This window comes from Alteromonas sp. McT4-15 (genome assembly GCF_020515205.1).
Classification (GTDB): domain Bacteria; phylum Pseudomonadota; class Gammaproteobacteria; order Enterobacterales; family Alteromonadaceae; genus Alteromonas.
In genome coordinates this window covers 230,687-288,357 of the sequence record NZ_JAJALG010000001.1, presented here as the reverse complement: position 1 = coordinate 288,357, position 57,671 = coordinate 230,687, and the positions used below count along the sequence as shown (strand labels likewise).

Here is a 57,671-nt window from a genome sequence, read left to right as displayed (position 1 = left end):
CGAAACCGTCTACACCGTAAGCTACCCATATACCGCCAACAACAAACAGTACAACACCAACCAAACTTAGCACCACCGATACGGCGCGAGCGCGAACCTCAATAAAGCCATCAGTTTTCATTTGCAGCCAGGTCGCACCATGGTTAAGCAAAATAGCAACTGACAGTAACCCGGTTAACAGCGCAAAGGGCGTAAGTAGGCCAAAGAACGAGCCCGTGTAGGTTGATTTAAGTGTAGTGTCTAACTCAAAAGGCACACCAAGTAGCAGATTTCCAAACGCAACACCAAAGATGAGCGACGGGATAATGCCACCCGCAAACAGCGCCCAGTCCCAAGCTTTACGCCACTGAGGGTTAGGTAATTTGCTGCGATAGTCAAAACCAATTGGGCGCATCCAAAGTGCAATTAACGTCAGTGCCAATGCCAAGTAAAAGCCCGAGAATGCTGTGGCGTAAATCATCGGCCATGCAGCAAAAATAGCTCCACCTGCGGTAATGAACCATACTTGATTTCCATCCCAGTGGGGCCCCACTGTATTAATCATCACACGGCGTTCTTTGTCGTTTTTGCCAATTAATGTCAGTAAAGCACCAACGCCCAGATCAAAGCCATCTGTAACAGCAAAACCGATAAGTAGCACACCTACCAAACACCACCAAATTACGCGTAGCAGTTCATAATCAATCATGCGTTTGCTCCTTGTCCGTCTTTACCAAGATAATTGTCATCAATCAGGTCAAGTTCGCTTTCAGTAGGGTTAACTGAGGGAGGAACCGGACCTTTTTTGGCAAACTTTTTCATCAGATAGAAGCCAATAATGAACATCACGGTGTAGAACGCTGAATAGGCTACTAGAGTAATCACGACGTCACTTACGGCTAAGTTAGAAACAGAAGCGTGCACTGGCAGTACCTCTGCAATAGACCAAGGCTGACGGCCATATTCTGCGACAAACCAACCAGCCTCACTGGCCACCCAAGGCAAGGGTAAGCTAAATAGTGATGCTTTTAGCAACCAACGTGGTTTGGTTATTCTGTGCTTAGTGCTGTAGTAGAACGCACATAAGAATAACGCTAGCATGATGAAACCTGATGCCACCATAAGACGGAAGCTCCAAAACAGTGGCGCTACCGGCGGAATGCTGTAATCCACAGCTTGTTTAAGTGCCGCATCAGTGGGATTTGCCACATCTGTGGTGAAAGGTTCAAGCAGCATGGCGTAGCCCAAGCTGTCTTTATGGGCTTCAAATGTGGCTCGCTCAGCTGCAGTGGCAGTGCCGTTGCGCACATCATCAAGTACTTCATACGCTTTAATGCCTTCAAGTATGCGCGCTTTGTTTTCTTCTTTGAGCGCCTTAATACCCTTTACTTCTTCTGTTAATGAGCGGGTTGCAATGATCCCCATTGCCCATGGAATTTGAAGCGCATAATCGGTTTTTTCTTCTTCGTCATTGGGAATACCAAAAACAGTAAACGGTGCGGGCGCTGGATGCGTATCGTATTCAGCCTCAACCGCTGCCAGTTTTACTTTTTGAACGTCACCCAATTCGTAACCGCTCTCATCACCCAACACAATAACGGATAAAGTTGCCGCTAAACCAAAGCTTGCTGCAATAGCGAACGAACGACGGGCAAAGGCGATATGTTTATGATTTAAGAGATAGTAACTTGAAATCGCCAACACAAAGATAGCGCCAGTGACATACCCTGCCGATACCGTATGTACAAATTTGACTTGGGCAACTGGGTTAAAAATGACCTCAGCAAAGCTTGTCATTTCCATACGCATGGCTTCAAAGTTAAACTCAGCGCCTACTGGGTATTGCATCCACCCGTTTGCAATTAAAATCCATAACGCAGAAAAGTTTGAACCAATAGCCACAAGCCAAGTGGTAGCTAAGTGTTTTTCCTTCGACATTTTGTCCCAGCCGAAGAAAAACAGACCAACAAACGTAGATTCTAGGAAGAATGCCATAAGACCTTCTATGGCAAGCGGTGCACCAAAAATATCGCCAACATAGTGAGAATAATATGACCAGTTCATACCAAACTGGAATTCCATGGTTAAGCCCGTAGCAACACCAATGGCAAAGTTAATACCAAACAGTTTTCCCCAAAATTGGGTCATCTGCTTGTAGACTTCCTTACCGGTCATTACATAAACCGATTCCATAATGGCCAGCAGGAAACTTAACCCCAACGTGAGGGGGACAAATATAAAGTGGAACATTGCGGTTAACGCAAATTGCCACCGCGATAGTTCTATTAACGTATCGCTCATGGGCGCTCTCCCTTGTATCTTAAAGGCGGCGTAAACGCCTGACAGTAAACAATAATATTCAAACCAACGGGAAACCTTGGCTAATACCAAACGCTTTATGCCAAGCGCATTGGGTTTGTAGAAAACACAAGGAATACCGGCAAACAGCAGAGATTTCTTACTGTGCGAGCAGAATTATTTCATGGCGAAAAGTTGTTCACTTTGATCCAACGCAAGAGAATGGCCCAATAGCTTTGCCATTTTTGACACCGCAACGACAAAAATGGCAAAAAAACAGGGAGCGTAAAATGATTACTGAGGGGAATAGGCAAGCGTAAATGCACCTCGTAACTCACCTAGAGTAAAACCCGTCGCTTGGTCATGGGGGTAGTGTTTATCTATGCGAGCTTTAACCGATGGCGCAACAATTTCACCGTGACAGGCCATACAAACTTGCTGTGTTGGTATAGCCCTCATGTAGCGAAATTCGCCCGTAATTTCATTGTATTGTGTCGCTTCCAGTGGCGCCGTAGCGGGTGCCTTCTCGTGCTGTTGCAACTGTTCGTTAAGTACTTGGGCAAATACTTTAAGCTGCTCACGCTCCCAGTCGTCGGGTGTGTTATTGGGGTTTCGGACTTTCAAGGCAGTGCGTCCAACTGTCCAACCGTTGTTACTCAAATCAAGTGCTATAGGCTCTGCCGCTAGGTGGCATTCATCAACCCCCGCTTCCAAACCACCACTTTTAATTGCCTGCTGCAAGCGATGTTTAAGTGCGCCTTCTAACGATGTGGTATTCGCTCTCGCTTCTTCTATTAGCGCCTTTTTTATTAACGCACTATCACTAGCTTTATCTATAATTTGCTGGGCGTGCAAATGTGTACCTAACAAACATAATGGCAGGGTCAGTGAAGCGAAAAGCATAAAACTATTAAAGTGTTTTCGATTTACTTTGTGTGTAAAAGCCATATTGGTTCCTTTCTCATTTAAATGCGCAACACTATTTTCTGAATACTTTTCTGCATGCGCTCTTAAGTTGCTATTTTCATTATTCTTTCTACTTTCTTAAACACGGTGTAACACTTTCTATGCCACTGTGATAATTTAATAAAGATTTTCTTATATACAGGAAAGCAGGATGAATATTTCCATCGTGCAAGCCATGATTGACGCAATCGATAAACCCGCCATTTTTATCAATCAGAGCTATATTATTGAAGCTGTTAATAAACCCTATCGCGACACTTACCCAGTGGATATAAAGCTTGGCTATAGCACTTGCTTCAGCGTTTCCCATCGCAACACAAAGCCTTGTGATCAATGCGGCGAGCAATGCCCCATAAAGGTCTGCCAAGATACTAAACGCCCCGCTAGCGTGGTACATGTTCACGCCACAAACGAGGGGCAAAGCTATTGCGACATTCTCATGCGCCCCATCTATGACAGCACGGGAAGCTTGCTGGGCTATCTCGAAGTATTAGACAAGCTATCATTTGCATCAAATCGTCCAGCACCAGGGAAGATGGTCGGCGAATCAAACGCATTTAAAATTATGCTTAACAAAATAAACCGTGCAGCCAGTGCAGCCAGTGCAGATATTGCCGTGTTGCTTCACGGTGAGACGGGGACGGGAAAAGAGCTCGTATCCCGGGCACTTCACGATACAAGCGCTCGGGCTGAAAAACCCTTTGTGGTTATTGAGTGCACAGGTTTAACAGACAGCCTGTTTGAGAGCGAATTATTCGGCTATGAAAAAGGCGCATTTACTGGCGCAACAACCAACAAAAAGGGGTTAGTAGATGCAGCAGAAGGCGGCACCTTGTTTTTTGACGAGATAGGTGATGTACCGCTAAGTATGCAAGTAAAGCTATTGCGTTTATTCGAGACCCAGACCTATCGTCCAGTCGGTAGCGTTAACGTAAAACAAGCTAACTTTCGTTTGGTATGCGCCACCCACAAAAACCTTAAGGAGATGGTGCAACAAGGTACGTTTAGACAAGACCTTTACTACCGCATCGCCGGCTTTCCCATTACGCTACCGGCATTACGTGAACGACAAGACGATATTGAACTACTTGCCAATCATATTCTAGCGGCGCTACCACAAACGCATCGGCCTCACACTAATCGCTTTCCTACTAAGCGATTCGACAAGGCAGCACTCGCAAAACTAAAATCGTACTCGTTCCCAGGAAATATTAGAGAGCTGAAAAACATCATAGAACAAGCGAGTTTACTGGCAGACGACAGTGTTATTTACGAAAAAGATTTGCCAGAACAACTTTTTGAAACACAACGCGCGTCAGATAGCGACGTAAGCCAACAAATACCAGATCGTTCACTACTGCTGACCCTTGAAGAACTAGAGTCACAGTATATCAGCGATGCCTATTACCAATACCAAGGCGATGTTGCGGGGCTTGCTAGCGCACTGGATGTAAGTGCTCGCACGCTCTATCGGAAATTGCAAAAGGCTGGTGTTAAGGTTAAAGCCCCATCTTTGAAGGGGCCTTTGTAAATGGCTTCGCAACACCTAATTTTTTAGCTGGTAATTTACTTTATGCTGACGCTATTATGAAAAAGCGCTAACTTTTTTGCGGGTATCAATGCTGACTCGATATACCATCACCACCGTACTTTGCCTTACTCTGCTTATGCAAAATGCATTGGCATTGGGCCTTGCCGCGTTTTCTATGCAGCAAGCGCAGGCTTTTACCGGTGACGATATCGAGCTGATATGTACTGGCAAAACCATGCGCTACATTTCGATAAGCGCCACAGAGCTTGAGGGTGAGTTTGTTTTTATCAGCCCGGAGCTACTCAAAGCCCCAGCACAAAGCGTAGATTGTACCAACGGTACCTTAGCCGACCTACCTCAATCAGACGACATCGACACGTCAGACTTGGCAAACATCGAAAGCATTCGCTATCAAGCGCTGGTTGCGCGTATTGCTCAGCAACCATACACTGCTTTTGCTTATGCTGCACCGCTTAGCCGTGCACCACCACGCTCATAACTTACCTCCAATACACATAAATACCTATCAACACTAATTGGATTTGTTATGAAAAAAACAGTTGTCGCGCTGGCGCTTGCTAGTGCACTTTCTTCGCCTGTGGGGGTCGCACAAACCCTACAACACGACAATAAAAACAGCACAGAAGTTATTACCGTTATTGGTTCACCTATTACCTTGAGTACTAGCGAGACTATTGCCTCGTTAACCAACAACCAGGCCGATTTTGGCGATCAGCTTGTTACACTTCCAGGGTTGAGTATTGCCCGCAATGGCCCGGTAACGGCGTTAATTCAATACCGTGGCATGTTTGGCCCCCGCGTGGGCGTGACTATAGACGGCGTAAATATCAACGGCGCAGGGCCCAATGCGATGGACTCGCCGCTGTCCCATGTATTGCCGGAGCCTGGCATGACAGCCACGTTATATCGCGGCATTACCCCGGTAAGCGCAGGTATAGAAACCATCGGAGGTCAGCTTCATATCCAGTCTGACGCACATAACCTGTTTAATTATGCCAATGTACCCAATGGCAATGAATTTCAAGGTAGTGTCAGCGCAAGCGTAGTGTCGCCGGGGAGTGGGCAGCAATATCAAGGCAGTGGATTATTTAATGCTGACAATGCATTTGTAAGCGCTGCATTTATCCATCAGCAGCGCGATGAGCGAGAGCCCGGAGATGGTATGTTGATACCCAATGCTCACTACCAACGCAACGGGGTAAAGCTGCGCGCAGGTTACGAGTGGGGTAAACACCAAGTTGATATTAGCTATCAGAACCTCAACACCAATGAAAGCGGTACTCCAGCGCTGGCAATGGATATCGCCTTTATTGACGCTGCGTGGTATCGGTTTGGCTATCGCTACAACCAGTCAGATGCGTCTTATTTGACGTTAAGTGTATTCGGTAATGACAATCAGCACACTATGGATAACTTTTCACAACGACCGCTGATGATGCCAGCGATGGCGCGCCAAAACGATACAGATTCGGTGGCCCAAGGTATAGATGTCACGTATGTGATGCCGTGGCAAGATGGCGAATTAACCCTTGGCACAAACCTTCTGCACAATAGAAATAACTCCATCATTACCAACCCTAATAATGCCGCGTTCTTTGTAAACAATTTCATCAATACCGAGCGTGATATCGCAAGTATTTTTGCTCAATGGAATAGAGATACAGAGCGTTACCTTACCACCCTTGGTACACGATTCACGCGGATAGACATGGACGCTGACCCTGTCAATTCAAACATGGTGATGATGAACAGTGCTATCGCTACATTGGTAGACAATTTTAACCAGTCATCACAAGATGAAACGTACAATATGCTGGATATCGCGGCGACGTTTCAATACCGCGTGAGTCGCAATACGCATATAGTGATCGGTGCGTCTCAGAAAAATCGCGCACCAACCTATTTTGAGCGTTATACCTGGCTACCATTGGGCATTACTGGCGGTATGGCAGACGGTTTCAATTACATTGGCAATCTTGATTTGGACAATGAAACCGCGCGCCAAATTGAATTGGGCATTGATGTACACACGGATAAATGGACATTCTCACCGCGTTTTTTCTATCAAGATGTTGAAAACTATATTACTGGTATGCCAAGTACGAATATGGCGGCCAATATGGTGTCGACCATGATGACAGGCATGGCACCTTTTCAGTGGACTAACACGGATGCCGTTATTAAAGGGATAGATGTTGAACTGCACGGTCAGCTTACCGAAAGCGTGAACGTTAATGCCGTTGCAAGCGTTCAGCACGGTAACCGAGATGATATTGACGACGCGCTATTTCGCATTGCACCTGAACAACTCATTACCACGGTGTCTTGGCAAACGTCGCTTGGCAACGCGCCGTTAACTATGCAGCTAATATCAGAGCTCTCAGGTCGCCAAAGCCATGTATCTGCGCTTCAAAACGAACAAATTACGGCGGGTTTTGGTCTTATTCACATTAATGCGTCATGGCAAATTCTGCCAGAGCTCGTTGTAACCACACGACTCAACAACGCCTTCGATAAATACTATGCACCGCATACCGCAGGCATAAATCGAATTATGGGAAGCGAACTCCCTCAGGGCGAGAGAGTGCCCGGCGCAGGTCGAGAATGGCAGCTTTCGATGCGTTATCAATTTTAACCGTCTTTGTGGCCTGTCTGTTACAGCAAGCTCGTTATCGCTTGAAAAATAAGACGGCAGGCCAGTAACGTCACCACAACTTTAAACGCCAACATAAATTTGTCAGCGGGCACGCGCTTGAGTACTTTAAGCCCAATAAATGTACCCATCGCGCCGCTGGCAATCATGGCGATAATAATGCCGCCCCACTGCACAAACGAAAAACCCACAAACGTGAACACAAAGGCCTTTAATCCGTGTTGAAATGTCATGCAGCTGGCGAAAGTGCCCGTGATCTGCATTTTGCTATAGTTATTTCTATGCACAAATGCCGCCACAAGAGGGCCTGTCGCGCCCACAAACATCGATACAAGTGTTGTAATAAGGCCAGCTAACGCTCTGCCTGCAGCAGACATTTCTTGCGCCTTAGGCTTGCTACCCCACACCAAAAACAAAATAAAGCCGGCAACCGCAAACTGAATAAACACCAAAGGCAATTGCACAACAATAAATGACGCCATCACAGCACCTATCAATGCGCCAATAGAGAAAAACTTCAGCATTTGCCAGTCAATAAACTTTAAAGTCATTAACGCTCTGTTTCCGTTCGAACCAAGCTGTACTAGTCCGTGCACCGGAATAAGTGCGCTGACAGGCATGGTCCCGGCCATAACGGCAAGTAACAAAACGCCGCCACCAATACCTAGTGTCGCGGTCATCAGCGATGTAAAAAAAGAAGTGAGAATAAGCAAGCAACTTGAAAAAGGTGTTAGTGCCCCTTCGGCGGTTATTAACGCAATCAGATATTCCATTTAACACCCTCTCAACAATTGTTACAGGCAAATGCGATTTGCATTATAAAAACTAATGCAAAATTACAATTTAACTCAATTGTGCAATCCTAATTTATGATTAAAATGCGCACAACTTTTGATTATTATTTGTTTAACACTACTTGTTTTAGGAATTGTCATGCTTAAATTTGTTGCGCCGTTACTTACTCTTGCTTTTGTCGCTTCTACTGCTAACGCTCTAGAGTTCGAACTAAGCGATAACTCTCAATTTACAAAGGCTTGCGTAGCTGCTGTAGAATCTAACAGCTCTCTAGAAGACGTACTTCGCGACAACAACATCCGCGCGCTAAGCAAAGACGAAGTACTTTGTAACGACACGCCCATTGCAGAGTTCGCTCGCACGTACAAAAAGCAAGAATCTAGCAATACAAATATTAATGCAATTTTCGAAAATACAAATGCATCTAGCGAAAGCAAACTATGCATTGCGGCAGCAACATCAAATACTGCATTTAATCAAACTAAGCGTCGTTTCCTTACTAAAGTAAACCCAAAGCAGGTTGTTTGTAACGGTATGGCATTGGCAAAGTTTGCTAAGCAATACAATAAGTCATTCAACGGCTAATAGTGTTTTAGCAAAAAAATACCTAAGGGCGCCACCAGGCGTCCTTTTTTTTGACCTTTTTCTGATCATTTCTTCCAGCCGTACCGTTTAAATAACGTTCGCACTACGCGGTGAAATATCATGCTCTCACCTTCAAAACCTTCGCACCATCTCAATAACGCGTTTAATGCACTTCTTGATAAGCAAAGTACCAAAGCTGCCAAACGGATTGCACGACAAGTACTCTTCAACAATGGTTTTACTGACAGCGATATTACTCAATGTTTAAAGCAGCGAACGCTGCAAGCAATGTTTATCTTCGAAGCCTAAAGGCAGTGACACTGCCGCCGTCATCTAATTACATTGCATGCAACATTAACGCGCTAAAAAGTTGACTTTGCTTACCCGTCGTTGAATACTCGAACTATCAAAACACAGGTAAATATAGTTATGCGCGATAGCGCCGTAAGTTCACTAGCAACACTTAACATTATTATTCTCGCTATTATTCCAAAATGGCGGGTCAGCTAGTGCGTAATTAAGAATTCCACGAAACCCGCCGCCAAGGCGGGTTTTTTTATGGCTCGAATTGGCGGAAAACAAAGAGACGACAGCCATGAACACTTCAATAACTCAGGTTTTGCATACCCTTCACCACGCAGTTAACAATGGTGACTACGATACACTGTCTAGTTGCTACGGTAGCCGTGCAAAAGTTGTTGCTACCCCATTAAGCCAGTTATCTGCTGACAATACTGAACACCATGATTGTGTAAGTGCTTTGCAGCAATTTCAGCAGAAGTTTATGCCAGAACACCTGGTTACCACGGGTGATGAAATAGTGATAGAGGCCGGCGATGTTGCCCTAGTCATCGCCAAATTGTATTTGGTGCCAAAATCTACACCTAACGCTCTACCTTGTGAGGGGAAAAAAGCACTGTATGTTATGCAAAAACAATTAACAGGTGAATGGCGCTGCGTTATCGACAACTTCTTCGGAACAGACTTAGTAGACTTTGCGTAAACCAATAATCTAATTTTTAGAACGATTGATGTATTTTTTGAACATTTTAAACACAACAAATAGAACCTAATATTTATCTCGAGGTTAACGAAGTACTTCAACACTTTTTACCAAGAGGAAAATACAATGTTCAATTTTAAGAAATCTGTAGCGGCACTTGTAACTGGCTTAACCCTTCTAGCACCTTCAGTACACGCGGGGGAGCCAGCCAAGAGCTTACTCACACCTGACAACCACACTGTTATTTTGATTGATCATCAGCCACAAATGGCTTTTGCAACTCGCTCTCATTCAATTGAAGACGTACGTAATAATGTGACTGGTCTGGCAAAATCAGCAAAGGCATTCAACGTGCCAACGATTTTAACGACTGTAGCTGAAAAGTCATTTAGCGGCCCATTGTTTCCAGAGTTAAAAGCTGTATTCCCAGAGCAACGTCCTATTGACCGTACCACGATGAATACATGGGAAGACAAACGTGTTACAGACAAAGTAAAACAATTTAAGAAAAATAAAATTGTTATTGCAGCACTTTGGACCGAAGTATGTGGCGTAGGCCCAGTATTATCGGCAATTGAAGAAGGTTACGAAGTGTACTTTGTTACAGATGCATCAGGTGGTGTATCGAAAGAAACTCATGACATGGCAGTTCAGCGCATGATTCAAGCAGGCGCACAACCTATCACATGGTTGCAGTATCTACTTGAACTACAACGTGACTGGGCTCGCACTGATACCTACGTTGACGTAACAAACATTGCTAAAGAGCATGCTGGCGGATACGGCTTAGGTCTTATCTACGCAACAGAAATGTTCAACGCGAAAGAAGGTCAGTAGGCCTTGTCAAACAGGTGAGCGGCTTTCGCTCACCTGATACGTACATCTAACTCATCCGAGGGGCTCGCCATGAAAACCTTATCGACTTTATCTTTAGCCACGCTGTTTGTACTTTCACCACTGTCATTTTCAAACGCTTACGCCAACTCAAATTCTACTGCGTACGACAAAGGCTACGCGCTTGCTCAATACTGTATGGGCTGTCACGGTGAAACGGGTATTTCACCAATAGAAAGCAATCCGAATTTAGCGGGTCAAAATAAAAAATATTTAGTTTATGCCTTAAAGGCATACAGAGATGGCACGCGTAAAGGTGGAATGGCCAGCATTATGCGCCCAAATGCATCGGGGTTAAGTGATGACGACATCGACGCCTTGGCCACCTATTTTTCATCCCAAAGTGGCAAAACTGCTACGCCCTAGTAACAGCCCGATACTTAAGGAACCTTTAATATGAATACTTTTACTAAGCGCTTTGCTGGTATAGCAAGTATCGCCAGCGTTGCCTTGGCATTGATAAGTCCAGGCATAATGGCTGCGCCAGAACTTGTCGTAGTTAACGCCAATATTACTGCAGCAGACACAAAACAATACCGTGCACTTAGTGTTGAGAATGGCGTATTTAGCGAATTCTCAAACCGTTCAGACTTACTATTATCGCAGGCAGATAACAACACCACTGTTATTGATGCCAAAGGAAAGCGCCTTATAGCAGGAATAAACGACTCTCACCTTCACGTGACGCGAGGTGGGCGCTTTTACAATCTAGAAACCCGCTGGGAAGGCATCACATCACTCAAGGCAGGGCTAGCTATGCTAAAAGCGCAGGCTGAACGCACGCCTAAAGGCCAGTGGGTTCGCGTAGTCGGCGGCTTCAGCCCGTACCAATTTGAAGAAAAACGTTTGCCAACACCACAGGAGCTAACAGCGATTGCGCCAGATACGCCTGTATTCGTTCTACACCTCTATTCCGGTGGTGTACTCAATCAAAAGGCACTAGAAGTACTTAACATTAACAAAGATACCAAAGCGCCTGAAGGCAGTGTGATAGAACGTGATGCAGCAGGTAACCCTACCGGTGTTTTACTTGCTCAGCCCAACCCGATGATTCTTTACAAGACTATTGCCGCACTACCTCAAATGACAACTGACCAGCAGCTTAATTCAAGCCGCCAGTTTTATCGTAAGCTGTTAAGCCTTGGCGTAACCAGCGTGATTGATGCGGGAGGCGGTGGCCACAACTTTCCCGATGATTACATTGCCAGCGAGACATTGGCGAAACAAGGTGAATTACCTATTCGAGTATCTAACTATCTGTTTCCGCAGGTTCCTGCTAAAGAAATGCTTAACTTTATGCAGTGGATGCATGCGTTTGAAGCTGATGAAAACCACCATTCACACCTTGAAAATGGCTATGTGATAGAGGGTGGTGGGGAACTTTTGACTTATAGAGCATCAGATTATGAAAACTTTCGCGCGCCAAGACCCGAACTTCCTGATGATGCGGAACATGCCCTTGAAGAAGTTATTCGTCTGCACCTGCTAGAGGGCTGGCCATTTCGCTTGCACGCGACTTATGATGAGTCGATTACTCGTATTTTGAATGTACTTGAGCATATTCATAACACGCAGCGCGTTGATAGCGTGCGCTGGATTATTGATCATGCCGAAACCGTGTCTGATACGAACCTAGCGCGAATTAAAAAACTGGGAGGCGCTATAGCAGTGCAAGGTCGCATGGCCTTTGCGGGTGAGGATTTTGTTTCGCGCTATGGCAAAGCCCAAGCCGCTCGTACGCCTCCCATTCAAGCGATGATAGACGCCGGAATTACCGTAGGGCTTGGCACTGACGGTACAAGGGTATCTAGTTTTAACCCTTGGGCGACCTACTATTGGGCGGTTACTGGAAAAACCGTAGGGGGTTTTGCATTAGGCAGTACACCTTTAGAAAGGCAAACCGCGCTTCAACTTTTTACATCGGGTAGTGCCGCACTTTCCCGCTGGTTCTGGCATCAACGTTAGGCCTCACCCACACATTGGACTTGCTACCATTAGTTATCTGATGGAAGGCAGTATGCTGCACCGTGACAGCTTGGGTACTATTCAAGAAATTCAGCCGGGCGATGTAAACTGGATGACCGCGGGCAAAGGAATTGTGCACTCTGAACATGAAACCATTGAGACCCGTGGTAGCGACCACGTATTAAACGGGCTTCAGTGTTGGATAGCACTACCTGAAGAAAAGGCGGATATGGAGCCCAGCTTTATTCACATTAATAAAGCGTAGCTGCCCTATATTCACAGAGAAAAGGTGCTTATGCGCTTGATAGCGGGTGAGGCTTACGGCTACACCTCACCAGTGAAAACCTATTCATCTATGTTCTATTTGGACGTTATCACCGAGGCAGGCGCGGCTATTGAGCGCCCTTGTGGCGACTCACAAACAGCCTGTTATGTCATTTCGGGGCGCGTCAAAATAGGCGAAAGCACATTTGAAGCGGGTTCATTTGTATTGCTTGATGATGAAAGTGAGATTGTAACGATAGAGAATAGTCGCTACTTTTTGTTAGGCGGCCAAAAGCTGGCAAAACAACCTATTTTAAAATGGAATTTCTTGGCCTATTCAAAAGAAAAGATTGCAGAGGCTGAGCAGCACTGGGCAAATGGACAGTTTCCAACAATACCGGGGGACGACCGCGAGTTTATACCTTTGCCATAACCCTCTCCAAAATTGCGTTAAGAGCTAAGAAAGAGCAGATATTCCCTGCTCTGTTTTGTGCTCATTTGGCTATTGTGCCATGTGCCATGTGACAAACACCTCCTTTATTATGTTATATTATAACGATACATAAATTAGGGAGATTACCTTGTCTAATTACACTTCTTCTGTCTTGCCCGATATCACACACGAGTCTTCTTCTTTTTCCAGCTCTCGGATTGACGCGGTTGGTATGCAAGGTATTGCACTTCCATTGACCATTCTCGATAGCAAAGGCACCGTTATTGCCAGTACAGCGAAGGCAAATGTAACGGTAAGTCTTGACGACCCTCATGCTAAGGGTATTCATATGTCGCGATTGTACAATTTACTGCAAGAACACCTTAGTAATAAGGTACTTGGCAACATACAACTGAGTGAGTTAATGGATGCGTTGGTATCGTCTCAGGCAGGGCTGAGTACATCTGCAACACTCTCTATGCAATTTACACTTACCGTATCAAGACCAGCTCTTATCAGTAAAACTGCGGGCTATCAGCATTATGATGCAGCACTTACATTAAAGAACGACGGGGGAAAAATTCGAACACAGCTATGTATCAGTATTCCCTATTCAAGTACTTGTCCTTGCTCGGCATCGCTATCGAGGCAAGCGCTGGCAGAAGCATTCCAGGCGCAGTTTGAAAATAAACCGCTTGATACAAATGTGGTAAGCGAATGGCTTGCGTCTAAACAGGCGAGCATTGCCACAGCGCATGCGCAGCGCTCTTTTGCACATATTACGCTAAACTTGATGGAGAGCACGATACCAGACTTTGTTGACATTATTGACCTAGCTGAAAATACGCTAGCGACACCGTTACAAACAGCGGTAAAACGGGAAGATGAGCAAGAATTCGCTAGACGAAATGCGCAAAACTTAATGTTTGTAGAAGATGCGGTAAGACGACTACATGATGCGCTGTCTACGTATTCTCACGCCACCTATTTTCATGTCAAAGTAGAACATCAAGAAAGTCTACATGCGCATGATGCTGTTGCAGAGATAAGCGGTGCGATTAATTCACACTAGTGCGCCCAATACAGCATTGATACAGCAGTCATACAACAGTGACAACTCATCAATTCAGTTAAGGAAACTACGTTGACGTTAACATCTTCACATTCAAATTTAGTACGCGCTGTGGTGGCAGCTGGCGTTGCAGCGACAATGACAGCATGTACAAGCACAACTTCGACTTCACTGCAGGGCCCTAAAGAAAGCCCTTCTCTTTCCACCGCTGTGGTTTATCAAACAGAAAGTAAAGAGTACCCATTGTTAAGTCAATTTGTATACGCACAAGCTATTGACGCGCTCCCAGCTCAATTTAATGCCACAGACGTAGTGGTAATGGATGTGGACGAAACGGTACTCGACAACAGTCAGTATCAGCGTGAACGAGAGTCACAAGGTTTGGGTTATTCGCCGTCAAGTTGGGAAGCGTGGGTAAAGCGCAAAGAAGCCTCGCTTGTGCCTGGTGTGGCTGAGTTTTTAAAAGAAGTCATCGCACGAGATGGTAAAGTCGCACTTATCACTAATAGAGACAAACGCCTAGACAGCTACACATGGGAAAACCTATTGGCGCAGTCGCTACCGTTAACGCCTCAAAACACCTGTGTGATGGGAAGAGTTCAGCGAGATAAGGACGTTGTTGGGCAAACAGGTATTGTGAACGACAAAGACTTACGTAGACAGCAGCTTACCAATGGCGAGGCAGTTTGCAGTATCGACGATGCTAACCGTGGGTGGCAGAAACCACATGCGATCATCATGCAAATAGGTGACAACATTGAAGACTTTGCCGGTGTTACCCAAGAGTCTGCGGACGTTAATGCACTTTCACCTCAAACGGGAACGTCACTGTTTATCTTACCCAATCCTATGTATGGTTCTTGGTAGCAATAACCGCATCGAAGGGCACTTCAAACGAAAGCGCCCTTCGAAAAACAATAGAATCTAATAAGGTAAGAAGTTAAATGCGTATTCTAATTTGGTTTGTTTAACATTTGCCGCGCCAAAATTAATCATGCCAATACGCGCCAACAATTTCTTTTCAAGCGCATCGTTGTTGAGTTCACTGCTAATAAGCGTGACATCCGACAAGCTACCATCTGGCTCTATAGTAAGGCTCACTGTTACCTTACCTTCAAGCGCAGGATCTTGACGCAGTGCACGACGATACAATGAATACACGGCACCTTTGTTGGCATCTAGTGTCTTGCGGATGAGCTCTATATCACGGTCGCCCACTATTAGGCTTTCTTGCACTATACGCTTGCTCGCAAGCGACGCGGCGCCCTCTTCAGGTGCAGAAAATTCGGTGGTTTTCCTGCCCGCTAATTCACCACGAGCTCCAATATTTTGACTGATTTCTGCGTTTTTCAGCCCACCACTCGTGGTGGTTGCGACCTCTTGACCAATCCGTTTGCGCGAGGATTGTTCTTGCTTACCCGCCCCTTCAATGGTTTGAGTATTGGCCATATTATTGACATTCATGTCGTTGCGCATGCTGGCAATGTCATCCGCAAAGGCAAGCAAACCGGTCTTTTTAGCATTTTCACGAGCTTGGGCGACCTTTTCTTCTTGGGTCACTTTTGGCACTGGTGGCGCGGGTTCTGGCTTAACCTTTTTGGGTTCAGGTTTAGGTTCTGGTTTGGGCTCTGGCGGCGTTTCAACGACTGGTGGTTTCTCTTTTACTATCGGTTCAGGCTCTACCACCGGTGGAGGGGGTGGTGTAACAGGCTTTAAAATTCTGGCCAACTGCGGGGGAATTGATTCTTTTTCTTCACGCGTTTGCTCTGGCAATTGTACCCACTGCACAACAAGCGCAAACATCAGGGTTAAACCTAAGCAAGTATAGGTAATCCGTGAAAACGTTTTGTTGTCATTGTCACTTGATGCCCAAGGTAATTGGGTTTGATAGTAGCTACTGCTCATACCTCACCCTCGCTACTAAGTAGTTGCTCAACAGCTAATGACACATCGGTATAACCTGCCTCGGCACAGGTGTACATCACCTTTTTAAGCACTGCATAAGGCACAGATCTGTCACCCATAATGGTAATCGCTTGGCCTGCGGCATCGCTTTGCTTCGCTGTTACTGCCTGTTGCATCACCGCACTTTTTTGACGTTTTTGGTTGTGATACTCAAGTTCTTTTGCCAGTGCTGAAATTGTATCTTGGTTATCTTGAAGTGCGCTGTCTACATCGGTCACTTTCTTCCCTTGCAACACAATAGCGTCGTTATTCACAAGTATTAACAAGGTTTCTTTCGCGGGCGTGTCGGATGTTGACTCTGGTAAGGTGACCGATTTATGGTTATCCAGCACCTGCACATCTGATGCATTTAGCATTAAAAAGAACACCAAAATTGTGAAGATATCCATTAGTGACACTAAGCTAAGCTTTGTTTGTTTTGAGTTGCGCTTATGATTGCGCGCCATACGTTTAGCTCGTACTGACTGCTTCATGGCGTCTCCCCTTGTGTCGCACTGTATTCAGGCTTTTTAGCCTGCGACCAGTCAATTTGTGCCATGTGCTCAGGTACTTCTGCAAATGACACCTCGGGAAAGAGCGCAGCATCAACCACAGAAGCGGCTACTACGTCTTTGTAAGAGCGTGTGCGCGATAACAGCGTGATCAAGGTTTGATAGTCAACGTTATCTGACACCATCAATGCAATGTCATCTTTTTGCGTATTCTTGGCCAGTAAGGTTTGCTTCAATTGCTTAAGAACTTGTTGTAACCCATCCCAGTCTTGCACTATCTCACCGGTATTTGCATCTTCCAATACCGGTAACTGCGACACTAGATATCCTGACGGAAAGTACACCGCACTACCTTGTGGAGTTACCACCACCTCAATGTGTTGTTGCTCAATGCTTTCCCCCTCACCAAGGGCACTCAGGCCCGGTAGTTTTAGCTCAACTACCGTAATTCGCGAGAAAACCATCATCATTAAGAGCACGGGAACCAGAACAATCATTAAGTTTAAGAATGACGTGATATCCAGTTCAGCATCCGCTTTTTCGAGGCGTTTACGTCTGCCTAACATAATCGATTACTCGTCAGATTGGCGGCTTCGTGGCGCTACCGAGCTTTTCGCCATTAGGGCATTCAGACACTTCACCCCAGCCATTTCCATGCTATCTACAATTTCTGTCGTTTTGGTTTGCAATACCGAATGAAAACCCAGTAAAGGAATTGCGGCAATAAGGCCAAATGCAGTGGTGTTCATCGCAACCGAGATACTTTGTGAAAGTAGGCTCGCCTTTTCGGAAGGGTCTGCGTTGGCAACCGCTGAGAACGCAGCAATAAGACCGATAATAGTACCTAGCAAGCCCAGCAATGTTGAGATATTCGCCAGCGTACCTAAATACGGTGTACGTTTTTCCAAGCGAGGAATCGTTTCCATCAGCCCTTCTTCCATCGCATATTCAATATCTTCACGACGTGGACTAACTTGAAGTCGCGCAATACCAGCGCCAATCACGCGGCTAATAGGCGCACTGTCTTGTTCGCCCATTCGGCGAATTTGATCGTATTTTTGTTGATGTAATAAAGGTTCTAACTCAGCAAAGGCGCGCTTATTGGTCCGTTTCGCTGATGATAAGAAGAAATACCGCTCTATTGCGATGGCTACGCCCATGGCAAGAACTACCGCAATGGGGAACATAAATGAACCGCCTTCTTGAAAGAAACGCACAATAACATCGAAGACCTGCATGATTTTTCCTCTTTAACAATTAACAGCGAAAATAGTGTTCGCTACATAGTGTTAGTTGTATCGCATTCTTGCGGTCTATAGGTTATCTGGGTCACCACATCGTTGGCAGAATTAATACCTAATGCGTTCTTACGGCGCTCTATTTTTGATTAGTAAGCGCTTGCTTACTAAATTGCTGAGAGAGCGCCATTTTGCGTAAAAACTGCGTTCTTTCAAGGGGTGTGGGAGTAGCTTGTTGTGGCTTCCAAGACAATGTGCCTTCTATATTGCGATGAGCGGGTAACTGCCAAGGTACAATACTTAATACCCTAGGCTGCTCTTTGTCACCGCGTATTGTTGCCTCAAGCCGCAAAGGCGCATCATCATTTTGCACTTCTTGTGCTTTCATTGGGGGAACATGACCAACGGTGGCAAGCACCATCATCAAAGCAACCAACTTTTGATATTTATTCATCGCTGCTTCCTCTCGCCGTGGCTGGAATTTGACGGTTAACATCCGCTATCCAGCGCTCGACTTGCTTAACCAAACGCATGTCCACCTGCTGGTCGGCTTGGGTGTCAGGGTAGCGTAACAATGCGTAGTAATTACCGTAATATTCAAGGGCAGACACCTTATCCCCCACATACAGATCAAGCAAGATACCTAGGTTATAATGTGCATTTTGATAGCCTGGCCAGGCCTTAATCGCATTCAAGTAGTACTGCTGTGCCTGCTGAAATTCGCCATTTTCTCGCGCTAATGTCCCAAGACGGTTTAGTGCATAATAGTTGTATTGGTTACGGTCAACAGCTTGGGTATAGTGTGCTATCGCCAAGTTGTTGTCGTCCAATGCGCGTGCGATATCACCAAGTAATACCCACACAGCAGATGGTGAAGATGAAGGCTGAGGTGAAGGCGTCGCGGTAGGATTAGCCTCAATAAGTCCTTCGGCAACCTGTGTAGCTTTGTCAAACTCTCCATCGCCAAAGTGGACAAGAGCAAGGTTGAAACGCGCCGCTTCTTCTTCAGAAAATACACGCTTGGTCGCGGTATAGTAGTTTTCAGAGCTACGTAACTGCTGTGCTAAATGTGCATCTTGCGATACCGCACTGGCGGTATTGTCGGTGGTGTTGACCACATCTTGGTTTACACCACTCGTTTCACCTAGTGATTGATGTTCATTCACCTGAATTTCAGAAGGTGTGCTTGTACAGCCACTCAAACTTAAGCCAATCACCACCGCTACAAGGCAACAAAAGGGGTTAATATGCTTCAACACTGAGTGCCTCCACTTTTTCTGTCTTGCGATAACGGTTTGGCATTAACGCTGAGAGCTCAGCAAAACTGGCCTTAACCCATTCATCATAAACCCCGTCCCAACTGCGTTTAGCGTTGACTTCATATACCTGCATAGCCTGTTCCTCGAAAGGGTAAGCTTGCTCTTCCAGTAGCAACTCATATTGTTCTAGTTCTAGCGCGTTTAAGTTGCTCGGGCGTTGTGAGGCCATTAAGTCGTTGGCAAGCTGACGGTATAACGCACCTAACTGATGATTTGCCACTGTTGCGTATTCTCTTACCTTGTATGACAGCACTTTATTGTGTGCTTCTACGGCTTGCGTTAACGCTTTTCGTTTTTTCGTCAAACTGGCTTTAAGCGGCTGGGTTAACTTTATGCGGTTAAACACGTATTTCGCATCTTCGGCAAACACCATGGCAGACATAGCGGCCAATGTTTGAGAACGCGGTGTTGCGTTGTCACCAGCACCATCATGTCCTTTAATTAGCTTATCAAGCCAAAAACGGCGCTTGGCATCCTCTCCACTTTGTTTATAGAACTCACTCATAATAAACCTCACCTCCATCACCGTATCAAAAGGTGCTGGGTAAGCATGCGCGTAGGTTCTATAAGCGGGTAGCGATGCCGCGCGATTACCCGCCAACTCAAAATACTCTGCCGCCTGCAATAGGGCTTCTCGTCCTGCATCGGTACTTTTGTTGCGCTCATATTGGTTATAAAGCACGTTGGCAGCGGCTTGCCATTGCTCGGTATTCTCGTACACGAACAACCGCTTCCCTTCAATTGTCGGTGTAAGTTCGTGTAAAGGAAAACGTTGCTCGAAGTCTTCAAGTAAGGCTTGCGCTTCATCAAAGCGTTCAAGCGTCATCAAGTAACTGGCTGCATCATATTGTGCATTAACGCGAATATCGATATTCGGTGTATTACGCATTAGCCTGGTTAAGTGAGTAACTGCTTGAGATAAATCATCTTGCCCTACAGCAGCTTCTGCCTGCTTGAACATGCTAATAGCATAGTTTCGAGTCAGCGTTTGTGTGAGCGCATCTTGTTTAGCGATACCCCATTTTTGGGTATCGGCAAGCAACATGGCATAGGCTGTTTCTGCCTCAACATAATGCTTCAACCCAAATAAACTATGGGCTTTCACTAAGAATGCGGATAGGCGCACTTGCTCATCAATACTGCCGGTGGTGCCACTAGGTGGGTTGAGTAACCAATCGCTATAGGACAGTGCTTGTTCAAATTGCGCTTCATCAAAGGTTTCTTGCATTAACGTTTGCACTACCGGTACTACTCGGCTATCGCGACTAAACGTTGCGATAAATCGTTGCTGACTTTGTCGCTGCTTTGCTTTTAACCCTTGCAATGACGTATTCGCTACTTCGTCTGAAAGCGTTTTTTCTGAAAGTGCCTTAAATGCAAGTAACGCGCTGTATGCACCATCACTGGCTTTCTCATGGTCACTGAATGTGTACGCGAACGCTTCATAGTGTGTGATAGCATTTTCATACTGCGCTGACTCAAAGTAACTCTCTGCTAGATTGAATTGCATTTGCGCAACAAGTTCATCGTCAGGGAACATATCAATAAAGGCAAGATAATAACCTTGAGCTTTGGCGTATGCGGCACTGGCCTCTTTGCGTAATGCATCCTCATTAAGGCCGCGCAATGTTGGTGTAAGCGTATGTCGTTTTGTGGGAGTGTTAAGTTGCTGCGCAAAACTGTGCTGTGTTTGCGCTAACTCTCTTAAATACTGATGAAGATAAGGTCTTGCATCCTGCTGTACATAATCTGGCAAGGTCGCATACTGACCTGTTGTGGCGCCAAAAGTGTCTACAAAGCCTGCTTTTGCATTTAGTACCTCACTGGGGAATTCACCCAGAATAAAGGCGTCTATGTGTTTAACATAAAAGGCTACAGCTTCAGGGTGTGCAGGAAAATGACTTGCAAAAGCGTGGTATGCCTCGGCGGCATCCAGGTAGCGATCATTATCTAAGTGCTGCTGCGCAAGTTCGTTGTAAACCAAATAGCTATGAGGTTGGTTACCTCGTACGTTATAGAAATCGACGATAGCTTCACCGTTACCGCGATAAGAAAACAGCGTCGCCATCATGCGTAAACTGTCTTTCACTAGTTTTTGCTGACCTTTAGACAGCTGTGCTGGAGCAGGTAACACGTGAGCAGGTAATACGGGAGCAGGTAACACGGAAGTTGATACCGCCTGTTTCTGCAGCGTTTCATCACTAAAGCTTGCCAATAGCATGCTATCAAATGAAGCTAGTGCCTTATCGTAGGCTTCCAATTTATAGTACGCCCACCCTTGCATATAGGCCGCCATAGCATAAAAGTTGTTGTTCTCACTGTTAGCGAGCACTTGTGCATAAGCATTGGCGGCTTTGGCATATTCTGCCTGACCATAGAAGGCCTCACCCTGCCTAAACCACGCTTCCGGCGCATGCTGTGATGCGGGGAAAAGCTCTAGCAACACGTTTAGCACAGCCACGCTTTTTTCGCGTTCGCCCTGCAAGTCATAGGCTCGCGATAACTGATAAAGCACGGCTTCTTTTGACGCTTCATCGGGGTACTTAACCAAGATGTTTTGATATGCGCTTATCGCATGTTGATAGGTGCCCCCCGAATTGCTGGCATCAATAGATACTTGGCGCTCTTCGGCTAATAGCATTTCTACATCAGCTAGTCGCAATTCAAGCTGCTGGGCAAGCCCTCTCTCTGAAAACTGCCCTACTAACTCTGCATAACCATCGCGAATTTCGCTTAATGCGGCGGGTTCAAGTTGCGTTTTTTCTACCACAATGCGTTTTATACCCAATGACGTTACTAAGGCATTTTGAGCACCTTTGGCTTGTTGGTTTTTATCAGTCAAAGAGGTGTACGCACAGCCCGTGATTAGCGTACTGGCAACAGCCATAGACAACAGGCGATGAACAGGCCTACTCACTTCTATTCTCCTCGTTCTCACCAACAATCGGCGCGTTGCTATCGCCATCTCGCAGCTGCACCATAGCAAGCTGGCTGAGCGCATATTGCTCAGCTAAATACGTTTTGCGCGCCTCAATTGCGGCTAACGCCTTATCGGTAAGGGAAACCTCAACATTCATAATAAGCTGCGATGTTGTTTCTAAGTGAGTGTCAATTCGCGCTTGCAGCGATTGAACGTTAGCGCGCTGTGCATTGGTGATATTAGGTGTGGCAAGTAAGGTAGAGAAGTTAAGCTGTGCACGCTTAGCATCATATAAACGCTCGGCCACTTCATCCAAGGCTTTTTTGTGTTGCCAACGCGCTTTGGGGTATTGCTCAGAAAGCTGCCATGCCAGTACGCCTTTTATACGCGCTAGACGTTCGCCGTAGGCCGGACGCACAGTGCGCTCTTTTGACACCCGCGCTAGGCGTTGCTCTGCATTTGATAACCGGTTAAGCCATGCTAATTGCTCTGCGTTAGCGAAGGTCGCTAACCCCGCCAGCCATATATCATTTGTACTCTCACCTACAGGCAGATTAGTGTGTTGCTCGGCAAGAGCAATGCGCTGCTCTAACGATGTAAACATCGCTTGTGCCTGCTCCAATTGCACTTCAGAGCGCTGAGATTGATGATTGGCAACGCGCGCTTTGTGAGTTTGCTCTCGCTCATCAAGTAACACATCAAACGTTGTTGTCAGGTTTCGCTGCGCTAGCAGTTGGCGCTGTATGTGATACAAAGACGTTAAATTTTCTAGCTGGTCTTGCCCTTGATTACCTGCATTAGTGGCTGTATCGGTAATTAGATCCATCAATAAATCTTTGTGTGAAGCAGGCCAAAGTGATTGCCAAGGTGTTGTAACAGATGCCCCGTGTGTAGATACGCCATTAACTTGATGTCGAGGAGCTTGATTGCTTGTACGCATCGTTTCAGCTTGGTCTATCTGTAACGTATTCACGCCCAATGCCACGCTCTGCCAATATCGTTCTTGTTCTATCTGTCTTGAAAGTAGTTCTAATTCATCAATAACAACCGTTAACTTGGCAAGGAGCAATTGCAATGTAGCGTAAGCTTGCACCTCACCACCTTGCTGGGCATAACCATACGCCAGCGCATGCGTTGCTTGCAGCGTGTAAAGATTGTTGTCTTGCTCAGACAAGAAGCTCCACACGCCCATGGCTAGGGGCCAGTCGCCAGATTGCGCCAAACCCCAGCCATAGTGCAGTAATGCCTCATCGCGAATAAGCGATTGTTCGCTACCCTTCTCTGATACTGTGCTTTGGGCAGTATCGGTTTGTTGAGCGCGCACGTCATTGGCATATATGTCAGTGTCGATAGCGTCAAACACGCCGAGTGCTTGTTCTTGTTCACCGAGCATCAATAAGGTTTGACCGCGCGCTAGTAGTACTTCATTAAGTAACGCGTGAGTCTCGTGTTTTGTCACACTCTCATCACGCTTATCTTGCCACCAATTTAACCATGAAAACCAACCGCTAGCGCTTATCTCGCGTTCAAGTTCCCCTGATAACGCATTGGCCAACTGCTTAAAGCGCTGATCTGCCAATGCGTAATCGCCGCGCTCAAAAGCACTCACCGCCTCGTTATAACCAAGGTACTGCCGCGCGATATGACTTTCAGGTAATACCGCAATAAAGCGTTCAATACCTGGGTGTGCAGCATTGGCTGTATTGTCGGTAGACATGGCTCCTTTAGTTAGTGCCATAGACGCCTGCGCAGCCTCATAATTTAATTCGTACCACTGGGCTGGTGTCAGCAATTCATCAAGCTCGCTATCCGATGCTTCAAGGCTTGAAACAAACGCATTGTATGCATCTAGCCCAGCTTGCAAGCCGTTAGATGAACCATTAGAGCCAAGTGCTTGAGAAAAGTTAAGTCGGGCAAGCCAATACCACGCCAAAGGACGCTGCCCGTCTTGTAACGATTGAGCTTGTGAAAAGAGCTTTTGCTGTGCGAGATGCGGCATGCCAAAACCCAGTGCAACGCCGCCCTTTAGCAGACTTAACATATCAGCGTGTGTCGTCGCTGGATTGTTTTGCACAACACTGTTTTCGGCTTTTTGTTCCACCATCGCCATTTTACTGAGCGTGGTAAGCGCGTCATCAACGTAAAGCGAGTACACCACTTCACCCAATGCTACATCATGTCGTTTTTTTAGCGCTTGCTCGCTTACCGGGTCCTCATTAGACGATGCGTATTCATCCGCACTGTAGGCGGGTAATGTCATAAGCAAGCACACCAAAGCACACAATGCAGGCCATTGTCGTAAACGTAACATCACCGAGGCTGTGGTTGAATGGGTGAGCTGCTTCTTCATACTCGGCGCGACCTAAAGGACAGTAGCAGTGAATTCGGGCTGGTGTTTGGCACTTGAATCAGTAATTTTGAGCTCTACAGCCTGGGCATCATCATCTTTTTCAAATGCCAAAGTGACGGCTCGCTTGTACGGGCGATTTTCAGGTCCAATACCGATAAAAAAGGCCGTAAGTTGGTGGGCCCCTTGATTGACATTGCCCATATACAAACGCTGCACACCACCGCGTTTTAAGGCATTTACCTGACGCTCGGTATACAGATAATGTGTGGCAGTCTCGTCGTCAATAACAAGCTCTACCGCATCAAGCTGAAAATACACACCCACATCAAGCGACAAGTACACCGCAACTTGTGTACTTGACGGAAACAATAAATCTTCCTCAAGAATGAACAAATCTCGATTGAGATTAATCAGGGCTTTTTTAAGGTCTTCGATTTGCGTATTCAGTGGAACGTGTTGATCGTTATTTACCGATACACTTTCTGCTTTCGCTGCAAATGAAGCAAGGTTAAGAAAAATGGCTATCACAAGTGCAGCTATCATTGCGCAGTGCCTCGCACCTATTCGTGCGAAAATTGAGGGTTTAGAAGGCTTGGTTTTGGCTTTGTGGAACATTTTCGCTCCCTCCCTAATACCAAATTGACACATAAGCGCGTATCACGTTGGCAGAAAAGCCGAACAAGGCTTCTTCACCCACTTCACCACCCGCTGTTGCGTCGCGGAAATTGTCGTAGTCGAACTGCATGTAGTCGTATTCAAGGTTGAATGTGCTTTTTTCCACATAGCTGTCTGATGAGAATGCCCATTCATAGGTCACCCCGACACCTGCTGCAACGCCTGAATAGGTTGAGAGCTCTTTGTCTCTTGCCATGAATGTAAATTCGTCTGCACGATTAAAGATGTCTTGATAAAAATCGGCTTGATCTTGCTGGTACAAACGCACATGAGCATCAACGATCCACGCTTTGCCAAACGTATGTACATAACCCAGCTTAACGTTGGTTGCGCTAACGCCCCACGTGTCTGAGTAATAACGCACATCACCATAAATACTGGCGCGGTACGGCAAATAGTAATTGCCATTTAATGAAAAAGCGTTGCTGACCCGTGTATTGGGATACACTTCGGTAGTAAATGAAAAGCCTCTGGCACTGTCTGAATCAATGTAGCGAATAGCGCGATAAGGATTGTTTAAGTAACCTTCATCTGAAATATTCTCAGCATTAAAGCCAACAATCAGATTTTTGGTTACCACTTGCGTTAGACCAAACCCAAATTTCTGACGTGTAGCTTCTTCCAAGAAACTTTCGTCTCCGCGGCGGCGAATTTCATCCTCACCACGAGAATAACTTAAGGCTAAGGTAGTCAGGTCGCCAAAGAAGTCTTGACTAAAACTAAGGTGGTAAGAGTTTGCTTCAAAATCATTTTCACTGGAATTGGTGTAACTGACGTTCATCAAGGTTTTATTGTGCAGGAAGTCAGCACCTACTGTGGTTTCGGTACGCTCTTCGCGATATTCACTGGCTTGTGCGCGTACATCAATTGAGGCGCCAGAAATCGTATCAACGTAATAGTTAGCCGACAGCGACACTTTGTTGCCAATTTTTTTGCGCAACAGTACCGAAGGCCCATCAATCGTTACACCATCACCTGAATAACTGTGATACATCGCATCAGAGCGGTCTTGAGGTAGCACTGCCGAATATGCACAGGTAGTCACTAAACTTACGAACAGGACAGGCAGCGCAAGCATTCGCTGCCATATTTTAGCGTTAGTTGCAGCCACAACCGCCTCCTGCGCCACCATCAGCGCCTCGCGCGCCTTCACGTGCTTCAAATACGTGCTTGATATAGGCAGTCGCAATAGGGTTTCGGTTAACACTCATGATAGGGTCAGCAAGATGACTTCGCTCGTAAGGTTTTACCCACGGCTCTATGTCAGATAAGTGTTCCAGTGTGCTTACGCAACCGGTGCTCAGTAGTGTGCTACACAGCGCTAAGGCGCTCATCTGAATGGGCTTCTTCATTGCTATTCTCTCAACAATGACTTGATGGCTTTTTCGTAGTGCTTCTCATCGCCAGACTTGTAGCCTTTGTGAATAAGTCGCGTATTGCCATCCCTATCGATCATAACAGTGGTGGGCATCGCTGAAACATCGTATAGCTGGCTTACTTCACCCTCTGGGTCATAAAGCACTGGAAATGACACTTCTATATCTTTTAGCAGCACATTAGCTTTACTTGAATCGTCATCAACATTGACACCAAGCACGGTAACGCCCAAATCGGCATATTCCTGATACAGTGACTCAAAAGCGGGCAGTTCCTCGCGACAAGGGCCACACCACGACGCCCAGAAGTTCACTATAACGATATTGCCCACCTCTTCACTTAAGCGATGATTGGCACCGTCTCTACCTTTTAGCGTAAAGTCAGTTGCAGGTGTATTGAGTGCAGGTTCAGCCGCTCGCGTTGCCGTGGTTAAAGCCAGTCCCAGCAAGATAGTGACACAGGCGATTAAGCAAGAAATTGAGTCAAAGTGTTTTATTTTCATAGCATTCTACTCAGAAAAAGTAAGTCGCACCTAGGGTGTACTGAATGTTGTGAGTGTCTTTCTCTTCACCAATAATCTCACTGTTGAAGATACGATCGCGCACGTCTAAACGCAGTGCAAAGTAATCGGTAATAAGCACGCGATATCCCGCGCCCAAACTTAATGTAAATTGACTTTCGCCTCCAAAGTCGGTGCTACCGCCGCCTACAGTGACAAAAAAGTCGGTATTAAAAACCGTATTTTGAGTAACAAAGAGTTCACCATTAAAGTTGTAACCCACTGATAAGTCGTAATAACGGTATTCGCGTTCTTCTTCAGTGAGAAATGGCGCACCACCAGAGAGGATCTCAAAGCTTGTCTCGCCGGCATCAGCTTGTGCATACGTGGCTTCAACGAAGATATTCTCAGTAATGTGATAACCCAAACTGACACCAACAATCGATGAACTGGAGAAGTCTTCAATACTCACCTGACCTGCAAACACGCCAATTTCGACGTTTTCACTGTCAATGTCGGCTTCGCGTATATCGCGACGTTCAAGGTTTGGCTCGATAATGGGGCCTTGTTGTGCAACGGCACCAACTGATACCACTAAAGCGGTAAAGCTCATCAAAAGAAGACGGATAGACCTAACGTCCATAGATTCAACTCCTCAAATTCGTCACGCTCGGTTAATGCCGTTAAGCGTTTGTATTCCGCGCGAACTACAAAGTTGTTTTGTAGGTAATAACGCGCACCCACTCCTACTTCGAGGAGGTCGTTAGTTCTTGACTCAGCACCGCTTTGCACAAGCGTAGCGCTAGGTTCAGTTCGGATTTGTCCGGCACCTAGACTGAAGTAGGGCGATAAACGCCACTCTGGAAAGGTGTAATGTTGAACGCGAACAAGCCACATTCTGTTATCAGAGAAGTCACCTAGAGCTTGCGTGGCACTAATTTCAGCGGCGATGTTGTCGGTGAGCACCCATGCGGCACTGATGGACATAGCAGTTACATCTTTCAATTTGCCAGCGTGAACACCAAATTCCCATGTACGATGCTGATAGCCTTCAAAATTACTTTGCGCGATCAACACCTCTGCATTATCTAAATGCAGCGTGGCCGCAAGTGATGTTTTGGCAATCCAACCTTCTTTGCCATCAGACGTACGCACTTTGTACCACCCCGTATGCGATTTCAGCACGGTAATCACTTCATCTTTTTTGATGGCGTGAAAAATAGGAAAGGCTTGAGCGGGCCCTGTATGCATGTCGGCATAAGGCTCAACCACTTTCACAACAAGCTCGTCTGCTTTTGCATCACCACCTATCGCACACAAGCATGTCGAAATAAGTACTGTTAACACCGCTACAACCAATTTCATGTACTTAGTCCTGCGGCGCATCAAACGGATTGTTGTAGTATTGGGCACCTAGGTCTAACCATTCGGCCATTAACTTCAACTCAGCATCACTTAGCCAATTGGCGTGTGAGCCCGTTTCAAATAAAGTGAAAAACCGCTCGCTTGCCAAAGCACTTGACGCACGAGCAGAGGGAGCAACAGATACTGTCACCATGACAACAATAGGATTGCCTTCAGGGTCGAGGATCAATTCACCATCCTCGTCTCTTTCAAAAATAGGATTGCCGTTGCCATCGACAGCTTCTACAAGTCTATCTAGCAATACGCCGTCTACTAACTCAACTTCAGCATCGGTGAAAAGTAGTTCGCGATAGCCCGTAAGTTGGTCTGGATTATCAAGCGACACTTGGTTTGTTAAGTCGAGTTGCGCAGCGGGTACTTGGGTAACGCCGTCACTGTCTGTTGGCGTGTGACAGCTGATACACGTTGTATCACTTACAAGCATACCCGCATCATCAAAAGTGCGACGGTCAACCTCAAATAGTGGCTGTATATGGTCTGGGTAGTTAATCGTAATACGGCACAAGCTGGTCCAGTTTTGCGCGCAACTTTGCGAGATAGGAATAGCCGATTGCATATCGCCGTAAGCGTAAGCGAACGCATCAGAAAGAGGGGTATTTTGAGGGTTGCTCCATACATCTTCATAAAGAATGTCAGCCAACGGATACGTTGCCCCTAAAACGCGACTTTTCGTTTGCGCCATGGTTTCACCCATATCAGCAAATAATGCAGGGTTGGCACCAGGGTGAGCCACACCTGTCGACGGTGCGCCTAAGTTGATAGACGGGTACTCGGCATCAAGTCGCCCGTGCGGTAGCGTACTGTCTTGCGTATGACAGCCATTACAGGTTTTAACCTCACCGGGAACGAGTTGCACCCAATTGTCGTGGCGTGGCAAAACGCGCTTGCCTCTAACATCAAGAAACTCGAATGACAGAGGAATATTCGCAGGTAAATCAAGCAGAACCGAACCATCTGGTTCAACGGTCGAATAACCAATAATATCGCGCATCAACAAATTGCGAGATGGGCCAAAATCACTACGCTCTACATCAATAACTTCATCATCGGGAATAGATACACTTTTTACCACACGTACAAAGCGTACTGGGCGTTCACTGGCAGCGGTCAAACTCGGGTTAGCCATTACCTCTATACCACTTGGTGTTACATCATCACCTGCAAAGTCATAAACACTGCGAATATGAATACGGCCAAGCCCTTCGCTTGCCAGCGTATCATTGTAGTTTTCACCGGGGGTGTAATCAGCGGGAAACTCACGTTGCTCCATCGACACGAGCTCGGTATACGCAACACCCTCTTGTGGAGTCGCGATAACTTGCTGTGTATTGGTTTGTGGGTCGTACATCCATAGACCATATAGCAATGGTGCAGCTTCAATGTTTTCATTGGCAAGCAATGCGTCGCTGCACGGCAAAATAGTGCGCGTTTCGCCTTCCGCTACTTCTTGCTCTGGGTCGTAAACGCGGCACTGACTCCATGCAAATAACTGACGATTGCTGCCGTCAAATAACGGATAAAGCGCGCCTACATAACCGCCTGCAGAAATAGGGGCATGGGTATCAATATTGTCGAACAACGCGGCAGTTTGCCCCGGCTCAGAAAGGCTATCGCTAGAGGCGATTGGCGTGTTGCTATCAATATACTGTTGTACGTCTATACGATAGTAATTTCCGCCCAGTGTATCGCGGGTGTACTCACGAACAGCGGCCAACACGTCGCCATCAGGCGTAATGCGGCTTTGCACAAAATGGACATTATCTCCATTGAGTTCATGGCTGTGACGACCATACACAATTTCTAGTTCGCTACCGTCTGGGTTCATTTGATAAAGGTGCATACCTTTATCACCAGCGGCCTGATCCCAACGCGTAAATAGGATTTTACCGTTGGGCATCACTAACGGGTCGATATCGTGACTTTGGTTAAACGAAATCTGCGTAATGTCGCTGCCATTCGCATCCATTACATGCAGCACCGATGCTTCTACGTTTAGGCTTTCTTCCAATGCAGAGTACTGCGCTTTGCCTTCATCGATTAAAATGGCTTGGTTAGTGCGTTGTCTCGTAGAGCTAAATACAATGCGTCCATCAGGAAGATAGACAGGGCTAGTGTCTTCACCAGCTTCGGCCACAATGTCAGAAGCAATAACGCGGCGAAGCACGTCGGTGCTAATGTCGTATTCCCAAATGTTCCAAGTGGGCTGCTCATCCTCATCTGCCCCTTCAATTTCAGGTGCGCGCATGGCAAATAGCAGTTTAGTGCCGTCGTACGACACTTCAATATCTTTTACATCATATAGCGGCGCAGCATCTTGTGCTGTATCGCCATCGCTAAATGCGCGGTCTGTAATATTTATTTCAGCACTGCTAACCGCGGCGCGCGCTTTTATATAAAGTGCTGCACCTGGTACAAACTCGGCAGGGTTACGTAAATCGTTGACTACGCGCATGCCTTCTTCATCAATAGGCAGGGTACGTTTTACAAACGCGATGGGAACATCAACAACAACAGGGTCGGGCTCTTCGTTACTTTGAGAAACCACAGATTCACCACACGCACTCACTAAAGTAGCACTTAGCAGTAATGCTACTGCACGAAGGGCTGACTTTTTCGTCGAGCTGTGTAGTGAATTAAATACCATTGTCATCATACCTCAGAGTAAAAATGGCGCGATAAAGGGTTTTAAGCCATATCAGCATTTCACTGAGAGCAAAATGTCACAAGACTGTAGGTTATATAAGGGGATGCGTTTTCATACCTGACATAACAGACACAGAAACGACTTACTTTTAATTTTTGGTGCAATAACGACAACAGACTGAAAAAAGTCGATGGTATGGGTGTGACAGTACGCGGCTACTCATTGCTGCGGGCTAACCCCAAACAGTAGACAAGAAAAGAAGCCGGTACTTTATCCAAGTTTCAGAGACTTAGCGCAGTTTGTGGTTTTTTTAATGTTGTCACCTAAAGGTTTGCTTTTCACTACTTATCAACCGCGACACTTTACACTTAGTTATAAGTTTTAAGACCTATAACATTTTATGAGTATTTAACTGTAACGGTGCGATTGGTTTCATTTGTAATACTGCGAATGACAGGATCACAGACCGTGCGAAATTTTCTCAGCCTTTTTTCCCCGTTACCCAATTTATTATTATCCACCGCTTGGCCAACAGGTTCGTTAAGGCCTCGCCCTTTACAGTTCGGTATCAAACACACCCTTCGGGGGTTAGGGCTTTCTGCTGCACTTTCTACTGCACTTTGCGCTAATGCAAACGCAGGTGCGCGAGAACAAGCTGCACGTATGCACGAACGCCTTGTCGGCGTGCCTGCCTCTGAAACTGTGCTTAATACTATGCAAAGCCATATCGAAGCTGGAGATGCCCGAAGTGCAGCATACCTTGCGATGGAAAATCCCGCTTTTTACAACGTGACGGTGAAAACGTGGGTAGCGCCCTGGACCAATGAAGCGTTCGATAAATTTGAGCCTCTCAATGATTACATGGCAACAGTAATCGGCATGGTGAGGGACGATGTTGATTTTCGCGAAGTATTGAGCGGTGACATTTTATACGTCGGCTCACCCACATTGGGGTTACCACCTTATAGCACGAGCAATAACGATCATTATTTGGCTATAGAAGACGCCGTAACCGATTTACATGCACACCTTGTGAGTACCACACAATCGGCAACAACCGGCCTACCCGCAGAGGCTACCGCAGGTGTTATGACTACCCGTGCAGCCGCGAAAGCCTTTTTCAAGGATGGTACTAATCGTGCCATGTTTCGTTTCACCCTAATGAACCATATGTGTACCGACTTAGAAGAGGTTGCCGATATAACCCGTGCACCAGATCGCATTCGACAAGACGTAAGCAGAAGCCCGGGTGGCGATAGTAGGTTATTCCACAACAACTGCGTAAGTTGTCACTCTGGTATGGATCCTCTTGCCCAAGCGTTTGCTTACTACAACTATCAATACGATGTAGACAACGACCCAGACGGCGAACGCGGCGCGCTGCAGTACAACGCTCAAGGTCAAACAGATCCTGTCACGGGTACTCGTGTTCAAGAGAAGTATCGCATTAACAGCAACAACTTTATTCACGGCTTTGTGACACTTGATGACGGTTGGGACAACTACTGGCGGGAAGGCCCCAACTTTAATCTTGGTTGGTCAAACGCCCTGCCGGGTTCTGGGAACGGTGCTAAATCGATGGGACAAGAACTGGCGAATAGCCAGCAATTCGCAAAATGCCAAGTTACAAAAGTGTTTGAAGAAGTGTGCCTTCGCAAACCTCAAGACAGCGACGATCGCACTCAGATTAGCGCTATGCAATCTCAATTTGCAGCGTCTGGCTATCAAATGAAGTCTGTGTTTGCTGATGCGGCAAACTACTGCAAAGGAGAATAATTGTGGCGCACTTTCTCTTCAACCATAACGGTCTTCGCGCCGTTGCTATAGGAACGTTGGTAACAGCATTAGGTGCATGTGGAGGCAGCGATGTAGAGGTACAATCTACACCGTTACCGCCCCCTACCGAGCAGCCAGTTGTGAATTACACAGGGCCTGCTGCGAGTACCGATGACGTCGCCAATTTCAAACGCGCATTATGGGATAATATTGCCACGGCCGACCGCTGCGGCGCGTGTCATACCCAAGGGGTACAAACGCCCACCTTCGCGCGTAACGATGATATTAATTTAGCCTATGCCGATACAGGAGCTTTGGTAAATTTAGCACAACCAAGTGAGTCACGGCTTGTTACCAAAGTTGCTGGCGGCCACAACTGCTGGCTCACCAGCGACAGCGCTTGCGCCGACATCATGACGACATGGATTAGCGATTGGGCTAGTGACTCTGATGCGCAAAACCAAGCCACCGAAATAGAGCTACAAGCCCCTGTTGCTCGAGCACCGGGCTCGACCAAAAACTTTCCAGAAAGCCCTGCGCTTTTTGAAAGTACGGTGTATCCCATATTGCAAACGCATTGCGCTAGCTGTCACACCAACAGTGCCACCATTCCTATTTCGCCTTTCTTCTCATCGAGCGATATTGATGAGGCCTATGAAGCCGCGAAGGACCGAATAAACCTTGACGTACCGGACGATTCGCGTTTTGTAGTGCGTTTGCGTGATGAGTTTCACAATTGCTGGAGTGACTGCCAGCAAGATGGTAATGCCGTTAGCGCGGCGATTGCACAGATGTCAGACAATATTGAACTCACTGAGCTTGATGGAAACCTTGTTAACTCTGATGCTCTATCGTTATTTGACGGAACCCTAGCCAGTGGTGGCGGACGATTCGAGCAATATGTCATTGCAAAATGGGAATTTAAAACCGGTAGCGGGAATACGGCATTTGACACGTCAGGCGTGGATCCGGCACTCGATTTGACACTCTCGGGCAGCTACAACTGGGTAGGCGGTTACGGCGTGCAATTTGCCAATGGTAAAGCCCAAGGCAGCACCACCAACAGCCGAAAACTGTATGATCTCATTCTAGGTAGTGGCGAATTTGCGATTGAAGCTTGGGTAGCACCAGCGAATGTTACTCAAGAAGGCCCAGCGCGTATTGTGAGCTACTCTGGCGGGCGCGACCGCCGCAACTTCACACTAGGGCAAACGCTATACAATTATGATGTGCTGCTACGCAATGAAAACACCGATGTAAATGGCGAACCCGCCTTATCAACTGCCGATGCCGATGAAGATTTACAAGCGGCCTTACAACATGTTGTGGTAAATATTGACGCCAATAACCGTCGTAGAATTTACGTTAATGGCGAGTTTACTGACGATATAGATGATATTGAGGGTGGCAACTTCCTTGACTGGGATGACAGCTTTGCCTTTGTGCTGGGCAGCGAAGTATCGGGCGACTTTCCATGGGCAGGTACACTGCGTATGGTTGCGGTTCACAACCGCACATTAACCGATGAAGAAATTACGAAAAACTTCGATGCGGGCGTTGGCCAGCAATACTTCTTGCTGTTTGGCATTAGTGACCTTATCGACGTACCACAAAGCTATATTGTCTTTGAAGTAAGCCAGTTTGATAGCTACAGCTACCTTTTTGCTGAGCCGTTCTTTATTTCCCTTGATAGTAATGCGCAGATTCCAGACGTAGCCATAGAAGGTATTCGCATAGGCATAAACGGCAGAGAGTCTTTCGCGGGACAAGTGTTTTCAACGCTTAGTACCTCGATTAACGCAGCGTCATATTCGGCACAGTCAGGCCAGCCGCTGTCACGACAAGGTACCATTATTCCTTTAGAGAAAGGGCCAGAGCTAGACGAGTTCTTTTTGACCTTTGAAGTACTAGGTGACAATACTGATGTTCGAGTTGAGGCTACACCACCGGCCCCTGCAGAAGCGGCAGACCTCGAAGCACAACCTGACATTGGCACCAAGCACTTCGCAGAGATTAACGCCAGCATGTCGGCAATGACGACAGTGCCGATGAGTACACCGTCAGTTAATCAGACCTTTAGCCAGTTGAAACAACAACTACCGTCTGTCACCGACATCACCAGCTTTTTAGCGGCGAATCAAATGGCCGTTACTCAGCTTGCAATTAAATACTGCGATACCTTGGTTGAAAGTGACAACTTACGCCAAGCCTACTTTCCGCAGTTCGACTTCTCGCAACCTGCAAATACGGCGTTTAACGGCGCTGCTCGCGATGGCGTTATTACCCCCATTATTACGACAATGCTCGGCACTGATATTGATACTCAAGCCGATGCCGCTCTAGTGCGTAGTGAAGTCGAGCAGCTTATCGACCGTTTAACGCAATGCTCAAGTACTAGTAGCTGCGACGCGCAATATACGCGCACCGTGACCAAAGCAAGTTGTGCTGCCGTGCTTGGCAGCGCCACTATGCTGATACAGTAGGACAACAATTATGGCAAAACTTACTTCACACTTTTTTAAGAAACGCCCTAAGCAAGCAGCAAGTGCAGATGCTCCTTTGTATCACCTTGATCACAGCCGCCCAATGAGTCGCCGCGAGTTCATTGCACAAGGTTTTTGTACGGGGGCTGCCACGGTTATGGGCGGCTCAGTAATGAGCTTATTTGCCAACCCTAAAATGGCACACGCTACGCTATCAGCCGATTTAGAAGCCTTAAAAGCAACCTGTGGTATTGCGTCCCAAGGCGCGGGAAAAATACCCTTTATCGTTTTTGATCTCGCAGGCGGTGCGAATATAGCAGGCTCAAATGTACTAGTAGGTGGTCGCGGCGGCCAACTCGACTTTTTGAGCACCGCTGGCTACTCTCGCCAAGGCCTGCCGGGTGATATGGTGCCTTCAATTGCAAACCCTGATACTGGGCTATCTGATTTTGTAAATAACGAATTGGGCCTTGCGTTTCACAGCGACAGTGCTTTTTTGCACGGCATACTCGATAAAGTCAGCGTAACTAATCGCGCCAACATTAATGGCGCTGTTATTCCCGCACGCTCAGAAAACGATACGGGTAACAACCCGCACAACCCCATGTACGGTATTAATCGCGCAGGCGCCGATGGGTCTCTACTTACCCTGATAGGCAGCCGCAACAGTGACTCTGGCGGTAACTCAATGGCACCGGCAGCCATGATTGACGCTGCCGTAAGGCCCACCAAAATTGACAGACCGTCTGATGTAACTGGGCTTGTAGACACAGGCGATTTAGTTGGCTTACTCAGTCAGCAAGACTCGGTGGCTGTAATGGAATCGATTCAGCGTATTAGCGATATGAAGCTAAACAACGTCAACACACAAATTACTGCTGACGAAGTCGTCAAAGACATGGTGCGATGTGGCTATGTGAAAAGCGCTGACATTACCGACCGATTTGGCGACCCTTCAACTCTAGACCCTGCACTCGACCCCGTTATTGTAGGCAGCGACGGCATATTCAGTGAAGAAGAATTCAGCGGTGATGGTGAGTTTAGAAAAACCGCTTCTGTAATGAAGTTGGTGATTAATGGCTTTGCCGGAGCGGGCACAATTACAATGGGCGGGTATGACTATCACGACGGCAGCCGCGCCACCGGTGAAGTGCGCGACCGCCGAGCAGGACGATGCATGGGTGCATGCTTAGAATACGCAGCACGAGTGGGCATGCCGCTTATGATGTATGTGTGCAGTGATGGTTCGGTATTCAGTAACGGCATGGTGGATGACTCAGAGAACGGCCGTGGCAAAGGTGTGTGGACGGGTGACAACTCATCAACGTCCGCCTCATTCTTCTTGGTATACAACCCCGGCGGCGCACCGCAGCTCATAGGCGCGACGCCAGATATGCAAGCGCAGCATCAGCAGCTTGGCTTTATGCGCAGCGACGGTTCAGTAGAAACAGCGTCAACACCAGCTGCAAACAATGTAAACTTGCTGGTTGAAACCATTATTCTAAATTATTTAGCGCTGCATGGAGAACAAGGTCAATTTGCGTCGATGTTCCCTAATCACGGGTTAGGTAACAGTGCGCTAATAGACAGCCTTACTGCCTTCGAGCCTATCGTCAGTGGCACTATTTAACCTGCCTTTATAGAGAGCGATACAACGCTAAAGCTACGGGAAGAAATAAATACGTTATGGTTTAGCGCGTACGAACTTTTACGCTGCATTCTTACTGCGTTAATCCCGCAGAGTAATGTAGCTTTCGCTCATTATCTAAAATGATAGCTTCGTAGTCAGGTAAGGTATTAATCAGATTAATACCATCGACCACGCCCAACACAAATACAGTGGTAGAAAGAGCATCGTTGATCGTGCTTGATGGACCAATAATCGACACTGACTGCACTTCATACACTGACTTGCCTGTTTTAGGTGACAGAATATGATGGTATCGGTTGCCATCTTCTTCGAAATAACGCTCATAATCGCCGGATGTCGAAATGGCAATACTCTCAAGGGGTAACCTTACTGCTTGCTTGTCTTCGTTTCGCGGGTCGCGAATACCGACCACCCAAGGTCTGCCGCGTCTATCTCCTAGAAGGCGGGTATCGCCTCCTGCAGTAACCAGCGCATGCTCTATTCCTATGGCAATCAGTGCTTCTATCGACTTATCAACTGCGTAGCCTTTTCCTATACCACCAAGGTCAATTTTAACGTCGGGATGGTTAAAGAAAACGGTGTTTTCTTCATTATCTAGCGCAATATGGCGATAATTTACGGCGTTAAGCTGCTTATCAATACGGTCTTGATCGGGTTTTGCGTGGTTGCGATAGTCGTACATAAAGCCAACGCTAGCGAAGGTAATATCAAAGGCACCATGGCTCATCTCGCTAAAGGTGTTGGCTTTTTCGATAAGTTCAAACAAAGCGGTATCGACTTTTACAGGGTGCTGGGCAGCCTCGCGATTAAGCATGGCAAGCTGACTTGTTTCAATATAAGGGCTCATGAGTTGGTTAACCGCCTCCATTTGAGTGAAGACGGTTTCAATAGCAGCGTCACCTTGGGCTTTGTTATCAGCCCACACTTGCACCTCGATATTGGTACCCATAATACTGGCATTGCCCCAAAACCAATCTGCTAATAGTGTGTTGGGTGAACATACTCCCCAAAATGCCAATAGTCCTAGCCACTTTTTCATACTGTCAGTTCGCATTGCTTTGAAAAAAATTGCATGTAACGATGGCACTACCATAACACACCCCTTTTAAATGGCGGGTGTTAGCATTTATATCTGAGTATCTTTTATATTTAGGCACTTCTACAGGGCATTTTTAAAGGGCCTTGGGTGAGCCCTGCTACTGATTTGCCAATTCGCGCTCGCTTTTAAGCCCTAAGACCTTTTTAAAGAAAAGCGTGGCTGGGCAAAACCCTGTAAAGCTTTGCTGGAACAAATTGGCACCGATAAACACGGTAAACCACATGAAGTTAGGGTGCACAAAGTGGGTAAGCGCCACCGACAGTAACACCATAAAACCTGCAAATGCGGTAAGGGCTTTTTCTTGAGACATGATAATTCCTCTTCACTTTACTCATGTAGTCGCTGTCAGAAACACAAACGATTGACCTGACAGCTTTTTAAAACTGACGTTAATAAAAATAGCGATAAGCGACGTACGCGTTGCTGGCATCTTCAAACTGCCCCCAAAAGGTGAATGGATTGTCACCGCCAAACAGGTTAATACCACTTCGAATTTGCCATTTGTCGGTAGGCGAATAGGTGACGGTTGCCTTTAGGTAAGCGTCATTATCGCTGGGGGAATAAAAAATAAAGCCGTTTACGTTAAGTGTTTGTCGAAGGGCCATCCATGTCAGGCGCGCCGTAGCCCAATGACGATATTTTTCTTGTAGGGTTTCCAAAGTGCCCATGGTGCGATCTAGCCTTGCAGCATCATGGGTATACTCGGTATACCACTGCACACCCGCGGTAACGTTGGCCACTAGCTCTTGGCTGTAACCTAAAAGAAAACGGCTTTGATCGTTTGGTATAAATGGGTTGCTACCATCTGTGTCTTCTGTACTGTTGTAAAATACGTATTCGCCGTTGGCAATTCCGCTACCAATGGGAGCCACTGCACTCACGCCATACGCGTTCATTTTGCTATAGCGAGGGCGACCGCTCACATCAAACGCGGTAGGTTGTTTGCTGTAACCCACATAGCCATATGCTGCTAACTCTATGCTTGATACAGTTTTATAAACGCGCAGTGCTATTTCTCGGTTGGTGGGGCGGTTTTCATCAGCAACACTAAATGCTGGGGCAATATTTTGCTGAACCTGTGGGCTGTAAAATGAAAACACCTCGCCGGTTATACCGATGTCGGGCTCAAACTGTGGCATATAAACCACATCCACGTTGGCCAGTTCAAAATAGCCCGATAGCTTTAATGCTGTGCTAGGGGCTTTCAGATATTCGTCATCGCGACCGGAAAAAAACGATTGGTAGTCCTTAGGAAAGAGATCGTTTAGAAAAACATAATCGCCTGTTCCCCAAGTGAGTACCTGTCGACCAATTTTCATATCAAAGGCATTAGCCCATGCAGCATTGCCTGCCACACTCTGAGGTAATAACTCACGTAAGTTACCCTGCCACGCAAGTTCTCTCACTTGGCTTTGCCAGCGTTTTTTAACCCCATCGTAAAAAACATCTACTTTTGATGAAAGCGACGACGCACTTAGTGCATAGTCTGCACGAAGCTGTAGCCGTGCATCACGCAATGTGCTTTGCGTATCAAGGGCCATGTCGCGCTGCATTCTGTTACCAATGGCGAGTTCGCCAAAGCCACTGAATGTAAGCGTGTTTGACTCAGTTTCTGCCCAATCGTTCTCTGCCCAATCATTGTCATCCCAGACATCGCTTTCCCAGCCGTCGCTTTGCCATTCGCTTTGTTCATCTGCAGGCACAGCATCTTGAGCAGAACCTTGAGCAGCAGCTTGGACCGTACTTTGGACTGCATTTTGTGGCGTGCTTTGAGTTTGTTGTGAAAACGCCATCTGGCTATGCATGACTTGTAACAATGCGAGCAAAATAAAAGGCATTTTCTTGGCATGTTTAATTGGCATCGTCAATCAGCTCACATACTAGTTCATGTATGCCTGAGGCGGCACACGCAGACTGCGCTCGCTAAAGATACTATCGGGTAAGTCAACGTCGTACTGCACACCTTTAAACTCCATTAAGGTATACCCTCCTGAGGCTAAATCTGACACCTTGCTGCGCACCACTGTAGGGTGGCCTTGAATAGTTTCCACACTTACCGCTTCAACACGACGATAATTGTTATCACCTTTATAAAAATTAATGGTGGTTGGTAAGAAAGTACCCTTGTCGATTTCAACCAGATAGTGGGTAAACTCAACGCTTTGAGGCATTTTAGGTGTGGCCTTAAGCACGTAATGCGTATCAGTTTGAGAAACCAAGGTAAAATCATCCTGCGCGATTGCGCGCCCCGACACATCTTCATAGAAAAAATGAGAGCCTACGAACGACGTACGCTTATCACCTGCGGCAATACGCTTCACCAAATCAAGCGCCGGAAGATATAACCAACGGTCGTCATCAGTATTGAGGTCAGCATGCTTTTCAACACGAAAAACCGTGCCTTGTACTTCTGTAGGTCGGCTAAAAAACACCAGCATGCGTTGGTCGCCAGTATCTGCGCCTTCATCAGTGGTTACGTCTTTGCGCAAAATAGTGAACTGACGCATTTGTTTACGGCCTTGTTCGTCCACAATGAGCATGCGCGCCATAGACTTACCGTCTTTGCCAGAGTAGTAAGCCACCTGCTCAGCTTTTTTCACAAGTGCAGCAACATCGAGTGCCGTGTCTATATCAGCTTGCTGCTCTGATGGCTGTGCTGCAAGTGCAGTGGCTGATACAAGCAGTGCTATCACCCATACCATAAATAACTTTGCATTCTTAGAAAAAACAGTTGTAACGCGCATTTTAGGCCTCCTTGAAAACCCAACGTTTGAACATGATCATGGCCGCGGGTAACACCAACAAAGTGACCAGCGCAGAAATAAACATAATACTGGCGAGGAAAATGCCCACCGTGATGTAAGGTACCAGTGGCGCCAGTAGTAATGGCGTAAACCCAAGCGCAATAACCAACGCATTTCGGGTAATGGCACTTGCGGGCTCGTCGAACATAGCGTTTAAGGTGGCGCTTACATTGCCCGTTTCTTTGTATATTTCTTTTGCCCTTGCCAAAAAGTGGATAGCGAAGTCTACCGACAACCCCAGTGTCAGTGCAGACAGCACGGCAATTGGCATATCGTAGTCTTTGCCAACAATGCCAATTGCACCATAAATAAACGTGATGGTGATGGTCAATGGCAACATGGCGAGTGCGCCAAACACCAGTGAGCGGAACAGTACTACCATCATCAAGAACACAATAATGAAGGCGCTTAGCAGGCTTTCGAGCATGCCTGCCACCATATTTTCTTGCCATACCACGTTGAGATAGGCTTTACCTGCCCACTGATAGCGCAAGCCTTCAGGCAACGGATTTTGCGCAAAGTAATCATCTACCAGCTTGATTACTTTGGTCATATCTTGGTTGTCACCACTAGTTAGTTGCAACCATACCAGCGTTTTTTGATAGTCAGGCGTTACAAAGTGCCATAAGTCCTGCGGACGGTGTGAAGACTGGTACTGCAAAAGGGTTTGCGCAATTGCCGCTTGTGTTGTGGGAAGTACATAGTCTTTGTCTTGCCCTGAGCGAAGCTCTCGGTTGACCACTTTAACAATGTCGCTAAGCGATTGAGATTTACCGATCAGTGCTTGCTCATTAAGGTAGTCCTGTAAGTTATCTAGCAGTGCTACGTTCTCGGGCTGTTGGAATACTTTGCTTTCTCGCTTAATGGTTTCTACGCGTTTAGACAGGGTTTCCAAGGCTGTTATTGCGCTATCGTCAGTGACGTCAAAAAGTGCATCATCTATGCGTAAAGAAAGCTGGCTAAGTCGATTATCTTCAGTTTCTTGTCGCAGCAGTGTCAGCGTTTGTTGTTTCCACTGGTTAAGCGAATCTGGCAATTGCGACGCCGCCAAAATACGCTCTGCGCCCTCGGCTTCGCGACTACTCTCAATCACGATATAAGCGTTATAAGTACCAGCAAACGCTTGATTTAGTGCCCGGTCTGCCACACGAATTTCATGATCAGATTTAAACCAACGCACGGGGTTATCGTTTATTTGAATTTGCGTAATCCCCCACACAGACACAGCAGATACTATGGTAAACGTTATTAACAGCGCACTTTTATAGTTGAGTGCGACATAACGAACACGGTCTATGCCGCGCTGTAGCAACGTTTCACTGCTACCTTCGTGAAGTGATTGCTGAAGTTTCTGTAGTGATGCATCTGACATGCGCGAGATGTATGCCGGTATAAACGTGAGGGTAATCACAAACGCTAATAAAATGCCAAAGCCAATGTAAGCACCAAATATCTGCACTGGTGGAATGGGCGTTAGCATGAGAGAGAAGAAACCTGCCGACGATGTCAGTGACGTAAACAGCATGGGTTTAAATAGATGCTCAACAACGGTAGTAATGACCTCATTTGCCTTTTGACCAGGCTTATAGCGGTCTGAAAATTCAGAAAGAATGTGTACAGAATCTACGACTGCTATGGGCATAAGAAAAATCGCAATCATTGATGACATGATATGCACCGTAAACCCCATACCAATAAGCGCGCCCATGGTAATGATTACGGTTGCCATCGCCACTACCATAGGGGCACTAATCAAGGTGAGATTTCGGAAAAACACAAACAGTAGAACAAAGATCATCAAGCCCGCCGCAGGCGCTGCAATGCCCATTTGTACGAACATTTCAACGCCAAATTGGTCTTCGGCCACCGGGAGGCCCGTAATGTGCCACTGCAATGCACTGCCTGAATCTCGACTATCTGTATTACTGTTACTCGTACCACTGTTCTCTAAGAACAGGCGAATATCTTCTGCAATGCGATAACTTTCGTTTTTATCTTTTATTGGTACATAAATAGCCGCCGCGTTGCCTGACGACGACGCTAGCGTGCCATCTAGCATAGGCAGTCGCGAAATGGCAGAGGCAATATCTTTAGCCTCAACATCTGATTCAGGAGGGGCTGACATCATCCAAGAAAAGACCAACTCGCCCTGATCACCTTGCGTAATGTTATCCACCGTGGAAAACGACATCACATCACGTTCCACAACACCGTCTATAGATAAAATATGCTGCGTAAGACTATCGATAGCCACTAGGTTTTCTTGTGTGAAGATGTCGCCCGTCGGGGCTACCACGCCAACAACAATGGCATCAAACATAGCGAAGGTTTGTTTTGTCTCATTGTGAAAAGTACGCGCAGGATGAGTGCGTTCAAGCATGTTCTCAGGATCGGTATCAATCGCGATAAGTCGCATTTGGAATGCACAAAATAACACTATCGCAAGCAATGCGGCATATACCCATTTCCCTTTATGCGTAGATATCCACAATAACTTTTCGACGATGCGAGTATTTAGTGCTGTCATAAAAACTCCAAAGAACCAACTTAACTCAAGACAAACCAAAATAAGATAAATCTTATATATAAATAATCTTATATTAATACACTAAGATCAAGCTATTTTTTAAACAGTACCGAGCCAGCACATTTTGTTGTTTGTAAAACGCGACACACACTTTGAAAAAACTACATATCGTTTTTTCAAAGTGTGTGTGTTAGCTTTTTACCCAACGTATAGAAAAAATAACTAATCTATAAAAATCAGACACATAAACACTTAATTTTTAAAAATTAACTTCTGGCACAGATAAAGCATAGATTAGACTAACGGATAAAGACAGAATGCAATGTGTAGCCAGGAAGGCTTTAGTAACCCAGAGGCCAGATTGCATGAGTGATTGATATTGACGTTGACGACATTGGATGTAAATGGACTTGGTCAACAAGGAAACCGGAGTGTTTTAATATCGATGCTAAGGACAAGGTGTTTTGTATTCGTTAAACGCTGGACGATGATGAGGTTAGGTAAAAGACAACCTAAATAAACTCGCAGGATGCAACGAACTTGTTTCAAAAGGAATGCAAACAAGTACAAGAGTACCTACATCGAAAGCTTTGACAATGATGTCTCGTGCAGCAAGGGATTGTTGACCCTATTTGGATTCGTTGAATGACTTTGTGTGTTCCTTCAGCGAAACCATTGTGAGGACACTGGTAATGTCGTCGATGTTATTAGTGAGTTGTCATCAGACGACTACCCTCTCCCCTCAAAGGCCCATCCCGGCCTTTACATACCTCTGATTTTGGCCCGCCTTTGGCGGGCATTTTTTTAGCGTCGCTATGATATACTGCTTTCTGTCTAACTTGCCTAGTGTCTAAGGGCTTTAATAAGTGTTACCGGCTTCCTCTACACCCATTGTTTTTCGCGTCTTGTTCTGCGCGCTACTTGCTACCTCTGTTGGCCAAAGCGTCATGCTTACGACGTTGCCATCTATGGGAAGAGAAGCTGAGCTGACGGAATTTCATATTGCCACTATCATGTCGAGCTCTGCATTTATCTTCGCCCTTGGCACTAACGTATGGAGCAAAGTTGCTAAACGAGCAGGCTTTAAACGAATATTGATGGTTGGTTTAACCGGGTATAGCTTGGGAACGTTTGCCTTTGCAAGCGCTTGGATGGCGGGATTTTCAGGGTTCATAAGCGGAACCAATTTGTTTTTAGCCTTGCTGCTAAGTCGAAGCTTACAATCAACAATAATGTCAGCCACACCACCGTCAGCAGTGGGTTATGCCGTTGCCATCAGCTCTGCGCAAGGGCGGGTTAGTGCAATTAGTAAAGTAACATCGGCTAGTAATGTAGGCCAGATTATCGGGCCTGCGTACGCTGGGCTATTAGTTGGGTTCGGCTTACTCGCACCACTTTACAGTATTGTTTTGCTCACACTGTTAGCACTGTTGCTCGTTTATGTAAAACTACCTGTACTGGCACCGGTTTCACAACAAAACAATCAGACTTCAGCTAACTCATCATAAATAGCTAGCTCGCGTGTACCTTATGTATTTGTTGCCGCCTGTATTTGCGTATTTTGTGCTATGGCGATGATGCAGCAATCACTGGGCTTTTTCTTTATCGATTTTTACCATCTTTCCCCTGTTGATGCGGCCCGCCAAGTTGGCTTTGCCATGATGTGCAGCGCAGCTGCTTCACTAACCATCCAATTTACAGTGGTACAAAAAGCTCGAATTAGCAAAGAGGCGATGATATCACTGGCACTTCCACTACTTGCACTCGCGTATTTTCTCTTATTTTTGCAAAGTACGTTTGAAGTTCTATATCTTGCCATGGCAATTATGGGCCTTGGTATGGGTATGGCATACCCAGCGCTAGCGGCAGCAGCAACCACTTACTGCGCTCCCCAACAACAATCATCTATTACCGGGCTTATTACCGCAACAACAGCCATGGGCTACATAGTAGGCCCACCTCTGGCAGCCTTAATCTATCAACAAGATATTGCACTGCCTTTCGCGGTAGCATCTGCGCTAATTGCATTTACTGCGTGCATTAGTTTTATAACGCTTCGCCATGTAAAACAGCAGAGCCAGGCCGAAACACAGGCCCTTTAGGCAAGTAAAAGAACTAAAGAGTAAGCCGTTAATCTGCGTTTTCCACTGTTCAAAATACAGGCGATGAATTAGGTATTTATATTTTTACCTATTTATTTCAATAAACGCGGAACCTTTTTGAAATTGCGCTATCTTAACTTATACATGAAGTCGTTGAGTGTGCGATTTTGTGGTGTGTAAACGTGTTTTCCAAGTTATGTTGTGATTTTTAAGGGGCTTTTAGCCCCTTTTCTTTTAGCTTTTCGTTTATACCCCGATTACATTTACGCTTTCCTGTAGGCTTTGCAAGCGCTTGTAAATTCTGCATATAAATTATTTTACTCACACAATATCCTACAAAAAAAACACCTTACTTTCATACACCTACGTCTTGGAATATCAATTGCTACTCCTATGGTAACTGGACAATTTTTTGAGCCAGTTTTTGAACCAATTGTTTGGATAAGGAGAGCAAGTTATGAACAGTGATCGTATTGAAGGTAATTGGAAAGAGATGAAAGGTAAGGTGCAGCAAAAATGGGGCAAACTTACCGATGACGACTTGGATGTAATTGACGGTCGACGTGAAGAATTGGTCGGTAAGATTCAACAAGCGTACGGCAAAAGTCGTGACGAAGCCGAAAAAGAAGTAGACGGTTACCTTAACTAGTTTTCATGCAACCGTAGATGTACTTAATTCATAAAAAAGGCCGTGTTAATTAACACGGCCTTTCACAAAGTAAGATGATTGAGATACTCATTTTTCTGCAGCAGTCATGCTCTTTTCCCACCAAGGAACAGAGAAGTCGATATTACCTTCATCGTAAGTATTTGCGTACTTCATACGCACAGAGTTCCAAAACGCCGCTTTAAACACAGGATCATAAATTACAAATTCACCCTGCTCGCGATACTGCTCAAATAGCTTTTGATAAGCACCAACTGGCGTTAGCGGATTGTCTTGTTGAAACACAACATCACCACCATAAGCCTCATATAATGCTTTTGATACTTTCCAACTTTTTGCCATACCTTCAGCCATGGCTAGCCGATAGCGCTCTAGCTCATCTTCCTGATAACTAGAGTTTTCATCCAAGTCGACAGTCCATAATTTAATGACGGCATAAGCCGACTGTACTTCACCTGCATTTGGCTCAATGGCATTTCTGCTAGCAAAATCAGCCAACACCGATTCAGTAATTTTAGTGCCGAGTGCACGCTGAGCAAGAAGCGCTTTTACTTCTTTTTCTGATTTATCGGTAAGAACAGATTGGAAACGCTCAACATCCGCTTTTGACGGTTGAAGTTCGCTTTGAGAAATCGATTTATTAAACAAACGAGCAATAATCTCGTTCGCTGCTTGAGGTGTGTTAATTCCCAGCGACACGACAATAGCCGCAAAGAGCACCATAGGAATAACGTCTGACCGAGTCACTTAAATGCTTCCCTAAGTTCCAATATTGAGCACAAACACAAGACACATTCGTTTATTATTTTAAGAATTTTCCGTTGTCTTGAGAAATGACATTCTAAATTGGGTTATACTTTAGGCTATTTGTGGCTAAAATTCCACTTTCTTGCGTAGTGTTTTTTTCGCACTTTGTTGTTTTTTTACTTCACCTCGGCGCACTTTTACCGATTTACTTACCTTTGTCGCTCTGCGCGGCTTCTGTTCAATCGTCGCTGCCTTTATCCATGCTATTAGCCGCTCAACAGCATCTTCTCTGTTTTGTTCCTGTGTTCTAAAACTCTGTGCTTTTAGTACAAATATGCCGTCATTAGTTACACGGCTATCTTTTAAGCTTAACAGCTTTTCTTTAAGCTCTTGTGGTAGCGATGAAGTACCAATAGCAAACCGCAAATGAATTGCACTACTTACCTTATTGACGTTTTGCCCACCACTCCCTTGTGCTCGAATGGCTTGCATCTCGAGTTCGCTATCATCAATTGAGATTGACGATGTAATACGTATTTCCATTGTTCAGGACCTGTAATTCAGTACGACGTTCTTTAGCAGGGTCTTTACCACTGCATTTATAACAAGTGTATCAGCTATGCTGGCTCACCTTAATACTTAAAGAAAAGCGACGCACTAAAGCGTGTATTGAGATCTATCATTAAGAGTTTGTTGACCTTCAAAACCGAAATGGATAGCTTAAAAACTACACATTCATCAGGAACTTTTCATGTTCATACTGCTTATTGTTATTGCTCTGCTTATTATTGCTGGTGTGCTCTTTACCAATAAAGTCGATAAAGGTATTGAGAAGAACTTTTCGCCTAGCGGAAAACTTACTACTGTCAATGGCGGTATTATTCACTGGCAAGTACAAGGTAATGGTCCCAATTTAGTTCTGATACACGGTTTACTTGGCAACAGTAGGAATTTCGCCGCATTAGCCAGTTTGCTTGCAGAGAAGTACACTGTTTATTGTGTGGATAGACCTGGTAGTGGTTTTTCATCTCGATTTCGTCACACATCAGCGACGTTCGAAACGCAAAGTGCGATGTTGTTAGAATGGATGGAAAATGAAAATATCCATTCAGCGTCCCTCGTGGGACACTCGATGGGTGGAGGAATTGCCTTGCGAATGGCACTCGACGCTCCTGACACAATTTCATCTGTCACCTTACTTTGCCCACTCACCACCCCCCTTACAGGTGGTGCAGGCCCGCTATCAATGCTTTATATCCCCAATGACCCCGTAAGAAAGACGGTATCATCGACAATTGCCAGCCCACTTCGCGTGCAGTTTGGAAAGAAGCAAGTCGGACAAATTTTTTACCCAGAAGCTGTCCCTCATGACTTCGCGGTAAACGGAGGTGGCATACTTGCCTTACACTCTAGAAGTTTTTACGAAGGGAGCCGCGATACAGTATCTGCACAAGGGAGCTTGCACCGTCAGAAAGACCGGTATCGTGATATCACATGCCCAGTGGGCGTATTGTACGGTGAAAAAGATGCCATTTTAGATCCGCACACACACATGTCAGCGGTTTTGAGCGAACTACCAGATGCACAATCCCAGCTATTATCTGAAGCCGGCCACATGGTCCCTATCACACAGCCAGAGGCTTGCGCAGCATTTATCGACAGCGTTACATCATCGAATGCAGTATCGCCAAGGGCAGCACAACAACGCTAATGAAAGGCACTACTTTGAGAAACTTTGCTTCGTAAAGTATGTGACTCTAGTGTATCCATGAGGCCGTATCCTAGCGCTTGCTGCTTAACGCTGCGCAGATGCTCCGTGACCTGTTCAATACCATCAGAGGACTTACAAACAGAAAAAGGCGACGCAGCCAAGTCGACATTGTATCGAGTGAACCACACTTGCATTTGCTCACTGTCCCCTTCTGACATAGTGATGAGTAAATGATACATACGAATGAAAGCAAGCTGCGTTCGATATTCTCGCGTGCCACTCTCAAACCCTAACAGGGTAGTTTGTGCAAGTGACGACGGTGAAATACCCAATATTTCAGAGGCTTGTTTAATATTTAGGCCTAGCTCTTGGTAAGCCCAAGTAAATGCTTTTGTAACCACACTGGTGGGAAATAGCGTTCTATTCATAATTCTATCTCTATGTTTTGCATTGTTGTTAGTCCATATTGATAGTTAGAATGCTATTTACATACCATTCATGCCCGACATAACGCTAAGGTCAATTATCGCTATAACTTAATTCGGGTTTGTAGGGGATTTAAGATAGTGAGTTGCAAGTGCTGTTTTATCGACTAAATAGCCTTCACTTTCTAACCACTGCAGGGCCTGATCATTAGTTTCGACAAAAACGTGGGCAATCCCGAGACTATTGTATATTTTTTCTAATTGCGTTTTAGTGGATGAGCGCACTGTAGAGTTACCTAACACCACTGCAATATGACTCAAGCCCAGTTTCATAACACTCTTCACTAGAGACTTGAGTACGTCGGCAGCATCCGGAACGAAAAGCGATTCGCCCGTCACGAAAATGATATCTCCCCATCGGTTTCCAGCTAGGCCTTCTCTTTCTGACCGGTAATCTTCAGCAAATTTAACTACGCACTCACGATTCCATGGTCCTTGTGCCTGAACAGCCATTATCGCTCCACAACGGCTTACTACGTACTCACCATGAGCGTACTTCATAACTTCGCCTCAACTTCATTTCTTATTGCATTCACCAAGCTTTTTCAGACATTGACTAAGATAACAAAGAACATCGAAGTTGACGTAAGGCCACACTTCGAATGCAGATAATGTCACTGCATTCAAAGTATGGTTCACTTCAAAAAAAATAGCCAATTAGGCAGCGAGAATAGTAATGAGCTCAGCAAATGTTGGACGCCCTTGTATATCGAGCGGTAACTTAAGCTCTCTGGCTATATCACTAACGCTGATAACACCTCGCACTTCATGAGATTCTCTATCCATTACCAAACAATGATGCTGCCCATAGTCTTTGAGCGTCTCAATGACATCACCGACTGAGGAACGCGCAAGTTCAACAAAATCAAACGACATCAGCGACGTTTTGGGGCGCATGAAATCATTTACTGAAAGCTCTTCTCGCTTTAGATTGAGCTCAGTCATACGCTTTATCAGCTGCTGTTCGCCTACATCATGACTTGTCACAATACCCATGAAGCGATTCTCACTGTTGACTACCAACATCATTCTTACGTGTGACTGACGCATTATCGCCTCCACTTTCGTGGCGGGTGTTCTACCATCTATGACATGGGGTAGGTGTTGTTTAAAATCGGTAAACACAGCCATTGCGGGGGAATTAACAGTGATCGTATTTTCAACCACTGGCCATGCTAACGTATCGATAGTTTCGGTTTTATATAGATTTAAGGCGTGCATACCTACATCTCCTAATCAAAATAATAAAAAAGGGGGCTTTGATTAAGAAAACGAAGGAGGTCCGCGGATAGTGATTTCGCGATAACTGCGAAAATGAATGGGTCGTGTTGCAGAACTTGTTAAGTCACCACTATGCTCACTCTCAAGCAAAGCGTAAAGCGAAAGCCCATCATCATCAACATCATCTTCTAGTACATCGGACGCACTTAACTCCCATTGCGCCACAACAAATGATATTGAACTGTCAGCTTTATATTTATTGGAATGCGTAATCGCGCGTTTTTCTTCCCCAATAGAAGAGAATGTTAGTAGCGAAGAAAACAGCACAGGCATAATCAAAGCCAGTACTACAAACGATACACGCACGATGTAAAACCTTGTTCAGTTAATTGATGTAGTGAGCAAGACCGTCAACTTGTATTGAATATTTTGCCCACTGATTAAACTATAGGCTCATTTTAGCCGTTTAACAGTTCAGCTAAGCGCAATTTTTCTTCCACTGGACGATAAGGTCACCATTAGGTATTGCTTTCAAATTCGAAAAAGACGAATAGTTTCACAAAAAAAATGCAATGTTTAATTCGTAAGTTAAGACATACACTCACTGGTACTAGATAACACCAAGGGATATTGATGAAAGTCAAATGGCCACTAACAATAAGGCTACTACACTGGCTAACTGCGATTGTCGTTATTGGCATGTTCGCTTCAGGCCTGTGGATGGTCGACTTGACCTATTACAGCGATTGGTACAAAACCGCTCCGCATTGGCACAAAAGTGTAGGCTTAATCCTGTTTGCGTTAACACTTTACCGCGTACTTATGCGGATGATTTCAACGCGTCCACCTACCTATGGAAGTCAGTTGGAAAAGGCGCTAAGCAAAATAGGACATGGCCTTTTGTACTTGCTGCTGTTTGGTTTATTTATATCGGGCTACCTCATCTCAACAGCTGACGGACGCGCAATTGATATCTTTAACTGGATTTCAGTACCCGCTTTTGGTGAGCTGATAGAAAATCAGGAAGACGTGGCAGGTGATATTCATTTCTATTTGGCTTGGACAGTAATTATTGTTGCTGCACTGCATGCGCTTGCGGCATTGAAACACCACTTTATTAATAAAGACGACACAATGAAGCAGATGTTACGGCTTCGATAGATACACTTAAGGAGAAATAATGAAGAAGTTAACACTTGCCTTGGCAGCTGCGCTGTCTTTAAGCACTGCTCACGCGGCGGATTATGTTATTGATAGCAAAGGTGCACATGCCTCTATCAACTTTAAGATTCAACACCTTGGCTACTCGTGGTTAACGGGTCGTTTCAACGACTTTGAAGGTACATTCAGCTACGATGACAGTATGCCAAGCAATGCGAAAATCATGGTAACTATCGATACTGACAGTATCGATTCGAACCATGCTGAGCGCGATAAGCACCTAAAAAGCGACGATTTCCTCAATGTTGACGATTTTCCTAAAGCTAAATTCGTTAGCACAAAAATTGTCGATAAAGGCGATGGTATGATGGACGTAATGGGTGACTTCACGCTTCACGGCGTAACTAAACCTATTACGATCGAAGCAAAAAAAATCGGTGAAGGTAAAGACCCATGGGGTGGTTACCGCGCAGGCTTTGCGGGAACTACAACCATTGCACTTAAAGACTTCGGTATTGACTACGACTTGGGTCCAGCATCACAAACAGTTGAACTTGAGCTTCATGTAGAAGGTGTTAAGCAGTAATACACTGCATACCGCACACTTTTTCCAAAATAAACACAAAAGCCCCTAAGTAGGGGCTTTTTCATGCTAACCATCAACATTGTTATCAGTGAAGTTTTAACTTTGGGCTAATGGCATGGCTAAGCTTTTTAACGAGTAATTTAAGCGCACCTTTAATTTTTCCATGTACCGCAAACTGATGCATATTATACAAAGACACATAAACCAATTTAGCTAAACGCCCTTCGATAAACATACTGCTGTTTGATAAAGAGCCCATTAGGCTACCAACAGTACTGTATTTACTTAGGTGAACTAGCGACCCATAATCCTGATAGACAAAGGGTTTCACTTCTTTTTGGTTAAACAACGCCTTTATATTGTATGCCACAATATCAGCCATCTGATGTGCCGATTGTGCTCTTGGTGGCACCCATTTACCGTTGTCTTGTTGAAAGCCACAACAATCGCCTAACACCCAAATATTTTTATGCGTAGAGCTTCTCAATTGCTTATCGACTAAAATTTGATTGGCGCGATTGGTTTCAAACAACCCCATCTTGGTAATAAAGTCTGGCGCTTTAACGCCTGCCGCCCATACCATTAAGTCCGCATCAATACGGCTACCGTCTTTGGTAATTAGTCCATTTTCATCGGCCTCGGCCACCATGGTCTGTTCTTTTATATCAACGCCCAGTTTATGTAGTGCTTTTCTCGCTGAATTTGCTATACGTTCAGGAAGCGCAGGCAAAATACGTTCTCCCGCTTCCACGATAGTAATTTTCAAGCGTGAAGCTGACATGTCTGGCATACCGTAGGCCTTTGATAAATTGGCCACGTGATGAAGCTGAGCCGCAAGCTCAGTGCCCGTTGCGCCAGCCCCAACAATAGCAACATTAATTCGAGCATCTTTATCTTCTTGCTGATTAATACGGATAAGTTGGTTTAGCAGAGCACGGTGAAAACGTTCAGCTTGCAAAAGCGAATCGAGAAAATAGCAGTTAGTAGCAACACCGGGGGTGCCGAAATCATTGCTAACACTACCAATGGCAAGAACCAGTTGATCATAATGAATATGACGTTCAGGCAATACTTGGGCGCCTTCTTCGTCAATTAGAGGGTTCAGTGTGATGGTTTGCGATTCAGCATCCAGTGCGCACATTTCGCCTAATTGAAAGCGATAATGGTGAGCCGCAGCGTGAATGGCATAATCCACACCGTCTGAATGTTTATCGATAACACCGGCGGCAACTTCGTGCAGAAGTGGCTTCCAGATATGGGTTCGACTGCGGTCGACAAGGGTTATTTCGGCTTGTTTCTTTCTCCCGAGGGTGCGGCTTAAGCGACTGGCTAGTTCTAGACCACCAGCACCGCCACCAACAATAACTATTTTTTGCATGGGTTTTACCTATTTACAATCATTCCACCTATGACTACTGCTTTTGCAATAGCAATACGTGGCATGACTGCAACCCATGTCTTTTACGTTAGGTCTGCGTTGCTCGCTAACTTTTGTCAGCGATGATTAATACCTAAGAGTACGCCTGTATACGCTTGGGCACAAGCGTATACAGGCGCTTTTTAAATATAGTGCTATAGCGCTAGTGATGCGCTAAGCATGAAGTTGCGCGGCCTACCCGGAAAGTAACGAGGGCCACTAAAGGTTGTGAAATCAGCACGGTCGGCATAATCAGCGTCAAGCAGATTGTTTATTCTTGCGCTAACTGTGATGTCGCTGGTAATCCCGTAACTCACTCTGGCGTGCAGCAAGTCGTGCCCCTCATATTCATTGGCATTTTCAGCATCTGTAAAATAATCATCAACATGCTGCCATTCTAATTGAGCTCGAATGGTATCGGTAACATCGTAACTTAGCCGCGCATTAAGCTGTAGCTTAGGTGCGGTATCGATATCGTTACCTTTAATATCGACTTCACCTTGAAGTTGACTGTGTTCATAAGTGTGTCGTGCATAGCTCACTGCCACATCAAACGTCCAGTTCGGTAAAATAGCCTGGCTTAGTTCCACTTCAATGCCTCGGTGCCATGTTTCACCGTTATTAATATTAAAAAAATCACTGTCACGGTAAATCACGTTGTTTTTACGTAAACTGTACAATGACAACGTATAACGCCCATTATCCATAAGCCCTTTAAGACCTACTTCATAGTTTGTCGCCGTTACCGAGTCTAGGTCGGCGACTTGCTGAGCGCGCTGCAAGCGATACAATTCTGTCGCTTGCGGAGCGCGGAAACCACGAGATAGCCCCATGTAGAGATAGGTTTGACCATCTAATCGATAACTCGCGCTTAGCGATGGGCTAAAATTATCAAAATCGTTTTTGCCACTTTCAGGTCGAGAATAACGACAACCACCGAAACCACATTCAGTGCCATCTTCGCGTAAGCGCCCTGCGTTCATGTTATTTGTGTAGTCATACTCCATACTTTCAAATCGCCCTCCTACCGATACATTCCAACGAGCTTGTTGCCAGTTAAGCGCAAAGAAAGGCGCGATGAGAGTGGCGTCAACATCGTAATCGTAGTGCTTGCCCTGTGGCACAGTACCAACTAGAAAGGCCGAGCCTTGTGTTGGCGCATCTTGTGACTGAACAAGTTCCCCTTCGGTGTATTCAACGTCAATACCCACATCAATATTCAATGCAGGACTTATTACATAGTTCAGTTGCGACAGTACTCCTAACCCTTGTTGCGCATTTTCCTCTAGCGGTTTTCCTGGCAAAAAGTGCATCAAAAAGTCCATGCTTTGGTCGCGTAAGTAAGGCGTTATCGACAGTGTATGACCGCCGTCAAAAGTGGTTTCGACTTTACTCCATAATCTTGTGCTTTGTGCCTTGCGAAATGCTTCTGGATTGGGGTTAGCTTGCGCTACGCTGTCGTTCTTATAACTCTCAAACCCCGTAATATATCCTGCTGTATCTTGATCAAGATTGGTGTAGGTAAACCCGGAAGTAATGACAGTATCGGTTAAGTTTAGTCGATGCCGCAGGTTCACTTTCTCTTGGTCAACACCTTCTTTGTCACGATATCCATTGTCTCGCGTGATACTGGCATTAATGCCAACACCACTGTGCCCAAAATCCTTTCCCTGTCTTAGTTTTATGCGATTAAAGCCAAATGAGCCATAATCGTAGGCTAATAAGCCCTTACTGACCGTGGTATCAGGCGTAACAACATTTATCACACCATGAATAGCGTTTGATCCATAAAGTGGTGACGCGGGGCCCTTTAGCACGTCAATACGCTCAGCCATTTCACCATGAGCTTCAAACAATTCGTTAATATTACAAAAACCTGCGGCTCGAAGTGCGATGCCGTCTTCTGCCGCTAATATACCACCACAGGCACCTGCCCCCGTTAGTACAGGTGAACGAAGTGCAGGTAGATATTCTTGACCATTGCCACGCTGCACCCCAGCACCCGCGACGTAGTTGAGCGCTTCTTGAATATGCTGAAGTGAAAGTAGCGAAAGAACGTCGCTGTTGATTGAAGAAACGACATAACCATTTGCATTGGCTTTGCCTGTTATACGACTTGATGTTGTTTCGATACGTTCTATGTAGTTAGCCTCTTCCTCCAAAGCAGTGGCAGAAAATGCTGCTAGCACTGAAGTGGTGGCAAAAAGAGACAAGAGAAACAACGGCTTTACAGACATGTTCTATCCTTTAAGTTGTAAATATACGGCACTATAAAACATTGTACCCTGTAAGCCTCTGAACATAAGCTAAAAACCAATATTCAAAAGATAAGCATCAAAAAATGCAGTACATCAATTTTTCTCGTGGCATAGTGTTTGCTGTGGCACGTTATTACGGTCCTAGACGAACTACACTTGGAGGATACTATTGGACACCCTAATTCCCAGTCTTTCGCAGCTCATAGAATTCGCCGTTGCCCCTGTATTTTTGCTTACCGGTATTGCTGGCTTTCTCAATGTAATGTCTTCTCGATTAGGTCGTATCTCAGATAGAGTGAGGGTGGCAGAACGCCAAATTCACACACTTTCTGACCCTCATATTGTTGACCGTTCAAAAGCGGAAATTAAGGTGCTATGGCGCAGAGTACAAGTGATCAACTGGGCAATAGGATTGTGTGTCGCAGCTGGGTTAATGGTATGTACCGTCATAATGGCGTTGTTCTCTGGCTCACTGTGGGTAGTAGATTTGAAAACGCCAGTCATCGTGCTTTTCATTTTAGCAATGATGTTTCTCATCAGTGCATTGGTGGTATTTCTTATAGAAGTAAAGTTAGCAACCAATACGATAAAGTTGGTTCGCACTATCCGTTAGGTGAAAGGGACCAAGGGTGAACAGTGCGTTTTCGTGCATTCACCAATGCACAGATAGCATATAGGCGAATTTGGGGTGCGAGTGTTGGCCAGTATGCAGCCAACACTCACACGTGACATCGTTATTTTTCAGCCAATGTGTCTAATACAGAAAACAGTACATTGGCCCCAATGCGCGATACTTCTTTATCAAACTTATTCTCCACGTTCACACCTTCTTGCCCACCAGCTAAGTCGCTGATAGCGCGCACAATCACCCAGTCTACATTGTTAATTGTGCACACTTGGCCAATAGCAGCGGATTCCATTTCAGTTACTTCAGCGTTAAAAACGTCTCGTGTCCATTTACGGTACTCTCGGTTATCCATAAATACCGACCCCGTTATGCCATTACCGCCCACAAATAACTGAGCGTCTCGCTCATTTAATACGCGTTGTACGGGCATCTCTGCCATGGCCTGTTTCGCTGCCTCCAGCAAGCGCTCAGATGCACTAAAGTAAGCTGTGTCTTTCGGTTTATCCATACCGTCTTTCACGATTAACACTTCGTCGGGGTGAATAAAGTGGAAAGGCTTATAGTGTGGTATGTGCGGGTCTTGGGCGCGGCGAGATTCTTGCTCTTCCATAAACGCTGCATAGTATTCTGGCAGGATATATTGGCCGGGGCTATTCGGGTCTTCGTTGGTGTAGACACTTTCATCGTGATAGTACCAACGCGCTGGCACAATAACATCGCCAGGTTGCCACTTGGGATTTACTGCACCTGCAATCCCCATGTATACCACCTGCTTGACAGGAAAGTAATCCAAGGCCATTTGCATGGTCATGGCTGCGTTGGCAATACTCATTCCGGTAGCGAATACCAAAATCGGTTCGTCGTGGTAGGTACCTAAACGGTAAGTTACACCTTTAATGGTCTTAGTAGTATGAATAGAAGCGTTAGGGTCTTGCGCTATTCTGTTAAGAATACCCTCCATCTCTGGTGCATAGGCTACTGTTACT

The 57,671-nt window shown here is 45.8% G+C and carries 56 protein-coding genes (2 of these 56 running past the window's edge); 23 read left to right on the top strand and 33 right to left on the bottom strand.

Features of this window, described 5'->3' with window-relative positions; translation table 11 throughout:
- The 3 genes from cydB to LHL20_RS01270 form a co-directional block, all read right to left on the bottom strand.
- Positions 1-688, bottom strand: the 5' portion of a protein-coding gene (cydB, locus tag LHL20_RS01280) for a cytochrome d ubiquinol oxidase subunit II (protein WP_226431936.1). Its footprint begins 449 nt before the window's first position; 688 of the gene's 1,137 nt are visible here — the first part of the coding sequence; its start codon is at positions 686-688; the stop codon falls past the left edge of the window.
- Complete coding sequence (locus LHL20_RS01275) at positions 685-2,280, bottom strand: cytochrome ubiquinol oxidase subunit I (RefSeq protein ID WP_226431935.1); 1,596 nt, start codon at positions 2,278-2,280, stop codon at positions 685-687. Before LHL20_RS01275 ends, cydB begins: the two co-directional genes overlap by 4 nt.
- Before the next feature lie 291 nt (positions 2,281-2,571).
- Complete coding sequence (locus LHL20_RS01270) at positions 2,572-3,225, bottom strand: Tll0287-like domain-containing protein (protein WP_226431934.1); 654 nt, start codon at positions 3,223-3,225, stop codon at positions 2,572-2,574.
- Between the two features lie 193 nt (positions 3,226-3,418).
- Here LHL20_RS01270 and LHL20_RS01265 point away from each other — a divergent pair, with 193 nt between their 5' ends.
- The 3 genes from LHL20_RS01265 (at position 3,419) to LHL20_RS01255 (ending at position 7,430) form a co-directional block, all read left to right on the top strand.
- On the top strand, positions 3,419-4,774 hold the full coding sequence (locus tag LHL20_RS01265; RefSeq protein WP_226432022.1) for a sigma-54 interaction domain-containing protein: 1,356 nt from the start codon (positions 3,419-3,421) through the stop codon (positions 4,772-4,774).
- An 88-nt stretch (positions 4,775-4,862) separates the two neighbouring features.
- Entirely contained in the window at positions 4,863-5,273 is a 411-nt protein-coding gene (locus tag LHL20_RS01260) for a hypothetical protein (protein ID WP_226431933.1), read from the top strand.
- A 48-nt stretch (positions 5,274-5,321) separates the two neighbouring features.
- Entirely contained in the window at positions 5,322-7,430 is a 2,109-nt protein-coding gene (locus LHL20_RS01255; RefSeq protein WP_226431932.1) for a TonB-dependent receptor, read from the top strand.
- A 20-nt stretch (positions 7,431-7,450) separates the two neighbouring features.
- On the opposite strand, the gene LHL20_RS01250 is transcribed toward LHL20_RS01255, so the two are convergent.
- Positions 7,451-8,221, bottom strand: a complete 771-nt coding sequence (locus tag LHL20_RS01250) for a sulfite exporter TauE/SafE family protein (RefSeq protein ID WP_226431931.1) — start codon at positions 8,219-8,221, stop codon at positions 7,451-7,453.
- 160 nt (positions 8,222-8,381) lie between these two features.
- On the opposite strand from LHL20_RS01250, the gene LHL20_RS01245 reads away from it, so the two are divergent.
- The 10 genes from LHL20_RS01245 (at position 8,382) to LHL20_RS01200 (ending at position 15,326) form a co-directional block, all read left to right on the top strand.
- The gene (locus tag LHL20_RS01245) at positions 8,382-8,828 is read left to right on the top strand and encodes a hypothetical protein (protein ID WP_226431930.1); all 447 of its coding nucleotides are present in this window, start codon (positions 8,382-8,384) and stop codon (positions 8,826-8,828) included.
- A 120-nt stretch (positions 8,829-8,948) separates the two neighbouring features.
- A complete protein-coding gene (locus LHL20_RS01240; RefSeq protein ID WP_226431929.1) occupies positions 8,949-9,137 on the top strand; it encodes a hypothetical protein in 189 nt (62 codons plus the stop codon).
- Positions 9,138-9,423: 286 nt separating this feature from the next.
- Entirely contained in the window at positions 9,424-9,831 is a 408-nt protein-coding gene (locus tag LHL20_RS01235; RefSeq protein ID WP_226431928.1) for a YybH family protein, read from the top strand.
- Between the two features lie 126 nt (positions 9,832-9,957).
- Positions 9,958-10,668, top strand: a complete 711-nt coding sequence (locus LHL20_RS01230) for a hydrolase (RefSeq protein ID WP_226431927.1) — start codon at positions 9,958-9,960, stop codon at positions 10,666-10,668.
- 69 nt (positions 10,669-10,737) lie between these two features.
- Positions 10,738-11,091 (top strand): c-type cytochrome, encoded by a 354-nt coding sequence (locus tag LHL20_RS01225; RefSeq protein ID WP_226431926.1) that lies wholly within the window; start codon positions 10,738-10,740, stop codon positions 11,089-11,091.
- A 30-nt stretch (positions 11,092-11,121) separates the two neighbouring features.
- Positions 11,122-12,690: an amidohydrolase gene (locus LHL20_RS01220; protein ID WP_226431925.1), complete on the top strand. Its 1,569-nt coding sequence runs from the start codon at positions 11,122-11,124 to the stop codon at positions 12,688-12,690.
- Entirely contained in the window at positions 12,653-12,955 is a 303-nt protein-coding gene (locus LHL20_RS01215) for a pirin family protein (protein ID WP_226431924.1), read from the top strand. The genes LHL20_RS01220 and LHL20_RS01215 overlap by 38 nt, the downstream gene beginning before the upstream one ends.
- 30 nt (positions 12,956-12,985) lie before the next feature.
- The gene (locus LHL20_RS01210) at positions 12,986-13,387 is read left to right on the top strand and encodes a pirin-like C-terminal cupin domain-containing protein (RefSeq protein ID WP_226431923.1); all 402 of its coding nucleotides are present in this window, start codon (positions 12,986-12,988) and stop codon (positions 13,385-13,387) included.
- Between the two features lie 148 nt (positions 13,388-13,535).
- Complete coding sequence (gene folE2 / locus LHL20_RS01205) at positions 13,536-14,459, top strand: GTP cyclohydrolase FolE2 (protein WP_226431922.1); 924 nt, start codon at positions 13,536-13,538, stop codon at positions 14,457-14,459.
- Between the two features lie 72 nt (positions 14,460-14,531).
- Positions 14,532-15,326 carry an HAD family acid phosphatase gene (locus LHL20_RS01200; protein WP_226431921.1) on the top strand — a complete coding sequence of 265 codons (795 nt, stop codon included), beginning with the start codon at positions 14,532-14,534 and terminating at the stop codon, positions 15,324-15,326.
- Between the two features lie 57 nt (positions 15,327-15,383).
- Here LHL20_RS01200 and LHL20_RS01195 read toward each other — a convergent pair whose 3' ends face one another.
- The 15 genes from LHL20_RS01195 to LHL20_RS01125 all read right to left on the bottom strand — a co-directional run bounded on the left by LHL20_RS01195 (position 15,384) and on the right by LHL20_RS01125 (position 31,362).
- Positions 15,384-16,364, bottom strand: coding sequence for an AgmX/PglI C-terminal domain-containing protein (locus LHL20_RS01195; protein ID WP_226431920.1), 981 nt, complete (start codon positions 16,362-16,364; stop codon positions 15,384-15,386).
- The gene (locus tag LHL20_RS01190) at positions 16,361-16,897 is read right to left on the bottom strand and encodes an ExbD/TolR family protein (protein ID WP_226431919.1); all 537 of its coding nucleotides are present in this window, start codon (positions 16,895-16,897) and stop codon (positions 16,361-16,363) included. Before LHL20_RS01190 ends, LHL20_RS01195 begins: the two co-directional genes overlap by 4 nt.
- The gene (locus LHL20_RS01185) at positions 16,894-17,481 is read right to left on the bottom strand and encodes a biopolymer transporter ExbD (RefSeq protein WP_226431918.1); all 588 of its coding nucleotides are present in this window, start codon (positions 17,479-17,481) and stop codon (positions 16,894-16,896) included. Before LHL20_RS01185 ends, LHL20_RS01190 begins: the two co-directional genes overlap by 4 nt.
- A gap of 6 nt (positions 17,482-17,487) precedes the next feature.
- Entirely contained in the window at positions 17,488-18,153 is a 666-nt protein-coding gene (locus LHL20_RS01180; RefSeq protein ID WP_202262810.1) for a MotA/TolQ/ExbB proton channel family protein, read from the bottom strand.
- Positions 18,154-18,292: 139 nt separating this feature from the next.
- Positions 18,293-18,607, bottom strand: a complete 315-nt coding sequence (locus LHL20_RS01175) for a hypothetical protein (protein WP_226431917.1) — start codon at positions 18,605-18,607, stop codon at positions 18,293-18,295.
- Positions 18,600-19,412, bottom strand: a complete 813-nt coding sequence (locus LHL20_RS01170; RefSeq protein ID WP_226431916.1) for a tetratricopeptide repeat protein — start codon at positions 19,410-19,412, stop codon at positions 18,600-18,602. Before LHL20_RS01170 ends, LHL20_RS01175 begins: the two co-directional genes overlap by 8 nt.
- A complete protein-coding gene (locus LHL20_RS01165; protein ID WP_226431915.1) occupies positions 19,396-22,389 on the bottom strand; it encodes a tetratricopeptide repeat protein in 2,994 nt (997 codons plus the stop codon). The genes LHL20_RS01170 and LHL20_RS01165 overlap by 17 nt, the downstream gene beginning before the upstream one ends.
- The gene (locus LHL20_RS01160) at positions 22,382-24,742 is read right to left on the bottom strand and encodes a hypothetical protein (RefSeq protein ID WP_226431914.1); all 2,361 of its coding nucleotides are present in this window, start codon (positions 24,740-24,742) and stop codon (positions 22,382-22,384) included. Before LHL20_RS01160 ends, LHL20_RS01165 begins: the two co-directional genes overlap by 8 nt.
- Before the next feature lie 12 nt (positions 24,743-24,754).
- A complete protein-coding gene (locus LHL20_RS01155; RefSeq protein WP_202266129.1) occupies positions 24,755-25,285 on the bottom strand; it encodes a hypothetical protein in 531 nt (176 codons plus the stop codon).
- A gap of 85 nt (positions 25,286-25,370) precedes the next feature.
- Positions 25,371-26,528 carry a DUF3570 domain-containing protein gene (locus tag LHL20_RS01150; protein WP_232369621.1) on the bottom strand — a complete coding sequence of 386 codons (1,158 nt, stop codon included), beginning with the start codon at positions 26,526-26,528 and terminating at the stop codon, positions 25,371-25,373.
- Positions 26,515-26,769 (bottom strand): DUF4266 domain-containing protein, encoded by a 255-nt coding sequence (locus tag LHL20_RS01145; protein ID WP_202262814.1) that lies wholly within the window; start codon positions 26,767-26,769, stop codon positions 26,515-26,517. The genes LHL20_RS01150 and LHL20_RS01145 overlap by 14 nt, the downstream gene beginning before the upstream one ends.
- 2 nt (positions 26,770-26,771) lie before the next feature.
- Positions 26,772-27,296, bottom strand: coding sequence for a TlpA disulfide reductase family protein (locus LHL20_RS01140; RefSeq protein ID WP_202262815.1), 525 nt, complete (start codon positions 27,294-27,296; stop codon positions 26,772-26,774).
- Positions 27,297-27,306: 10 nt separating this feature from the next.
- Positions 27,307-27,936 (bottom strand): outer membrane beta-barrel domain-containing protein, encoded by a 630-nt coding sequence (locus LHL20_RS01135; protein WP_226431913.1) that lies wholly within the window; start codon positions 27,934-27,936, stop codon positions 27,307-27,309.
- Positions 27,906-28,658: an SH3 domain-containing protein gene (locus LHL20_RS01130; protein ID WP_226431912.1), complete on the bottom strand. Its 753-nt coding sequence runs from the start codon at positions 28,656-28,658 to the stop codon at positions 27,906-27,908. The genes LHL20_RS01135 and LHL20_RS01130 overlap by 31 nt, the downstream gene beginning before the upstream one ends.
- Positions 28,659-28,662: 4 nt before the next feature.
- A complete protein-coding gene (locus LHL20_RS01125) occupies positions 28,663-31,362 on the bottom strand; it encodes a hypothetical protein (protein WP_226431911.1) in 2,700 nt (899 codons plus the stop codon).
- A gap of 468 nt (positions 31,363-31,830) precedes the next feature.
- Here LHL20_RS01125 and LHL20_RS01120 point away from each other — a divergent pair, with 468 nt between their 5' ends.
- From LHL20_RS01120 to LHL20_RS01110, 3 genes are read left to right on the top strand one after another with little or no spacing between them, the layout of a single operon-like run.
- Entirely contained in the window at positions 31,831-33,138 is a 1,308-nt protein-coding gene (locus LHL20_RS01120; RefSeq protein ID WP_319003204.1) for a hypothetical protein, read from the top strand.
- 2 nt (positions 33,139-33,140) lie between these two features.
- Positions 33,141-35,621, top strand: a complete 2,481-nt coding sequence (locus LHL20_RS01115; RefSeq protein WP_226431910.1) for a LamG domain-containing protein — start codon at positions 33,141-33,143, stop codon at positions 35,619-35,621.
- A gap of 10 nt (positions 35,622-35,631) precedes the next feature.
- Positions 35,632-37,251, top strand: a complete 1,620-nt coding sequence (locus LHL20_RS01110; RefSeq protein ID WP_226431909.1) for a general secretion pathway protein GspF — start codon at positions 35,632-35,634, stop codon at positions 37,249-37,251.
- Positions 37,252-37,342: 91 nt separating this feature from the next.
- Here LHL20_RS01110 and LHL20_RS01105 read toward each other — a convergent pair whose 3' ends face one another.
- The 5 genes from LHL20_RS01105 to LHL20_RS01085 all read right to left on the bottom strand — a co-directional run bounded on the left by LHL20_RS01105 (position 37,343) and on the right by LHL20_RS01085 (position 43,702).
- Entirely contained in the window at positions 37,343-38,365 is a 1,023-nt protein-coding gene (locus LHL20_RS01105) for an FAD:protein FMN transferase (RefSeq protein WP_226431908.1), read from the bottom strand.
- Between the two features lie 103 nt (positions 38,366-38,468).
- Positions 38,469-38,681, bottom strand: coding sequence for a YgaP family membrane protein (locus tag LHL20_RS01100; protein WP_202262821.1), 213 nt, complete (start codon positions 38,679-38,681; stop codon positions 38,469-38,471).
- Between the two features lie 79 nt (positions 38,682-38,760).
- The gene (locus LHL20_RS01095) at positions 38,761-40,233 is read right to left on the bottom strand and encodes a hypothetical protein (protein WP_226431907.1); all 1,473 of its coding nucleotides are present in this window, start codon (positions 40,231-40,233) and stop codon (positions 38,761-38,763) included.
- A gap of 18 nt (positions 40,234-40,251) precedes the next feature.
- The gene (locus LHL20_RS01090) at positions 40,252-41,115 is read right to left on the bottom strand and encodes an outer membrane lipoprotein-sorting protein (protein WP_226431906.1); all 864 of its coding nucleotides are present in this window, start codon (positions 41,113-41,115) and stop codon (positions 40,252-40,254) included.
- A 1-nt stretch (position 41,116) separates the two neighbouring features.
- A complete protein-coding gene (locus LHL20_RS01085; RefSeq protein WP_226431905.1) occupies positions 41,117-43,702 on the bottom strand; it encodes an efflux RND transporter permease subunit in 2,586 nt (861 codons plus the stop codon).
- An 866-nt stretch (positions 43,703-44,568) separates the two neighbouring features.
- On the opposite strand from LHL20_RS01085, the gene LHL20_RS01080 reads away from it, so the two are divergent.
- The 3 genes from LHL20_RS01080 to LHL20_RS01070 all read left to right on the top strand — a co-directional run bounded on the left by LHL20_RS01080 (position 44,569) and on the right by LHL20_RS01070 (position 46,453).
- Positions 44,569-45,210, top strand: coding sequence for an MFS transporter (locus tag LHL20_RS01080; protein ID WP_226431904.1), 642 nt, complete (start codon positions 44,569-44,571; stop codon positions 45,208-45,210).
- 66 nt (positions 45,211-45,276) lie between these two features.
- On the top strand, positions 45,277-45,804 hold the full coding sequence (locus LHL20_RS01075) for an MFS transporter (protein ID WP_226431903.1): 528 nt from the start codon (positions 45,277-45,279) through the stop codon (positions 45,802-45,804).
- Between the two features lie 457 nt (positions 45,805-46,261).
- Positions 46,262-46,453 (top strand): CsbD family protein, encoded by a 192-nt coding sequence (locus LHL20_RS01070; RefSeq protein WP_202262825.1) that lies wholly within the window; start codon positions 46,262-46,264, stop codon positions 46,451-46,453.
- An 87-nt stretch (positions 46,454-46,540) separates the two neighbouring features.
- Here LHL20_RS01070 and LHL20_RS01065 read toward each other — a convergent pair whose 3' ends face one another.
- A complete protein-coding gene (locus LHL20_RS01065) occupies positions 46,541-47,218 on the bottom strand; it encodes a hypothetical protein (RefSeq protein ID WP_226431902.1) in 678 nt (225 codons plus the stop codon).
- A gap of 126 nt (positions 47,219-47,344) precedes the next feature.
- The gene (gene arfB, locus LHL20_RS01060; protein ID WP_202262827.1) at positions 47,345-47,761 is read right to left on the bottom strand and encodes an alternative ribosome rescue aminoacyl-tRNA hydrolase ArfB; all 417 of its coding nucleotides are present in this window, start codon (positions 47,759-47,761) and stop codon (positions 47,345-47,347) included.
- A 208-nt stretch (positions 47,762-47,969) separates the two neighbouring features.
- On the opposite strand from arfB, the gene LHL20_RS01055 reads away from it, so the two are divergent.
- Positions 47,970-48,929 carry an alpha/beta fold hydrolase gene (locus tag LHL20_RS01055; RefSeq protein ID WP_226431901.1) on the top strand — a complete coding sequence of 320 codons (960 nt, stop codon included), beginning with the start codon at positions 47,970-47,972 and terminating at the stop codon, positions 48,927-48,929.
- Here the strand turns inward: LHL20_RS01055 and LHL20_RS01050 are convergent.
- From LHL20_RS01050 to LHL20_RS01035, 4 genes are all read right to left on the bottom strand, one after another.
- Positions 48,926-49,357 (bottom strand): hypothetical protein, encoded by a 432-nt coding sequence (locus LHL20_RS01050; RefSeq protein ID WP_226431900.1) that lies wholly within the window; start codon positions 49,355-49,357, stop codon positions 48,926-48,928. The genes LHL20_RS01055 and LHL20_RS01050 overlap by 4 nt on opposite strands.
- A 108-nt stretch (positions 49,358-49,465) precedes the next feature.
- The gene (locus LHL20_RS01045; RefSeq protein ID WP_226431899.1) at positions 49,466-49,915 is read right to left on the bottom strand and encodes a hypothetical protein; all 450 of its coding nucleotides are present in this window, start codon (positions 49,913-49,915) and stop codon (positions 49,466-49,468) included.
- A gap of 156 nt (positions 49,916-50,071) precedes the next feature.
- Entirely contained in the window at positions 50,072-50,635 is a 564-nt protein-coding gene (locus tag LHL20_RS01040; protein WP_202262830.1) for a CBS domain-containing protein, read from the bottom strand.
- A gap of 42 nt (positions 50,636-50,677) precedes the next feature.
- A complete protein-coding gene (locus LHL20_RS01035; RefSeq protein ID WP_226431898.1) occupies positions 50,678-51,001 on the bottom strand; it encodes a hypothetical protein in 324 nt (107 codons plus the stop codon).
- 267 nt (positions 51,002-51,268) lie between these two features.
- Here LHL20_RS01035 and LHL20_RS01030 point away from each other — a divergent pair, with 267 nt between their 5' ends.
- Together LHL20_RS01030 and LHL20_RS01025 are read left to right on the top strand one after the other, a co-directional pair.
- Positions 51,269-51,796: a cytochrome b gene (locus LHL20_RS01030; protein WP_226431897.1), complete on the top strand. Its 528-nt coding sequence runs from the start codon at positions 51,269-51,271 to the stop codon at positions 51,794-51,796.
- 19 nt (positions 51,797-51,815) lie between these two features.
- Positions 51,816-52,382: a YceI family protein gene (locus tag LHL20_RS01025; protein WP_226431896.1), complete on the top strand. Its 567-nt coding sequence runs from the start codon at positions 51,816-51,818 to the stop codon at positions 52,380-52,382.
- An 85-nt stretch (positions 52,383-52,467) separates the two neighbouring features.
- Here the strand turns inward: LHL20_RS01025 and LHL20_RS01020 are convergent, their stop codons facing one another.
- Entirely contained in the window at positions 52,468-53,760 is a 1,293-nt protein-coding gene (locus LHL20_RS01020) for an NAD(P)/FAD-dependent oxidoreductase (protein WP_226431895.1), read from the bottom strand.
- Positions 53,761-53,954: 194 nt separating this feature from the next.
- On the bottom strand, positions 53,955-56,036 hold the full coding sequence (locus tag LHL20_RS01015) for a TonB-dependent receptor (protein ID WP_226431894.1): 2,082 nt from the start codon (positions 56,034-56,036) through the stop codon (positions 53,955-53,957).
- Between the two features lie 190 nt (positions 56,037-56,226).
- Here LHL20_RS01015 and LHL20_RS01010 point away from each other — a divergent pair, with 190 nt between their 5' ends.
- Positions 56,227-56,670 (top strand): DUF2721 domain-containing protein, encoded by a 444-nt coding sequence (locus LHL20_RS01010; RefSeq protein WP_226431893.1) that lies wholly within the window; start codon positions 56,227-56,229, stop codon positions 56,668-56,670.
- A 121-nt stretch (positions 56,671-56,791) separates the two neighbouring features.
- Here LHL20_RS01010 and LHL20_RS01005 read toward each other — a convergent pair whose 3' ends face one another.
- Positions 56,792-57,671, bottom strand: the 3' portion of a protein-coding gene (locus tag LHL20_RS01005) for a 5'-methylthioadenosine/S-adenosylhomocysteine nucleosidase family protein (protein ID WP_226431892.1). Its footprint extends 128 nt past the window's final position; only the last 880 of its 1,008 coding nucleotides appear in the window; the start codon falls outside the window, past its right edge; the stop codon is at positions 56,792-56,794.

Coding starts and splice junctions, on each gene's coding strand:
- LHL20_RS01125 (WP_226431911.1), bottom strand. CDS start 31,362: ATGGTATTTAATTCACTACACAGCTCGACGAAAAAGTCAGCCCTTCGT.
- LHL20_RS01245 (WP_226431930.1), top strand. CDS start 8,382: ATGCTTAAATTTGTTGCGCCGTTACTTACTCTTGCTTTTGTCGCTTCT.
- LHL20_RS01240 (WP_226431929.1), top strand. CDS start 8,949: ATGCTCTCACCTTCAAAACCTTCGCACCATCTCAATAACGCGTTTAAT.
- LHL20_RS01020 (WP_226431895.1), bottom strand. CDS start 53,760: ATGCAAAAAATAGTTATTGTTGGTGGCGGTGCTGGTGGTCTAGAACTA.
- LHL20_RS01260 (WP_226431933.1), top strand. CDS start 4,863: ATGCTGACTCGATATACCATCACCACCGTACTTTGCCTTACTCTGCTT.
- LHL20_RS01090 (WP_226431906.1), bottom strand. CDS start 41,115: ATGCGCGTTACAACTGTTTTTTCTAAGAATGCAAAGTTATTTATGGTA.
- LHL20_RS01180 (WP_202262810.1), bottom strand. CDS start 18,153: ATGCAGGTCTTCGATGTTATTGTGCGTTTCTTTCAAGAAGGCGGTTCA.
- LHL20_RS01110 (WP_226431909.1), top strand. CDS start 35,632: ATGGCAAAACTTACTTCACACTTTTTTAAGAAACGCCCTAAGCAAGCA.
- LHL20_RS01025 (WP_226431896.1), top strand. CDS start 51,816: ATGAAGAAGTTAACACTTGCCTTGGCAGCTGCGCTGTCTTTAAGCACT.
- LHL20_RS01235 (WP_226431928.1), top strand. CDS start 9,424: ATGAACACTTCAATAACTCAGGTTTTGCATACCCTTCACCACGCAGTT.
- LHL20_RS01255 (WP_226431932.1), top strand. CDS start 5,322: ATGAAAAAAACAGTTGTCGCGCTGGCGCTTGCTAGTGCACTTTCTTCG.
- LHL20_RS01105 (WP_226431908.1), bottom strand. CDS start 38,365: ATGGTAGTGCCATCGTTACATGCAATTTTTTTCAAAGCAATGCGAACT.
- LHL20_RS01135 (WP_226431913.1), bottom strand. CDS start 27,936: ATGGACGTTAGGTCTATCCGTCTTCTTTTGATGAGCTTTACCGCTTTA.
- LHL20_RS01030 (WP_226431897.1), top strand. CDS start 51,269: ATGAAAGTCAAATGGCCACTAACAATAAGGCTACTACACTGGCTAACT.
- LHL20_RS01040 (WP_202262830.1), bottom strand. CDS start 50,635: ATGCACGCCTTAAATCTATATAAAACCGAAACTATCGATACGTTAGCA.
- LHL20_RS01190 (WP_226431919.1), bottom strand. CDS start 16,897: ATGAAGCAGTCAGTACGAGCTAAACGTATGGCGCGCAATCATAAGCGC.
- LHL20_RS01250 (WP_226431931.1), bottom strand. CDS start 8,221: ATGGAATATCTGATTGCGTTAATAACCGCCGAAGGGGCACTAACACCT.
- LHL20_RS01095 (WP_226431907.1), bottom strand. CDS start 40,233: ATGCCAATTAAACATGCCAAGAAAATGCCTTTTATTTTGCTCGCATTG.
- LHL20_RS01230 (WP_226431927.1), top strand. CDS start 9,958: ATGTTCAATTTTAAGAAATCTGTAGCGGCACTTGTAACTGGCTTAACC.
- LHL20_RS01155 (WP_202266129.1), bottom strand. CDS start 25,285: ATGATAGCTGCACTTGTGATAGCCATTTTTCTTAACCTTGCTTCATTT.
- LHL20_RS01100 (WP_202262821.1), bottom strand. CDS start 38,681: ATGTCTCAAGAAAAAGCCCTTACCGCATTTGCAGGTTTTATGGTGTTA.
- LHL20_RS01270 (WP_226431934.1), bottom strand. CDS start 3,225: ATGGCTTTTACACACAAAGTAAATCGAAAACACTTTAATAGTTTTATG.
- LHL20_RS01085 (WP_226431905.1), bottom strand. CDS start 43,702: ATGACAGCACTAAATACTCGCATCGTCGAAAAGTTATTGTGGATATCT.
- LHL20_RS01070 (WP_202262825.1), top strand. CDS start 46,262: ATGAACAGTGATCGTATTGAAGGTAATTGGAAAGAGATGAAAGGTAAG.
- LHL20_RS01210 (WP_226431923.1), top strand. CDS start 12,986: ATGCGCTTGATAGCGGGTGAGGCTTACGGCTACACCTCACCAGTGAAA.
- LHL20_RS01195 (WP_226431920.1), bottom strand. CDS start 16,364: ATGAGCAGTAGCTACTATCAAACCCAATTACCTTGGGCATCAAGTGAC.
- arfB (WP_202262827.1), bottom strand. CDS start 47,761: ATGGAAATACGTATTACATCGTCAATCTCAATTGATGATAGCGAACTC.
- LHL20_RS01130 (WP_226431912.1), bottom strand. CDS start 28,658: ATGAAATTGGTTGTAGCGGTGTTAACAGTACTTATTTCGACATGCTTG.
- LHL20_RS01265 (WP_226432022.1), top strand. CDS start 3,419: ATGATTGACGCAATCGATAAACCCGCCATTTTTATCAATCAGAGCTAT.
- LHL20_RS01075 (WP_226431903.1), top strand. CDS start 45,277: ATGATGCAGCAATCACTGGGCTTTTTCTTTATCGATTTTTACCATCTT.
- LHL20_RS01055 (WP_226431901.1), top strand. CDS start 47,970: ATGTTCATACTGCTTATTGTTATTGCTCTGCTTATTATTGCTGGTGTG.
- LHL20_RS01275 (WP_226431935.1), bottom strand. CDS start 2,280: ATGAGCGATACGTTAATAGAACTATCGCGGTGGCAATTTGCGTTAACC.
- LHL20_RS01160 (WP_226431914.1), bottom strand. CDS start 24,742: ATGAAGAAGCAGCTCACCCATTCAACCACAGCCTCGGTGATGTTACGT.
- LHL20_RS01045 (WP_226431899.1), bottom strand. CDS start 49,915: ATGAAGTACGCTCATGGTGAGTACGTAGTAAGCCGTTGTGGAGCGATA.
- LHL20_RS01015 (WP_226431894.1), bottom strand. CDS start 56,036: ATGTCTGTAAAGCCGTTGTTTCTCTTGTCTCTTTTTGCCACCACTTCA.
- LHL20_RS01050 (WP_226431900.1), bottom strand. CDS start 49,357: ATGAATAGAACGCTATTTCCCACCAGTGTGGTTACAAAAGCATTTACT.
- LHL20_RS01185 (WP_226431918.1), bottom strand. CDS start 17,481: ATGTTAGGCAGACGTAAACGCCTCGAAAAAGCGGATGCTGAACTGGAT.
- LHL20_RS01175 (WP_226431917.1), bottom strand. CDS start 18,607: ATGAATAAATATCAAAAGTTGGTTGCTTTGATGATGGTGCTTGCCACC.
- LHL20_RS01225 (WP_226431926.1), top strand. CDS start 10,738: ATGAAAACCTTATCGACTTTATCTTTAGCCACGCTGTTTGTACTTTCA.
- LHL20_RS01145 (WP_202262814.1), bottom strand. CDS start 26,769: ATGAAGAAGCCCATTCAGATGAGCGCCTTAGCGCTGTGTAGCACACTA.
- LHL20_RS01220 (WP_226431925.1), top strand. CDS start 11,122: ATGAATACTTTTACTAAGCGCTTTGCTGGTATAGCAAGTATCGCCAGC.
- LHL20_RS01140 (WP_202262815.1), bottom strand. CDS start 27,296: ATGAAAATAAAACACTTTGACTCAATTTCTTGCTTAATCGCCTGTGTC.